Origin of the sequence: Halomonas sp. A3H3, assembly GCF_000982975.1 — a bacterium.
Classification (GTDB): Bacteria; Pseudomonadota; Gammaproteobacteria; order Pseudomonadales; family Halomonadaceae; genus Vreelandella; species Vreelandella titanicae.
Map to the genome: position 1 here is coordinate 1,943,780 of NZ_HG423343.1, position 51,589 is coordinate 1,995,368.

The 51,589-nt window shown below is 53.8% G+C and carries 47 protein-coding genes and 1 pseudogene; 16 read left to right on the top strand and 32 right to left on the bottom strand.

Annotated features, from left to right (window positions below):
* Window positions 1-402 precede the first annotated feature (402 nt).
* From HALA3H3_RS08610 to HALA3H3_RS08635, 6 genes are all read right to left on the bottom strand, one after another.
* Window positions 403-1,086 (bottom strand): GntR family transcriptional regulator, encoded by a 684-nt coding sequence (locus HALA3H3_RS08610; RefSeq protein ID WP_022521148.1) that lies wholly within the window; start codon window positions 1,084-1,086, stop codon window positions 403-405.
* A gap of 315 nt (window positions 1,087-1,401) precedes the next feature.
* Complete coding sequence (locus HALA3H3_RS08615; RefSeq protein WP_022521149.1) at window positions 1,402-2,280, bottom strand: shikimate dehydrogenase family protein; 879 nt, start codon at window positions 2,278-2,280, stop codon at window positions 1,402-1,404.
* Window positions 2,277-4,148 (bottom strand): bifunctional sugar phosphate isomerase/epimerase/4-hydroxyphenylpyruvate dioxygenase family protein, encoded by a 1,872-nt coding sequence (locus HALA3H3_RS08620; RefSeq protein WP_022521150.1) that lies wholly within the window; start codon window positions 4,146-4,148, stop codon window positions 2,277-2,279. The genes HALA3H3_RS08615 and HALA3H3_RS08620 overlap by 4 nt, the downstream gene beginning before the upstream one ends.
* A gap of 28 nt (window positions 4,149-4,176) precedes the next feature.
* A complete protein-coding gene (locus HALA3H3_RS08625) occupies window positions 4,177-5,442 on the bottom strand; it encodes a TRAP transporter large permease (protein WP_022521151.1) in 1,266 nt (421 codons plus the stop codon).
* Window positions 5,439-5,936, bottom strand: coding sequence for a TRAP transporter small permease (locus HALA3H3_RS08630; RefSeq protein WP_022521152.1), 498 nt, complete (start codon window positions 5,934-5,936; stop codon window positions 5,439-5,441). The genes HALA3H3_RS08625 and HALA3H3_RS08630 overlap by 4 nt, the downstream gene beginning before the upstream one ends.
* 88 nt (window positions 5,937-6,024) lie before the next feature.
* Window positions 6,025-7,116 carry a DctP family TRAP transporter solute-binding subunit gene (locus tag HALA3H3_RS08635; RefSeq protein WP_022521153.1) on the bottom strand — a complete coding sequence of 364 codons (1,092 nt, stop codon included), beginning with the start codon at window positions 7,114-7,116 and terminating at the stop codon, window positions 6,025-6,027.
* 168 nt (window positions 7,117-7,284) lie between these two features.
* Between HALA3H3_RS08635 and HALA3H3_RS08640 the strand changes: the two genes are divergently transcribed.
* From HALA3H3_RS08640 to HALA3H3_RS08700, 13 genes are all read left to right on the top strand, one after another.
* Window positions 7,285-7,968 carry a TetR/AcrR family transcriptional regulator gene (locus tag HALA3H3_RS08640; RefSeq protein WP_022521154.1) on the top strand — a complete coding sequence of 228 codons (684 nt, stop codon included), beginning with the start codon at window positions 7,285-7,287 and terminating at the stop codon, window positions 7,966-7,968.
* A 119-nt stretch (window positions 7,969-8,087) separates the two neighbouring features.
* Window positions 8,088-9,416 (top strand): class-II fumarase/aspartase family protein, encoded by a 1,329-nt coding sequence (locus tag HALA3H3_RS08645; RefSeq protein ID WP_022521155.1) that lies wholly within the window; start codon window positions 8,088-8,090, stop codon window positions 9,414-9,416.
* 199 nt (window positions 9,417-9,615) lie between these two features.
* Window positions 9,616-10,449 (top strand): CoA transferase subunit A, encoded by an 834-nt coding sequence (locus tag HALA3H3_RS08650; protein ID WP_022521157.1) that lies wholly within the window; start codon window positions 9,616-9,618, stop codon window positions 10,447-10,449.
* The gene (locus tag HALA3H3_RS08655) at window positions 10,449-11,222 is read left to right on the top strand and encodes a CoA-transferase subunit beta (protein WP_022521158.1); all 774 of its coding nucleotides are present in this window, start codon (window positions 10,449-10,451) and stop codon (window positions 11,220-11,222) included. Before HALA3H3_RS08650 ends, HALA3H3_RS08655 begins: the two co-directional genes overlap by 1 nt.
* A gap of 26 nt (window positions 11,223-11,248) precedes the next feature.
* Window positions 11,249-12,451 carry a 3-oxoadipyl-CoA thiolase gene (pcaF, locus tag HALA3H3_RS08660; RefSeq protein ID WP_053857155.1) on the top strand — a complete coding sequence of 401 codons (1,203 nt, stop codon included), beginning with the start codon at window positions 11,249-11,251 and terminating at the stop codon, window positions 12,449-12,451.
* A gap of 11 nt (window positions 12,452-12,462) precedes the next feature.
* A complete protein-coding gene (gene pcaDC / locus HALA3H3_RS08665; RefSeq protein WP_022521160.1) occupies window positions 12,463-13,632 on the top strand; it encodes a bifunctional 3-oxoadipate enol-lactonase/4-carboxymuconolactone decarboxylase PcaDC in 1,170 nt (389 codons plus the stop codon).
* 317 nt (window positions 13,633-13,949) lie between these two features.
* Window positions 13,950-14,897: a pca operon transcription factor PcaQ gene (pcaQ, locus tag HALA3H3_RS08670; RefSeq protein ID WP_022521161.1), complete on the top strand. Its 948-nt coding sequence runs from the start codon at window positions 13,950-13,952 to the stop codon at window positions 14,895-14,897.
* A 125-nt stretch (window positions 14,898-15,022) separates the two neighbouring features.
* A complete protein-coding gene (gene pcaH / locus HALA3H3_RS08675; RefSeq protein ID WP_022521162.1) occupies window positions 15,023-15,745 on the top strand; it encodes a protocatechuate 3,4-dioxygenase subunit beta in 723 nt (240 codons plus the stop codon).
* 15 nt (window positions 15,746-15,760) lie between these two features.
* Window positions 15,761-16,405 carry a protocatechuate 3,4-dioxygenase subunit alpha gene (gene pcaG / locus HALA3H3_RS08680; protein ID WP_022521163.1) on the top strand — a complete coding sequence of 215 codons (645 nt, stop codon included), beginning with the start codon at window positions 15,761-15,763 and terminating at the stop codon, window positions 16,403-16,405.
* A gap of 324 nt (window positions 16,406-16,729) precedes the next feature.
* A complete protein-coding gene (locus tag HALA3H3_RS08685) occupies window positions 16,730-17,755 on the top strand; it encodes a TRAP transporter substrate-binding protein (RefSeq protein ID WP_022521164.1) in 1,026 nt (341 codons plus the stop codon).
* Between the two features lie 12 nt (window positions 17,756-17,767).
* Complete coding sequence (locus tag HALA3H3_RS08690; RefSeq protein ID WP_022521165.1) at window positions 17,768-18,295, top strand: TRAP transporter small permease; 528 nt, start codon at window positions 17,768-17,770, stop codon at window positions 18,293-18,295.
* The gene (locus tag HALA3H3_RS08695) at window positions 18,285-19,574 is read left to right on the top strand and encodes a TRAP transporter large permease (protein WP_022521166.1); all 1,290 of its coding nucleotides are present in this window, start codon (window positions 18,285-18,287) and stop codon (window positions 19,572-19,574) included. The genes HALA3H3_RS08690 and HALA3H3_RS08695 overlap by 11 nt, the downstream gene beginning before the upstream one ends.
* Before the next feature lie 65 nt (window positions 19,575-19,639).
* Window positions 19,640-21,091: an aldehyde dehydrogenase gene (locus HALA3H3_RS08700; RefSeq protein WP_022521167.1), complete on the top strand. Its 1,452-nt coding sequence runs from the start codon at window positions 19,640-19,642 to the stop codon at window positions 21,089-21,091.
* Here HALA3H3_RS08700 and HALA3H3_RS08705 read toward each other — a convergent pair.
* Window positions 21,084-22,001 carry a helix-turn-helix domain-containing protein gene (locus HALA3H3_RS08705; RefSeq protein WP_022521168.1) on the bottom strand — a complete coding sequence of 306 codons (918 nt, stop codon included), beginning with the start codon at window positions 21,999-22,001 and terminating at the stop codon, window positions 21,084-21,086. The two genes, HALA3H3_RS08700 and HALA3H3_RS08705, sit on opposite strands and share 8 nt — an antisense overlap.
* 142 nt (window positions 22,002-22,143) lie before the next feature.
* Between HALA3H3_RS08705 and pobA the strand changes: the two genes are divergently transcribed.
* Window positions 22,144-23,328 carry a 4-hydroxybenzoate 3-monooxygenase gene (gene pobA / locus HALA3H3_RS08710; protein WP_022521169.1) on the top strand — a complete coding sequence of 395 codons (1,185 nt, stop codon included), beginning with the start codon at window positions 22,144-22,146 and terminating at the stop codon, window positions 23,326-23,328.
* A gap of 105 nt (window positions 23,329-23,433) precedes the next feature.
* Here pobA and HALA3H3_RS08715 read toward each other — a convergent pair whose 3' ends face one another.
* The 7 genes from HALA3H3_RS08715 to HALA3H3_RS08745 form a co-directional block, all read right to left on the bottom strand.
* Window positions 23,434-23,907 (bottom strand): MarR family winged helix-turn-helix transcriptional regulator, encoded by a 474-nt coding sequence (locus HALA3H3_RS08715; RefSeq protein ID WP_035538076.1) that lies wholly within the window; start codon window positions 23,905-23,907, stop codon window positions 23,434-23,436.
* Window positions 23,908-24,046: 139 nt separating this feature from the next.
* Complete coding sequence (locus HALA3H3_RS08720) at window positions 24,047-25,306, bottom strand: TRAP transporter large permease (RefSeq protein ID WP_022521171.1); 1,260 nt, start codon at window positions 25,304-25,306, stop codon at window positions 24,047-24,049.
* A gap of 4 nt (window positions 25,307-25,310) precedes the next feature.
* Window positions 25,311-25,829, bottom strand: a complete 519-nt coding sequence (locus tag HALA3H3_RS08725) for a TRAP transporter small permease (protein ID WP_022521172.1) — start codon at window positions 25,827-25,829, stop codon at window positions 25,311-25,313.
* A 48-nt stretch (window positions 25,830-25,877) separates the two neighbouring features.
* Entirely contained in the window at window positions 25,878-26,879 is a 1,002-nt protein-coding gene (locus tag HALA3H3_RS08730) for a TRAP transporter substrate-binding protein (RefSeq protein ID WP_022521173.1), read from the bottom strand.
* Between the two features lie 170 nt (window positions 26,880-27,049).
* Window positions 27,050-28,225, bottom strand: coding sequence for a 3-hydroxybenzoate 6-monooxygenase (locus HALA3H3_RS08735; RefSeq protein WP_022521174.1), 1,176 nt, complete (start codon window positions 28,223-28,225; stop codon window positions 27,050-27,052).
* A complete protein-coding gene (locus tag HALA3H3_RS08740; protein WP_022521175.1) occupies window positions 28,222-29,079 on the bottom strand; it encodes a fumarylacetoacetate hydrolase family protein in 858 nt (285 codons plus the stop codon). Before HALA3H3_RS08740 ends, HALA3H3_RS08735 begins: the two co-directional genes overlap by 4 nt.
* A gap of 30 nt (window positions 29,080-29,109) precedes the next feature.
* A complete protein-coding gene (locus HALA3H3_RS08745; RefSeq protein ID WP_022521176.1) occupies window positions 29,110-30,129 on the bottom strand; it encodes a cupin domain-containing protein in 1,020 nt (339 codons plus the stop codon).
* A gap of 340 nt (window positions 30,130-30,469) precedes the next feature.
* On the opposite strand from HALA3H3_RS08745, the gene HALA3H3_RS08750 reads away from it, so the two are divergent.
* Complete coding sequence (locus tag HALA3H3_RS08750; protein WP_022521178.1) at window positions 30,470-31,249, top strand: IclR family transcriptional regulator; 780 nt, start codon at window positions 30,470-30,472, stop codon at window positions 31,247-31,249.
* Window positions 31,250-31,332: 83 nt separating this feature from the next.
* Here the strand turns inward: HALA3H3_RS08750 and HALA3H3_RS08755 are convergent, their stop codons facing one another.
* The 8 genes from HALA3H3_RS08755 to HALA3H3_RS08790 form a co-directional block, all read right to left on the bottom strand.
* The gene (locus HALA3H3_RS08755) at window positions 31,333-31,884 is read right to left on the bottom strand and encodes an aldehyde dehydrogenase family protein (RefSeq protein ID WP_196518051.1); all 552 of its coding nucleotides are present in this window, start codon (window positions 31,882-31,884) and stop codon (window positions 31,333-31,335) included.
* A 217-nt stretch (window positions 31,885-32,101) separates the two neighbouring features.
* Window positions 32,102-33,028 carry a VOC family protein gene (locus HALA3H3_RS08760; RefSeq protein WP_022521180.1) on the bottom strand — a complete coding sequence of 309 codons (927 nt, stop codon included), beginning with the start codon at window positions 33,026-33,028 and terminating at the stop codon, window positions 32,102-32,104.
* A gap of 119 nt (window positions 33,029-33,147) precedes the next feature.
* Window positions 33,148-34,428 (bottom strand): TRAP transporter large permease, encoded by a 1,281-nt coding sequence (locus HALA3H3_RS08765; RefSeq protein ID WP_022521181.1) that lies wholly within the window; start codon window positions 34,426-34,428, stop codon window positions 33,148-33,150.
* Window positions 34,425-34,940, bottom strand: a complete 516-nt coding sequence (locus HALA3H3_RS08770) for a TRAP transporter small permease (protein WP_022521182.1) — start codon at window positions 34,938-34,940, stop codon at window positions 34,425-34,427. The genes HALA3H3_RS08765 and HALA3H3_RS08770 overlap by 4 nt, the downstream gene beginning before the upstream one ends.
* A gap of 57 nt (window positions 34,941-34,997) precedes the next feature.
* Window positions 34,998-35,984 (bottom strand): TRAP transporter substrate-binding protein, encoded by a 987-nt coding sequence (locus HALA3H3_RS08775; RefSeq protein WP_022521183.1) that lies wholly within the window; start codon window positions 35,982-35,984, stop codon window positions 34,998-35,000.
* Between the two features lie 115 nt (window positions 35,985-36,099).
* Window positions 36,100-37,791: a bifunctional 3-(3-hydroxy-phenyl)propionate/3-hydroxycinnamic acid hydroxylase gene (locus HALA3H3_RS08780; RefSeq protein WP_230804236.1), complete on the bottom strand. Its 1,692-nt coding sequence runs from the start codon at window positions 37,789-37,791 to the stop codon at window positions 36,100-36,102.
* A 232-nt stretch (window positions 37,792-38,023) separates the two neighbouring features.
* Window positions 38,024-38,854, bottom strand: a complete 831-nt coding sequence (locus HALA3H3_RS08785; protein WP_022521186.1) for an IclR family transcriptional regulator — start codon at window positions 38,852-38,854, stop codon at window positions 38,024-38,026.
* A 7-nt stretch (window positions 38,855-38,861) separates the two neighbouring features.
* Window positions 38,862-39,713, bottom strand: a complete 852-nt coding sequence (locus HALA3H3_RS08790) for a fumarylacetoacetate hydrolase family protein (RefSeq protein WP_022521187.1) — start codon at window positions 39,711-39,713, stop codon at window positions 38,862-38,864.
* A 507-nt stretch (window positions 39,714-40,220) separates the two neighbouring features.
* Here HALA3H3_RS08790 and HALA3H3_RS08795 point away from each other — a divergent pair.
* Entirely contained in the window at window positions 40,221-40,574 is a 354-nt protein-coding gene (locus HALA3H3_RS08795) for an IS110 family transposase (protein ID WP_022521188.1), read from the top strand.
* 163 nt (window positions 40,575-40,737) lie between these two features.
* Here the strand turns inward: HALA3H3_RS08795 and HALA3H3_RS26630 are convergent.
* The 10 genes and pseudogenes from HALA3H3_RS26630 to HALA3H3_RS08850 form a co-directional block, all read right to left on the bottom strand.
* Window positions 40,738-41,543, bottom strand: a pseudogene (locus HALA3H3_RS26630) (transposase); the annotation flags it as partial.
* Window positions 41,544-41,641: 98 nt separating this feature from the next.
* Entirely contained in the window at window positions 41,642-43,099 is a 1,458-nt protein-coding gene (locus HALA3H3_RS08810) for a benzaldehyde dehydrogenase (protein ID WP_022521191.1), read from the bottom strand.
* A 279-nt stretch (window positions 43,100-43,378) separates the two neighbouring features.
* A complete protein-coding gene (locus HALA3H3_RS08815) occupies window positions 43,379-44,437 on the bottom strand; it encodes a hypothetical protein (RefSeq protein WP_009286254.1) in 1,059 nt (352 codons plus the stop codon).
* 31 nt (window positions 44,438-44,468) lie between these two features.
* The gene (locus tag HALA3H3_RS08820; RefSeq protein ID WP_009286253.1) at window positions 44,469-45,473 is read right to left on the bottom strand and encodes a SphA family protein; all 1,005 of its coding nucleotides are present in this window, start codon (window positions 45,471-45,473) and stop codon (window positions 44,469-44,471) included.
* A 440-nt stretch (window positions 45,474-45,913) separates the two neighbouring features.
* Window positions 45,914-46,891 (bottom strand): helix-turn-helix domain-containing protein, encoded by a 978-nt coding sequence (locus HALA3H3_RS08825; protein WP_022521192.1) that lies wholly within the window; start codon window positions 46,889-46,891, stop codon window positions 45,914-45,916.
* A gap of 254 nt (window positions 46,892-47,145) precedes the next feature.
* Window positions 47,146-47,769, bottom strand: coding sequence for an isochorismatase family protein (locus tag HALA3H3_RS08830; protein ID WP_022521193.1), 624 nt, complete (start codon window positions 47,767-47,769; stop codon window positions 47,146-47,148).
* 54 nt (window positions 47,770-47,823) lie between these two features.
* A complete protein-coding gene (locus HALA3H3_RS08835; RefSeq protein WP_022521194.1) occupies window positions 47,824-49,182 on the bottom strand; it encodes a TRAP transporter large permease in 1,359 nt (452 codons plus the stop codon).
* Complete coding sequence (locus HALA3H3_RS08840; RefSeq protein ID WP_022521195.1) at window positions 49,175-49,801, bottom strand: TRAP transporter small permease subunit; 627 nt, start codon at window positions 49,799-49,801, stop codon at window positions 49,175-49,177. The genes HALA3H3_RS08835 and HALA3H3_RS08840 overlap by 8 nt, the downstream gene beginning before the upstream one ends.
* A gap of 2 nt (window positions 49,802-49,803) precedes the next feature.
* Complete coding sequence (locus tag HALA3H3_RS08845; protein ID WP_022521196.1) at window positions 49,804-50,886, bottom strand: TRAP transporter substrate-binding protein; 1,083 nt, start codon at window positions 50,884-50,886, stop codon at window positions 49,804-49,806.
* Window positions 50,887-51,145: 259 nt separating this feature from the next.
* A partial coding sequence (locus tag HALA3H3_RS08850; RefSeq protein WP_144410447.1) for an IS5 family transposase occupies window positions 51,146-51,589 on the bottom strand: 444 nt, incomplete at its 5' end.

Below are 51,589 nucleotides of genomic sequence, written 5' to 3' on the forward strand. Positions count from 1 at the left end.
CCTCTGCCTCTGCCTCTGCCTCTGCCTCTGTCTCAGACGCAACGTCATGCTCCCTGGTAAACCATGGCGTTTCGCTGAGTGACTCTGGAAGATATTGGATTGTGTAACAGGATGGCGGGTAAGTGAGGTGCTGTTAGCAGTTCCTTGGGGCTAAGCTAGTCTCTTTGCTATTGCTAGTATGAATCCGAGGTGGTTGAGCTTAGATAGAGAACGCCGCATTCAGCGAGCAAACAGGACCAATGACATGTCAGGCCTGAATTCTGCGAAACAAAGTTCAAGCCCTCGTTATCGATTGGTTTGAATAGCTGAGGGAAGGATTGAAAGCCACGTATGCCGTATATAGGCAATATCACTCTTATGCGAAACAGGGCACCGAGTCTATGGCTGTCAATTCGGCAGGTATTAGAGTGAGGCAAGCGCCTTCACATAGTTTTCTGTCATTGCTGAGATATGCTGCTCCAAGACAATCAGAAGCTTTTCCTCGTCCCTTTCCTCGAAGGCGTTCCCGATGGCTAAATGCTCGTCATAAGCCTTCGTGCGGTAAATCTGCAGCGGCACGGAAAGGTGCGCACGAAGTGCACTAATACGCCCCGAGATCAGCTCGTAAGCTTGTCCATAATAAGGGTTACCGCAGAATTCGAAGAAAGTGGCATGAAAGGCGTCGTCAGCCTCGGTGTAGGCTAGTAACTCATCGTTGTTACGCGCGTGGCCCATGCTTTCAATTATACGGTTCAGTGCAGACGACGTTTCGGCGGGCGCACTGTTAATAGCCAGCTTCGCTGCACCCAGTTCCATTTGCCGGCGGAAGTCGACCAGCATCTCAATGTCGCTAGCATCTGGACGGAAGACAATGCTGCCTCGACGAGGTAGCACTGTAAGCAGCCCCTGGTGCTGAAGAATCGAGAAAGCCTCGCGGACAGGGGTTCTGCTAACACCCATTTCGGTCGCTACACGCTCTTCCGAAAGTATTTCTCCTAGACCAATCTTGGTGGAGATGATTGCCGCCTTCAGTTCATCCGCTACTTCCATCGCTAGAGTTCGCGGACGTTTAATGCGTCCTAAGTTCATGGTTTGCTTGCTGGGCATATTGGTCTAGTTACCCTCTTTCCGGCTTTTATAGCCCACTATAAATCGCCACTATAAAAAAAAATCTACCATTAGCATACAGTATTCAATTTCTTACGTGCCTATCTTTCCAAATACAACTCTGAAAATAAGTCGTATTGAAGTAGATCATGTCGATTTATATAGCACTCTCTGGTTGAAGCTATCATGTAACCTGAAAAGGGGAATTAGGTTGAGTTTCCTCATAGACCTGTCGTTCTGACAAGGGTTGACGTTGGTGCTTTAAGAACGAAAACGCAGCTCCCTTGCATCTGTTCGTGCTTCATGGCCCGAGCTTTATGTTACGAATTGAGCAGAAGAGGAGACCAACTGTTCAATATAATGCGTACGCAGCGGTATCACATGCGGATCGATCTGTTCGGAGGCGATGCAATCGGCGGTGAAAAAGCGAAACGCATCCACGCCCTGGAACACAAACAGGTCAACACCCGACAGTGTTTTGGCGTCCGCCTGGTGGGCGGCGTTTAACAGCTCGGTGTGGGCGGGGATGTAAACCGCATCAAAGACCCAGTGCTGGCTACTCAGCCCAGCGGTATCGATGGGGCAGCCGGGGTGATTGATGTGACCAATGGGGGAGCAGTTGACCACGCCCTGCCAATGAGGCAGTTCTCGCTGAGCCTGCTCTGGCGTGATGCACGTCGCCTTAATGCCCATCGCGTTAAGATCACGGCTGAGGCTCTCTGCCCGGGCAGTGTCATGTTCAAGAATATTGATGTGGCTAACGGCAAGTTCTCCCAGCGCGCACGCTACCGCACGCCCAACGCCACCGGCGCCAATCAGCAGTACCTCACCCGCGGGTTGGTCGCCGAAAGAGTGGCGGTAGGCGCTGATAAAACCGGTGTAATCGGTGTTTTCAGCGCGTAGACCGCGCTCATCGAACAGCAGCGTGTTGGCGGTGCCTACCCGGCGCACCCCTTCACCGCGGATATCGGCCAGCTGCGCGGCTCTCTCCTTAAAAGGGAAGGTGACATTGGTCCCCCGGTAGCCCTCACTGCGCAGTGCTTGGATAGCGCTGGGAAAGTCAAAACCCGTCACCCCCAGGCTGTCGACTAAATCGTAGCGCACCGGCACTCCCAATGATTCCCCCAAGCGCTCATGGAGATCGGGAGATTGTGATTTTGCTATACCCTCGCCTACTAGCCCCAGTTTGATCATGCTTGGCTCTCCCCCTTGTCTTGATGACGACTGCTAATAGCCGCTTCCAAACGCTGTTGCGCGGTGACGCGTACAAAGGCGTTCGGCGCCCCCAGCCCTTGGTACCCTTCACGCTGCACCAGCTCAAAGAAGAACGCCTGGCGGCCGGGTTGGGTATACAGCTGATGGAAGTCACCGTCGCTGTCCTGATCAAAGAGGATGTGGTGCGCTTGCATCCATTGCAGGGTTTGCGCCGGTAGGTCGAAGCGCGCGGCCAGGTCGCGGTAGTAATTCCCGGGGATTGGCAGTACCGGCGTGCCCGCCTGCTGCAGCGCAGCGCTGGTGTCGCGCATGGCGTTGGTGCGCAGGGCGACATGATGAATCCCCGAGCCGCCGTATTGGCGCACAAAGCGGTTGCTGGCGGTATCCGGCGAGGCGCTGGCGTTAAGCGCCAGGCGAAAGCGGCCGTTGTAGTTCTGCAGCACTTGGCTTTGGATCAGCCCGCGGGGATCGGTGACATCGAAGGAGGGTGTTGGCGCCAGCTGGAAAATAGCGCGGTACTGCAGCATCAGCGAGAGGTAGTCGTGGTAGGAGAGCGCCACGCTGATATGGTCGATATCCACCAGCGCCCCCTGAGGAACCGGCTGCACATCGACAGGGAACTCGCGATCCCAGGTGCGGCTTAGCTGCGAGTCATCAATAATGTAGGAGAGGCTGCCATCCACATTGCGCAGGGCGCTCATGCGGTGGCTGGCGCCCACTTCTTCAGGTTCGACAATATCGTAGCCAAGTTTGTCTGCACGTTTAAACGCCTCATAGGCATTTGCCACGCGCAGGCCAATCGCCGTTACTGCGGTGGCATCGCGTCCTGGCGTGCGGCCGGTAAAGCTCGATTCGGCATTAAGCACCAGATTAACGTCACCTGCCGCCCAGCGCTCGGCGTTAAGCGTATGGTGGCGCCCCACGCAGGCCATACCCAACGCACTGAGCAGCTCGCGCAGCGGTGCTAAATCCGCAGGCTCAACGGCAATTTCCAGAAAGGCGACCGACTCGACCGGCTGCGGTGCGGGAATGCCACTGTCGCCCTGCATGCTGCGTAGCAAGTGGTAGGAACGCAGCCCGTCCCGGGCCGTCTGGTCGCTGTGGCCCATGCGGAAGACATCGTTAAAGATCTCGTGGGAGAGCGGGCCGTCGTAACGGGTCTCATCCAACATGGCCATGAATTTATCCATCTGCAGCTCGCCCTGGCCAGGGAAACAGCGGTAGTGGCGGCTCCACGACAGATGATCCATGGAGAGACGCGGTGCATCGGCGGTCTGCACCAGAAAGATGCGATCCCCCGGAATGCGGCCAATGGTGCCCAGCTCGGTCTGGCGGGAGAAGATATGGAAGGTGTCCAACACCAGGCCGACATTGGGGTGGGCTGCACGGCGAACCACCTCCCAGCTATCGCGGTAGTCGTGAATATGCCGACCCCAGGCCAGCGCCTCATAGGCCACGCGGAGATTACGCCGCGCGGCACGCTCGCCCAGCTCATAGTAGTCATCGGCGGCGCGGCTTAAGCCTGGTAGTGCGTCGGGATGAACGGTACTGCACGCCATGAGCAGATCCGTACCCAGCTCCTCCATCAGGTCGAATTTGTGCTCGGCGCGGTCAAAGGCCCGCTCCCGTGCGCGCCCCTGCAGCCCTTCGAAATCGCGAAACGGCTGGAGCGTGACCAGCTTAAGGCCGCGGGCGCGAATCAACTCACCCGCTTCCCGCGGCGTGCCGGGAAACGCCGTTAGGTCATTTTCAAACAGCTCAAGCCCCTCAAAGCCGGCTTGAGCAATGGCGTCTACCTTCTCTTCCAGGGAGCCGCTTAGGCAAACCGTGGCAATGGATGAGTACATGGCATCACGCTCCTTACATTGAATAGCATCAGTAACCCGCCAGTCGCGGCAGGAAGGTGACCAGTGCGGGGACGAAAGTAATCAGCAGCAGAATCAAAAACTGCACGCCCAGCATCGGCAGAATGCGGCGGATAATTGGCCCCATTCCCACGCCGGAGACGGAGTCTGCGACAAAAAGGCAGAGTCCCATGGGCGGCGTGATCAGCCCCATCATCAGATTGAAGATCACCACGATGCCGAAGTGCAGCGGGTCGATACCCAACGCCATGGCAATGGGATGGAGGATCGGCACGAGCACCAAGATCGCCGCTATACCCTCTAAAAACAGACCCACCACCAACAGGAGCAGAATCACGGCGATCAGGAAGGTCCACTGGGTATCGATACTCATCAGTGCCCACTCGGTGAGCATGTTGGGCACGCGCTCAAACGTTAACACCCAGTTGGCCGCCGCTACGGCGCCCATGATCACCATAATCACCGCGCTGTCGCGCATGGCCCGGGCGAAGATAGCGGGCAGGTTCACCAGTTTGATATTGCGGTAGAGCACCACGCCCAGAATCAGCGCGTAGACCACGGCAAAGGCTGCCGCCTCGGTGGGCGTGACGATACCGGCAAGAATGGCCCCGACCACAAACACTGGCATGAGCGCAGGCAGCAGACCGTGGAGAAGGGCGTGGCGGCGCGACTGCTGTTTTGACTGGGTGGCGCCAAGGTCACCAGCAAAAAAGTAGACGTAGATGGAGAGCCCCAATGCCAGCAAAAAGCCCGGCACGATACCAGCCAAAAACAGTCCCGGTACCGACACACCCGACACCGTCAGTGCATAGATAATCACCGGAATACTGGGTGGAATAATCGGGCCAATGACCGAAGAGGCAGCTGTGAGCGCAGCGGCAAAATCCCGGGGGTAGCCCTCTTTTTCCATTGACGGTATGAACACCCGCCCTAACGCGGAGGTGTCGGCAATCGCCGAGCCGGAAAGGCCAGCAAAAATCACCGAGGCCCAGATATTCACGTGTGCCAGTCCGGCTTTAAGACGGCCGACGATAGCGGTGGCGAGGTTAATAATCCGGTGGGTGATACCCGCCTCGTTCATCAGCTCGCCAGCCAAAATAAACAGCGGTATGGCCAGCAGCGGGAAAGACTCCATCCCGCCGAAAAACTGCTGAGAGACGATACGGATGTGGTAGGGCAAATCGCCGGTGCTCATCAGCACCGTTAGCGAACCGAGGATGGCAAAGGCAAACGGCACACCAAGCAGAATAAGGGCTAGAAGCAGTATAAAGATCATGCGGATGTCTCCTCGTCCTGTTGATTGCTCAGACGCAGGCCCGCCATCACCAGTGCAGAGAGGCTGAGCAACCCGCCGCCAATTAGCATGGAGGCTTGAAACAGCCACATCGGCATCCCCGTGCTTGATGAGGTGCGGCCTCCGCGGGAGGCGAGGAATTCAACGGCTGACCACATCAAGCCAATGCCCACCACAAGCACTACTAGGTCAACGGCCACGGCCTGCCAGCGCACCCAGCGCGGCGGCAGTAGACGACGAATAAGGTCAAAGCCGATATGTTTGTCCTGCAAGTACGCCCAGGACATGCCAAACATTAGGCCGTAAATCATCAAATAGATGGCGGTATCTTCTCCCCAGGTAATGGAGCCGCCATAGGTGTAGCGCGCAAAGGCATTGCCCGCGACCAGCAGGAAAATAAGCACCATGGCAAGCCCTGCCAAGCTGCCATTGAACAGGATCAGGCCGCGGTGTAGCCGGGCGAGAAGATGAGACATAAGAGCACCTTCGATCGATAGTCAGGCACGCAGGGTCGCGAGTGGGCCACCTAAGGCCCACTCGCAACGCGCTTTGTTTAGGCAGGGGTTAGAAGCGCGCGGACGCCTCTTCCACAGCGGAAGAAAGGCGCTCAATCCACTCTGCGTCATCGCCAAGCTCTTCGGTCAGGTACGCCTGAACCGGCGGCTGGGCGGCTTCGCGGAAGGCCTCCATCTGCTCAGCGGTGGGCTGGGTGATCTCCATGCCCTCTGCTTCCAGTTTGGTGATCCCCTCAGCCGAGTTGAACTGCTGAATGGCACGGCCGGTGGTACCCGCAACCACGGCGGCACGCTTAACGGCAGCTTGCTCTTCCTCGCTTAGCGACTGAAAGATCTCATCGTTAATCAGCAGGTGATCGACGCCGTAAACGTGGCGATCCAGGGTCAAATAATCCTGAAACTCATAGAAATTATTGCCGTAGATCACGGAGATCGGGTTCTCCTGGCCATCGACTACGCCGGTAGCCAGCGCTGTGGGTACTTCACCCCAGGCAATACCCTGGGGCTCGCCACCCAAAGCGCTAACCATTTCCAGGTAGAGCGGAATGGTTTGAACGCGGAACTTCAGGCCTTCCATATCCTCAGGCGAGTTGATCGGGCGCACGGAGTTGGTGAAGTGGCGGAAGCCCGTTTCGCCGTAAGCCAGCGTGCGTAGGCCGGTTTCCTGCAAGCAGTGCTCGGCCAACGCTGTACCAAACTCGCCATCCATCACTTGCCACGCCACTGGCGCAGACGGGAAGGTGTACGGGATATCCGTGACAGCGACCGCCGGGCAGAAGTTGGCATAGGCGCCGGAGACCATCGCAATGCTGATAGTGCCATCCTGAGCGCCTTCAATCAGCTCGGTTTCGCCACCTAGTGCTCCGGCGGGGTAGAGCTCTACGGTGAGATCTGTTTCGGCTTCTATCAGATTTTTAAACACCTGACCCGCCGCGCCTTTTTTGGAGGTGGTCCAGTCATCGGGGTCGACGTGGGCAAAGCGTAGCGTTTGGGCAGAAGCATTCGCTGCGGCAACCAGCGTTGCCGTCGCGAGGGCCGCCGTCAGCGCGCGTTTCAAAGGCAGTTGCTTCAATGTAAACCTTGGGGCCATAAACTTGGGGTTGGTAAACATAGGGCTTGTAAACATAGGGGTCAGAGACATTGTTGTTGTCCTCTTGTCGGGCCGTTGTTATAAGGTCTGGAAAAGCCTAAAGCAGTGGCGTGTTTAGCCGTTCCATCCTGTCACAATAAACAATGTACGAAATGGTACGTTCAGTCAAGCTATGGCATACTAGACCAAAGACGACCACGACAATAAAAGGCATGCTCTATGACAGCTCCTTCTACCAAGGCCAGTCCCCCTGCCGCGGGGCGACGGCGTAAAAATGACCCCGAATCCGTACGCGCCGATATTCTTGCGGTGGCTACCCGCGAATTCTCAGAAAAAGGCCTCTCTGGGGCCCGGATCGATGAGATCGCCGAGAAAACACGCGCCTCTAAGCGCATGATTTACTACTACTTTAATGATAAAGAGACGCTCTACCTACACACCTTGGAAGCCGCCTACCAGAAAGTGCGCCTGCAGGAGGCCGAGCTGGATCTTGACCACCTGGCCCCGCTCGAGGCGCTTAGCCGACTGGTGCGTTTTACCTTCTGCCACCACGCCAAAAACCCTGACTTTATTCGCCTGGTAATGATCGAAAATATTCATCATGGCCGCTTTTTAGCGCAGTCAGAGTTGATTCAATCACTCAATGCCGGGGTGATTGATGTACTCACCAACGTTTATATCCGCGGTGTAGAAGAGGGTTGTTTTCGTGAAGGCTTGGATCCTCGGGAACTGCACTGGCTGATTAGCGCGCTGTCGTTTTTCAATGTCTCAAACCAGCACACCTTTTCGCGGATTTTTGATTGGCAACAAGCCGCGCCTGAGAACCAGCGCAAACTAGAAGATCACGTTACCGAGATGGTACTGCGCTACGTGGGCACTGACGCCACGCTGTCGCAATCGTAAGTACCGGCCTATTTAGCGTATGGTTCGAATGACGAACATATGTACAATTCTGTTCTAAGTCGTGCCTTTATGAACTGTTTTGCTGGTTCTGAACAACGTTAATAGGAGGCGTAACGCCCATGCCTGCTGGATTTTTAAAGCATCCTTTTATGAGCCAGCGCGCCGTCGCTGAGTGTGACGATGACGCCATGGTGAATGCCATGCTGGCCTTTGAATTAGCCCTGGCCGAGGTACAGGAAACCAGCGGCGCGGTACCTGCTGGGGTTAGCCAGCAAATGCACGAACAGTTGGAAAATGCGGCTTTCAATAGCGAAGAGATCGCAGCGGGCATCGCCAGCGGTGGCAATGTGGCGATTCCGTTTGTAAAGCAGAGCCGCTCGCTGCTTTCCGATGACATCAAGCGTTACTGGCATCAAGGGGCGACCAGCCAGGATGTCGTCGACTCCGCGCTGATGCTCCTACTTAAACCACGCTTGGCAGCGCTGGATGAACTGTTGGTGCGCTGCCGTTCAGCGGCGCTCACGTTGATGAACGCTCACGCTGATACGCCCATGGTGGGTCGAACGTTAATGCAGCAGGCACTCCCCGTTACTTTTGGGGTGAAGGTGGCTCTCTGGGCAATTGGCCTGGAGCAGGCGCGCCGCCGTTTAAGCGCTGTTGAGCTACCCGTTCAGTTTGGTGGCGCGGTGGGCGTGCACTCGGGTTGGGATAACCTTGGGCTTGAGTGGATGGACGCATTGGCCGAGCGGTTAGGCTTGGCGGTGCCGGTGCTGCCTTGGCATACCGACCGCTACCCCATTCATGCCATCGGTACGGGGTTAGACGCGGTCGCCGGTGCCGCTGAAAAAATCGCCCTGGATGTGGCGCTACTCACCCAGACCGAGGTCGGCGAAGTCGCGGAACCCTCGGCACCCGGGATGGGGGAGTCCTCCTCCATGCCCCATAAGCGTAATCCAGTACGCAGCGCGCTGATTCGCGGCGCGGCGCGGCAAGTGCATGGCCACACCAGCGTTTTGATCAACGCTGCCGCCCAACCCCTTGAGCGTGGATTGGGGGAGTGGCACGCGGAGTGGGCGCCACTGATGGAAAGCGCTCTGCTGGTAGAGGGTGCGCTAGAGCAAGTGGCCGTGCTGCTGGAGGGGCTCGAGGTGTACCCCGACAACATGTGGCGCAATCTGTCGGCCACTGGCGGCGGCATTATGGCGGAGCCCGTCGCACGTATACTGGCGCCTACGCTAGGCACGGATAGAGCCAAGGCTGTTAGCGCAGAAGCAGCAGAAACCTCACGCCGGGAAGCACGCACCTATTCTGATGTGCTCGCCCATCATCCTGATGTGAAAGGGGCCGTAGACCCCGAGGCGCTGCGTAATGCCTGCGACCCCGCTTTATACCTTGGTAGCAGCGCGGCCCAGGTCATGCGCGCCAGAAAATGGCTAGAAATCCAATAAGCGTATTTAAAAACAAAGCGTTAAGTTCGATTGTGAAAGGGGTGATGGATTCGGTAGGCCGTGAGGTGGACGCCGTTGGGTTTGACCCAATGAATGTTCAGCAGTAGATTGTTCGTATAGAGGATCTATGTTCGCTCAACGAACAATATGCTGTAGTTCACTAACAAATACGCCAACGACCCGCTAAGAGGCACCCATCATGGCCGAGTTTCTCAGCTTGCATGACGCGGTAGCGCGCTACGTCCAAGACGGCGCCACCGTGGCCATGGAAGGTTTTACCCACCTGATTCCGTTTGCTGCCGGTCACGAAGTGATCCGTCAGAAAAAACGTGACCTGACGCTGATCCGCATGACCCCCGATATCATCTATGATCAGATGATTGGCGCGGGTTGTGCTAAAAAAGTGATCTTCTCATGGGGTGGTAACCCTGGTGTGGGATCGCTACACCGCCTGCGTGATGCGGTTGAGAAAGGCTGGCCGTGCAAGATCGAGATTCTTGAGCATAGCCACGCTGCCATGGCCTGCGCCTTCGAAGCGGGCGCCGCGGGGTTACCACTGGCTGTTTTTCGTGGCTACATCGGCAGCGAACTGCCCAGCGTCAACGATCAAATCAAATTCATCGAGTGCCCGTTCACCGGTGAGCGCTTGGCCGCCGTGCCGTCGGTGCGTCCGGACGTCTCAATTATCCACGCCCAACGGGCGGATCGTCAGGGAAACGTGCTGGTAGAGGGTATCGTTGGCGTACAGAAAGAAGCCGTACTCGCCGCCAAGCACAGTATTGTCACGGTGGAAGAGATTGTTGATGGCCTGGGGGCTACCCCCAACGCCTGCGTGATTCCCAGCTGGGCCATCAGCGCCGTTGCGGTAGCGGAGAAAGGCGCGCTGCCTTCCTACACCCACGGCTACTACGGCCGCAGCAACCGCTTTTATAAAGAGTGGGATGCGATTGCTCGCGACCGCGACACCTTCACCCAGTGGCTCGATGACAACGTCTATAACGTTGCCCAACATCATGCAGGGGAGAAAGCCTAATGAGTCTGGAATATACCTCTTCTGAAATGATGTCGGTGACCGCTGCGCGGGCACTTGAAAATGGCATGACCTGCTTTGTGGGCATCGGCCTTCCCTCGGAAGCCGCCAACCTGGCGCGGCTGACTCACGCCCCTGATGTGGTGCTGATTTATGAGTCCGGCACGCTGCAAACCAAGCCCGATACGCTGCCGCTCTCCATCGGCGATGGCGAACTGTGTGAGTCAGCGCTGACCACCGTGGCAGTGCCCGAAATGTTCCGCTACTGGCTACAGGGCGGCAAAGTGAGCGTGGGCTTTTTAGGCACCGCGCAAATCGACCGCTTTGCTAACCTTAACACCACGCTGATCGGCGATTACAAAGCGCCTAAGGTACGCCTGCCGGGCGGCGGTGGCGCACCAGAAATCGCCACCAATGCCGGTGAAGTGTTTATCACCTTGAAGCACTCCAAGCGGGCCTTTGTGAAAGACGTCGATTTCGTCACCACGCTAGGCTTTGGCCGCGACGGCAAAGGGCGCGATAACGTACCTAATATCGGCAAAGGCCCCACCCGGGTGATTACCGACCTGTGCGTGATGAAGCCTGATCCGGAGACCAAGGAGCTGGTGGTGGTATCGCTGCACCCTGGCGTTACCCGCGAAGACGTTATTGACGCGACCGGCTGGGAAATCCGCTTTGCCGAACAGCTCGAAAGCACTCCAGAGCCCAGCGAAAACGAGCTGACGATTTTGCGTGAGCTCAAAGCGCGCACCGAACGGGCCCACGCGGACGCATAAAGGAGCTATTTATGAGCGATGTTGTTATGCAAGACGTCTTTCTATGTCATCCCCGCCGCACCGCCGTGGGACGTTTTGGTGGCACCCTGGCCAGCGTACGCCCGGATGATTTTGCCGCGACGATTTTTAAAGCCGTACTGGCAGAAGCGCCGGATCTCGACCCTGCCGCCATTGAAGAAGTCTTCATGGGCTGTGCTAATCAGGCCGGGGAAGATAACCGTAACGTGGCGCGCATGTCGTCGCTGCTGGCGGGCATTCCCACTTCGGTACCCGGCACGACCATGAACCGCCTGTGCGGCTCGGGTATGGACGCGGTGGGTACCGCGTTTCGCGCCATTAAAGCGGGTGAAATGGAGCTGGCGTTGGCCGGCGGCGTGGAGTCCATGTCTCGCGCGCCCTACGTGATGGGCAAGGCCGATAGCGCCTTCGCCCGTAGTCAAAAACTCGAAGACACCACCATTGGCTGGCGCTTGGTCAACCCGCTGATGAAGAAAGCGTTTGGGGTCGATTCCATGCCGGAGACCGCAGAGAACGTCGCCGAGCAGTTCAATATCTCTCGCGAAGATCAGGACGCCTTTGCCCTGCGCTCTCAGCAGAAGGCCGCTGCCGCCCAAAAGGCCGGGCGCTTTGCCCAGGAAATCACCGCCATCGAAATCCCGCGACGCAAGCAGGCACCGCTGATCTTTGACCAGGACGAGCATCTGCGGGAAACCACGCTGGAGAAGCTCGCAGGCCTACCGACGCCTTTTCGTGAAGGTGGCAGCGTCACGGCGGGTAACGCCTCCGGTGTCAACGACGGCGCGGCAGCCATGCTGGTGGCCAGCGAAGCGGCGGTCAAACAGCACGGTCTTAAGCCGATGGCGAAAATTATTGGTATGGCCACGGCAGGCGTCGAGCCGCGCATCATGGGCTACGGGCCGGTACCGGCAGTGCAGAAACTGCTGAAGCGCACCGGTATTGCCATGGACGATATCGATGTGTTTGAGTTCAACGAGGCATTTGCCGCCCAAGCGTTAGCGTGTATGCGCGACCTCGGCCTGGCCGACGACGACCCACGCGTCAACCCGAACGGCGGCGCGATTGCGCTGGGGCACCCGCTGGGTATGTCCGGTGCCCGCCTGTTGCTGACCGCCGCCCATGAGTTGCAAAACAGCGGCAAGCGCTACGCACTGTGTACCATGTGTGTAGGTGTGGGGCAGGGTATCGCCACGCTGATTGAACGCGTTTAACGGAGACCATCATGGCATTTCATAGCATCAATGGCCGCAGCGTCGCTTACCGATTGCTCGGCTCGGAAGTGAATCCACTTATCGTGCTGGCGCATCCGCTGGGCATGAGCCAAGCGGTATGGGACGACGTGATCCCCGCGCTGCTGCCCCGCTACCGAGTGCTGACCTGGGATCTACCCGGCCACGGCGCAAGCCAAGCGGTCAGCGGTGAGCAGATTACGCCCGCTGACCTGGCCACTGAAGCGTTGGCGCTGGCAGATATTGCTGGCGCTGAGCGCTTTCACTTCGCCGGTACCTCAATTGGTGGCGTGGTCGGCCAGCAGTTGATTGCGGCGCACCCTGACCGCCTGCTTACTGCGACGCTGACCAACACCGGCGCAGTGATCGGCAACCCGGACTTATGGAATACCCGCGCAGGCCGCGTGCGGCAGGAAGGCTTGGCGGCGATGTCTGAAGAGATCGTGCCGCGCTGGTTTGCACCAAAGGCCTTTGAGGCAAGCCCGGCGCTGCAAGCGGGATGGTGCGTACAAATGGGCCGTGGCGACGATGAGTCCTACGCTCAGCTGTGCGAAATGCTTGGCCGCGATACGTTTGCCGGTAAGTTGGCGTCGAAGCACGTAGAAATGCAGCTATTTGGCGGCAGCGAAGATATGGCCACCCCGCCCGCGACGCTGGAAGCGCTGTCTGAGGAACTCGGCGGCGTCCCACTGGAGATTTTTGACGGCGTGGGCCACGTGCCCTCGGTAGAAGCCCCGGCGCACTTCGCACAAAAGTTACTCACGGTGCTCGCCGCCGATTTGGGCGACGTGGCGAACCACGGCGTGGCTTACGCCACAGGCCTGGAGACCCGCAAGCAGGTACTGGGAGACGAGCATGTAGCGCGCTCTACCGCCAACGCCAACAGCCTGGACGCCCCCTTCCAGCAGATGATTACCCGCCTGGCCTGGGGCGAGCTTTGGACCAATGACGACCTAACCCGCCGCGAGCGCAGCATGATTACCACCGGTATTCTCGCCGCGCTTGGCCGTGAAGAGTTAACGCTGCACCTAAAAACGGCTAAGCGGATTGGGCTGACAGAAGCTGAACTGCGCCAGGTACTGATGCACGTGGCGATTTACGGTGGCGTTCCGGCCGCCAATCACGCCTTTGCCCTCGCTAAGGAGTTGGGCTGGGGTGAGTAGATTAGTGGCTCCATGAGCGGTTGTTTTTTTTAAGAACAATGCATTTGCAAAGTGAGTGAGCCATTGCTGATCGAAGTGCCAACACCCCGGCATAGCCAAAAGCAGTGTGATGGTGCTGTACCCCTCAACAAAGACAACAAGAGGGTTAAGTGATGAAACGCTCTATCGCAAAAGAGCTACTCCTTGCTTGCAGCTTGGTTATATCCAGCTGCGTGCAGGCTGACACACGGCTTACCGTACTCGCGTCAATTTAGCGTTTTCATTGTTTGCGCTAATCGGCGAAAGTAGGGCATCTTTTTTCGCTGATATAGAACGCCATGCTGAACGCTCGAATCAAACTACGTCACTTGATGGCGTTTCTCGAAGTGGCCAAGCGGCGCAGCTTTGCGCGTGCTGCCGAGGCGCTGGCGATTACTCAACCGGGCATTTCCAAGGCAATACGCGAGCTTGAGGAGATTCTTGAAGCGCCGCTTTTCGAACGCACGTCGCAAGGCGTGTCGCTTACCCAAGCGGGGTTGACGCTGCTCCGACATGCAGGCCCTGCCATACGGGCGCTGGATGAAGGCGTCAGCGCTATTGGCGATGCCCACCGGGGCGGGCGTTGGCTGCGCGTCGGGGCGCTTTCCACTGTTGAGAGCCGCCTGTTGCCAGTGGCGATACAGCGCTGGCATACCGCCGCGCCGCCGGGCCAGGGCGATACCAGTGTATCGGTGGTGACCGGGGCCAGCGCCTATTTACTGTCGCGCCTGCGCCTGGGCGAGCTGGATATGGTGGTTGGGCGGATGACCGAGGCGCGAGAGATTGGCGACCTCTACTTTGAACACCTCTATTATGAGCCTTTGGTTATCGTCGCGCGAAAAGAGCACCCGCTTGCCCACGTCACGCCGGTCACGGCGGATCAACTGGTTGCCTATCCCTGGGCGCTACCGCCGCCGCAGACCACGCTGCGACAGCAGGTGGACAGTTTCTGCGTGCGCCATGCCATTAAGCTGCCGCCGCGGCTGCTGGAAACTCTCTCGCTGCCCGTTAGCTATCGCTACACTCTGGAGAGTGATGCGCTCTGGATAGCCCCCCGGGAAGCGGTGGCCGAAGAATTGGAAAAAGGTCAGTTGGTGAAGGTCGCGCTGCCGTTTGAAGCCCATGGTGGTTCGGTGGGCATTTGTACGAATGCGAGCATGGAAACGTCGCTGCCCCGTGAAGCGTTTTGCGAAACCCTACGCCAGGTGGCAGCTGAGCGCATTCAACCAAGGTCGCAAAAGCCATAACCTATGAGTTATGGGCGAAGATGACTCTTCAATTGGCAAGGGCTGAGCCGCAGGTCACACTTTGCGAGTAAAAGTGTAAAGGGGCAATGCCCCTCTGCCCCTGTAGCCATAAAGAGCATTTTGCCATGCAAAATAATCATAACCGCTTTGTGACCCGTGACCGCAACTGGCACCCGCCTGCCTACGCGCCGGGCTACAAAACTTCGGTGGCACGCTCGCCGCAGCAAGCGCTAGTGAGCATGCAGCAGCCGACCGTATCTGAGTTGACTGGTCCCAATTTTAGTCATCTGCGCATGGGGCCGCATGACAACGACCTACTGATGAATTTCAGCCAAGGTCAGGGGTTGCCGCAAGGTGAACGGATCATCATGTTTGGCCGAGTTGTCGACCAGTTCAGTAAGCCAGTACCGCACACGCTGGTGGAAATGTGGCAGGCCAATGCCGGTGGTCGCTACCGCCACAAAAACGATAAGTGTCTGGCACCGCTGGATCCTAACTTTGGCGGTGTAGGTCGCTGTTTGACCGATGACCAAGGCTTTTACCGTTTCCGTACCATCAAGCCTGGTCCTTACCCATGGCCCAACGACATGAATAGCTGGCGACCCGCGCATATCCACGTATCAGTCACCGGCCCTTCAATCTCTACTCGGTTGATTACCCAGATGTATTTTGAGGGCGATCCGCTGATTCCTCTCTGCCCGATTGTGCATACGCTGAAGGACCCTGACGCCGTTGAAACTATGATCGGACGGTTGGATATGGCCCACAGCAAGCCAATGGATTGCCTAGCCTATCGCTTTGACATTGTGGTGCGCGGCGAGCTGCAAACCTACTTTGAAAACCAATAAGGGCGAGGATACATCATGAAACAGCCTTCTATTCAGCCCAACAGCCAGCCGACCAGCGCGCTGATGCTGCGTGAAACTGCCTCGCAAACCGCTGGCCCCTACGTGCATATTGGTCTTGCACTCGCAGCGGCAGGCAACCCCGTCCGTGAGGAAGAGATCTGGAACGAGATGGCCAAACCCAATGCTGAGGGTGAGCATATCGAAGTGGTCGGTACCGTCATCGACGGCAACGGTGATCTGGTGCGCGATACGTTTGTCGAGGCGTGGCAAGCTGATGCCAACGGCCACTATCAAGCCGATTACGACCTCAGCAAGCCGTTCAACAGCTTTGGGCGTACCGCCACCACATTTGATCATGGTAGCGAGTGGTCGTTAACCACCATCAAGCCCGGCGCGGTGGAGCACCCTAGCGGGCAGTTAATGGCACCGCATATTAACCTGACGCTGTTTGCCCGTGGAGTGAACATCCACCTGCAAACGCGGCTCTATTTTGATGATGAGGCTGAAGTGAATGCGCAGTGCCCGGTGCTATCACGTATCGAGTCTCCGGCGCGTCGGCAAACCCTGATTGCCAAGCGGGAAGAAGCTGATGGCAAAGTGCGTTATCGCTTGGATATCCGCCTGCAAGGCGAAGGCGAGACGGTGTTTTTTGATTTCTAGCCCCTCGTCTGCAAAGTTTGTAAATAAAACTGAAAAGCGTTGCTTATCCGTAAGCAGCGCTTTTTTTGTTTGGGTTCGACCTTGGTCGGGCATTGATCTTGTAAAAATCCAACTTTTACCCGTCATTGTACCTTTTGGAGACGGCGTGAAAGCAGCAACACTGGTGATGCGAGGCAGGAAGCTGAAAAGACCGGGCGACATAGCCTGAACATAGACGAATGTCGATTAGCCCTACGCCTCATAGTGAATTAATGTGAATGCTTAAAGCGAACTAGTATTCGCTATACGAACTTACAATAATCCAAGAAAGTCCTGGAGGTTCCTATGAAAATGTCCCTATCCCGTTGTGTGTTGGCGGCAGCGATTGCTGGCCTTGCCGTTAGCTCTGCCCAGGCAGAAACTACGCTGCGTATGGCGCACTTTTGGCCTGGCCCTTCAGGCGTTAACCAAGATGTGTTGCAGGCGTGGGCTGATACCATTGAAGAAGAATCCAATGGTGAACTAACCATTCAAATGTTTCCCGCCGGTACCCTAGCCAAACCGGATTCCATTTATGAAGCCGCTGCCAACGGTATAGCCGATATTGGCGCCACCGCCCAGGGCTATACTGCCGGTCGCTTCCCCCTCTCACAGATCGTTGAACTACCTGGGGTAGCGAGTACGGCAACGCAAGGTGCTTGCGTACTGCAAACGCTCTATGATGACGGCCATTTGGACAGCGAATACGCAGACACCCGCCCGCTGTTTATGTTTACCACGGGCCCCGGTGGCATCCACACCATCGACACCGATGTGCAAACGCCTGCCGACCTGGAAGGGCTGCGTATACGCCGCCCCACCGCTGTGGCGGGTGAGATGCTGGAAAATATGGGTGCAAGCCCGGTGGGTATGCCAGCGCCAGACATCTATACCTCCATGCAGCGCGGCGTGATTGATGGCTTGAGCTTTCCTTGGGAAGGTTTAAAAGGCTTCCGCATTAACGAGTTGGTGAGCTACCACACTGAAGTACCGTTTTACACGTTGATCTTTGTCGCCACCATGAATCAGCGTTCGTACGATAATTTGACGCCCGAACAGCAGGCGGTGATCGATAATAACTCAGGCATGAAATGGGCTGAAAACGCCGGTGCGGTGTTTGATCGCCTAGATGTGGAAGGTAAACAAGAGGCGGCCGACGCTGGCCATACCATTCGTGAAATCGCCAATCCGCTAGAGCATCCTGACTGGCAGGAACCGCTAGAAACGGGCATTGAGAACTACCTAACGCAGTTGGAAGAGCGCGGTCTGGATCAGGTTCGAGATGTATATCAAGCAGCACTGGCAGCCAGTGAGTCTTGTGGTACCCAATAGGGGTAAGGTTTTATGAAGTCTACTCTCTACAGGGCCAGCCACTGGCTGGCCCTCATTTGTCGCTTGGTGGCTGGCATCGCACTGATTGGGCTGCTGGCAGTGACCATTGCCGATGTAAGTACGCGTTATCTATCGCGTGTAACGGAAGGTGCGATTGCACTGCGCGTTTCTGGCAGCGTAGAGCTGGTCAGCTATTTGATGCTGTTTGCGCTATTAGCCGCCATGGCCGCTAATGTGGAGAAAAGCCAAGTGGTGGTAGAGGCGTTCTCTCACGGCTTGCCGCAAGCGATAAAAAATCGCTTGCAAGGGTTCTTTTTCCTCGGCTTTATGGCGCTGGGGCTCATTCTATTTGTGGGCTTGCTGGATTCGGCCGCAGCGGCCAGTCGGCACGGCGAAATAACCCAAGACCTGCGCCTGCCGATGGGCCCCATTTTCCAGTTGGCAGCGGTGCTCAGCTTGCTGCTCGGGCTGCGTAGTTTTATTCATGCGTTGCTGGGCATGATTTATGCCGCAGGTGAGGAGGCAGCTCATGGGGAGTGAAGCGATTGGTGCCATTGGGTTAGGGCTTTTATTGGTATTGATGATTCTGCGCGTGCCGGTTGCTCTCACGATGCTGATCGTGGGGGTGGTGGGCTTTGCCCAGATCATTAGCTGGGACGCAGCTGTCGCTCAGTTAAAAACCGTCCCGGTAGAGGTACTTTCCAACTACAGCTTCAGCGCCGTGCCCATGTTTATCTTAATGGGTGTGCTGGCTGCTCATTCGGGGATGGCCGGTAAACTATTTGATTCAACCCGGGTGATTTGCGGTGGCTGGAAGGGCGGCCTGGCGATTGCGGCCGTGGGCTCTTGCGGTATCTTCTCCGCTATCTCCGGCTCTTCGTTAGCCACGGCGAGCACCATGACCCGGGTGGCATTGCCGGAGATGGAGCGCTATGGCTATAACCGTGGCTTAGCGACCGGCGCGCTGGCTGCAGGCGGCACGCTGGGTATTATGATTCCGCCCAGTATCGCGCTGCTTATCTACGCCATTCTTACCGAACAGTCCGTTGGCGATATGTTCATGGCAGGGCTGATTCCCGGTCTGCTGGGGCTGGTGATGTATTCACTGACCATTACAGTAGTCATGTACCTGCGCCCTTCCCTTGCCGTGGCGGGTGAACCCACTGCTTGGAAAGAGAAACTGCTCTCGCTAACCGGCTTAGTGCCCTTCTTTGGCGTTTTTCTGGTGATGATTTTAGGTATCTATTTTGGTGCCTTTACACCGACGGAGGGCGCTAGCGTCGGTGCGTTCGCCACGCTGCTTTACGCCCTAGTGAAAGGCATGCGCGGTGCGCAGCTATGGCACAGCGTACAAGAGACTTTGGCGCTGTCTGCGGTGGTTTTCTTTATGCTGGTGGGAGCTGAGACGCTCGGTTACTTCATCTCGGTGTCGCGTATTTCATTTTCGATTACTGATCTGCTCTACGGCATGGATCTAACCCCTATCGTCGTGGTGCTGTGCATTCTGGCGCTCTACTTTGTGCTGGGTATGTTTATGGACTCCATCGCCATGCTAGTAATCACCGTACCGGTGGTTTATCCGATTATTCAGGCGATGGGTATCGACCCGGTATGGTTCGGTATTTTGACCGTACTGACCGTTGAACTGGGGCTGATGACCCCGCCGGTGGGGATGAACGTGTTCGTGATTAAAGCGATGGCACCGCACGTGGGGCTGGGGGAGATATTTAAAGGGGTGGCGCCTTTTGTCGTCTCCGACCTGATACGGCTGGCGTTATTAATTGCTTTCCCCATTTTAAGCACGCTGTTTCTACTCTAGCGGCAAGTACGCTTGCCTCTATTCAAGCCAGCGCGATCACAACCACAACTACAGGAGCTTATGACATGTTCACCACTCAGCTAATGTTAGCGGGCCAATCTACCCCTGCCGAGCATACAGCCACCTTTACCCGTGCGAATCCGTTAAGCGGTGAAGTGGTGACCACTGCTGCGGCGGCAAGTGTCGGTGACGCTAACGCGGCCGCCGACGCCGCAGGCCAGGCGTTTGAGGCATGGTCACAAACGGGCCCTGGGGAGCGGCGCGCCAAGCTGCTGAAAGCCGCCGAACTAATGGAGCAGCGCCAAGCGGATTTCATTGATCGGATGGTAGAAGAGACTGGCGCTACCCTTGGCTGGGCAGGTTTTAACGTTAAAGTGGCGGCTGATGTGCTGCGTGAGGCGGCGGCGTTAACCACCCAGATCCAGGGCGATATCATCCCCTCTAACGTGCCTGACAGCATAGCCATGGGCGTGCGCATCCCGTGTGGCGTCGTCGTGGGTGTTGCGCCCTGGAATGCGCCGATTATTCTGGGTACGCGAGCCATTGCTACGCCCTTAGCGTGTGGTAATAGCGTGATCTTGAAGGCTTCTGAGCAGTGCCCAGCGACACACCATTTAATTGGTGAAGTGCTGCAAGCAGCGGGGTTGGGCGAGGGCATCGTCAACGTGATTACCAACGCGCCTGAAGATGCCGCTGACGTGGTAAGCGCGTTAATTGCCCATCCTGCTGTGCGGCGGATTAACTTCACTGGCTCCACGGGCGTTGGAAAAATCATTGCCGAGCAAGCGGCCAAGTATTTAAAGCCCGTGCTGCTTGAGCTGGGTGGCAAGGCACCGTTTTTGGTATTGGATGATGCCGACATAGACGCTGCCGTGGACGCGGCAATCTTTGGCGCGTTCTTTAACCAAGGCCAGATCTGCATGTCCACCGAGCGGGTTATTGTTGATAACCAAGTGGCGGATACTTTTGTGGAGAAGTTTGCCGCGCGGGCTCAGGCGCTAAAAGCAGGCGACCCACGTGATGAAAGCAACAGCCTGGGCACTTTAATCAACGCGCAGTCAGGTGAAAAACTAAATAGCCTCATCGATGACGCAGTCACTCAAGGCGCGCACTTAGCCGCGGGTGGTAAAGCCGAGGGCGTGGTGATGCAGGCCACGGTCATCGATGGTGTGACCAGTGCTATGCGGCTATATAGCGAAGAGTCGTTTGGCCCGGTCGTCGCAGTGATCCGTGTTGATGGTGAAGAAGAGGCAGTGCGCATCGCTAACGATAGCGAGTACGGCCTCTCATCAGCGGTGTTCAGCCGCGATAGCGCACGCGCCATGAAAGTGGCAGGGCGCTTACAAACGGGTATCTGCCATATCAATGCGCCCACGGTACACGATGAACCGCAAATGCCCTTCGGCGGAGTGAAATCCAGCGGCTACGGACGCTTTGGCGGTAAGGCAGGCATCGAAGAGTTCACAGAGTTACGCTGGATGACGATGCAGCTAGGGCCAAGGCATTATCCTATTTAGTGATCTCGTTAACCGCCACCGTTTGACGCAGCCGAAATTCACGCGGCGAAAGCGCTGTATTACGCTTAAAAAAGCGCGTGAAGTAAGCCGGTTCAGAGAAGCCTAAGCTGTCAGAGACTTGGCCAATGGTCATATTGGTATAGGTGAGCTGGCGCTTGGCTTCTAGTAGTAGGCGTTCATGCAGCAATTGCAGGGCGCTGCGACCGGCGATTTGTCGACACAGCATATTCAAGTGCGCGCTACTCACCCCTACCTGCTCGGCTAACGCCTCAATACTAGGTTGTTCGCGATAGTGCGCTTCGACCAGCGCTTGATAGTGCTCTATATGCTGCCGCCCCTTGTCACTTTGGCGGGGGCCATAACGTTTTGCTGGATGCCCAGCGGTATTAAGACGCGATAGCTCTACCACCAAGGCTTGGATAAGCGCTTCGAGCAGGCTGTTGCGTCCGGGGGCGGGTTGGCGGTACTCCTGGTCGATCTGAGCCACCAGCGTGGCAATTCGTTCAGCCTGAGTTGCCTGGGGTAGAGAGTAGAAGTCGGCTTTTTTTAGCGTACTGCTCTCACCCATTAGTGCATGTAAGTGGTCGGCCAGCGGCTTGGCCAGAGTAATAATGTGTCCTTCCACATCCGGTGAAAAGAGAAAGCCGTGAATAGCCATTGCGGGCACCACGATAGCGCTGGCGCTTTGCAGCTGGTGGCTTGTTCCCTCCAGCTCTAACTCAACGCTACCGTGAGAAATAAACAGAATATGCACGAGGTCGGCATGGCGGTGCGGCCGGATACGCCAGTCGTGCAGACGACTGCGCTCGGGGATGGACTCACAGTGGAGCAAGTCGGGCGTGGGCCAGTGCTGCGTCTCGCCATAGAGCTTAAATACCGGAACGGAGGTTGCCGACGAGGCTGTCATCATCTATATCTCCTCTACGACTAAGGTTGGGTAATAACACGCTAAATGTCCAATAATTGATCTAGATCATGCCTTATTATGCGGCGTGTTTCATTGAAAAATACAAGTCATAAGTTTTAGATAATGACAATGATGAGGCATCCCTATGAAGACACAGGTCGCGATTATTGGCGCAGGGCCTTCAGGCCTATTGCTGGGACAGCTGCTGCATCGTCAAGGCATTGATAATGTGATTGTTGAGCGGCGCAGCGGTGAGTATGTATTGAGCCGTATCCGCGCCGGTGTGCTGGAACAGGGCATGGTAGACCTGCTGCGCGAAGCGGGTGTTGACCAGCGCATGGATAAAGAAGGCCTACCCCATGACGGTTTTGAGCTTGTGTTCGACAACCGCCGCGTGCGGGTCGCACTGGATGAACTGACCGGCGGCAGCAAAGTCATGGTATACGGCCAAACCGAAGTGACGCGGGATCTGATGGAGGCACGCGCCGCCGCTGGCGCGACAACGCTTTATGAAGCAGAAAACGTTCAGCCCCACGACCTGGAGAGTGACAGCCCCTATCTCACCTTTGAACACAGTGGTGAAACGGTTAGGCTCGACTGCGACTACATCGCCGGGTGTGATGGCTATCATGGCGTCTCCCGCCAGACGATTCCTCAAGACCGCATCAAAGAGTTTGAAAAAGTTTATCCGTTTGGCTGGCTGGGGATGCTCTCGGATACTCCTCCGGTCTCTGATGAGTTGATTTACGCAAGCCACGAGCGTGGTTTCAGTCTGTGTAGCATGCGCTCCGCCACCCGCAGCCGTTACTACCTTCAAGTACCGCTGGATGAAAAGGTAGAAGATTGGTCGGACGAGCGTTTTTGGGAAGAGCTCAAACGCCGCCTGCCAGACGAGGTGGCCGCCAAGCTTGTCACCGGGCCTTCCATCGAGAAGAGCATCGCACCGCTGCGCAGCTATGTGGTCGAACCAATGCAGTACGGGCGGCTGTTCCTGGTCGGCGATGCGGCGCATATTGTACCGCCCACCGGTGCTAAAGGGCTTAACCTGGCCGCCAGCGACGTCAATACGCTCTATCGGCTAATGGTGAAGGTCTACCAGGAAGGCCGCACGGATTTGATCGAGCGCTATTCGCAAACGTGCTTGAAGCGTATCTGGAAGGCGGAGCGCTTCTCCTGGTGGATGACCTCCATGCTGCACAATTTCTCTGATGAGGAAGATTTCAACAGCCGCATGCAGTTGGCCGAGCTGGACTACGTAACCAGCTCCAAAGCAGGCATGACCACCATCGCCGAAAATTATGTCGGTTTGCCCTATGAGTCGCTTGAGTAGCCGTTAATACTTAACGTTTTACTCTCATTCTGTTCTCATTGCCCAAGTGATCGCTTGGGCTTTTTTGCTTAAATACCATGAAACTTCGTGAAGTTGTTGACAGTGCTATCTTTCGTTTAAGCGCACGGGCACACGGCTTAAATGATTATTATCGTTAGCGATCTTTTGCAGTAGAGAAAGCAGCATCTGTTGCTCCTCGGCGTTAAGCGGCGCCAGGATATCACTTTGAACCTCTTCAACAGCAGGCTCTACGGCTTCTCGTAACGCCTCTCCTTCCTTGGTGAGCTTCACCACCATCGAACGACGATCTTCAGGGTTACGGTGCCGGGTAATGAGACCGCGCTCCTCTAATTTCCGAACCACGACCGCGATGGTATTGCGATCCAACGCCGTATAGCCACCTAGGGTGATTTGGTCACTGGCTCCCATCTCTTCAAGCGCAGAGAGGATTATATATTGCAGTTGGGTAAGGTTGAACGCCTCGCACTTGCGCAGAAAAATAGCCACGCTAATTTGGTGGCAGCGTCTTAAAAGATTGCCAGGTAATTCAAAAGCTTCAGATAGGGGTGAACGGGTCATGTCGGGTCTTATAAAGGATAAAATACGCTGTGACCATAGCAGAAGTTTCTGTAATAGGCACTGGATGGGAGCACTGGCCAGCATGATACTAGCCAGTGCCCCACATCGATAAAGAGTAAGCCGGAGGTAGCGGCTAGAGTTAACGGAAAACGTTAACGAGCCAGGGATTAAAGATGACCGCCAAAATGACGAGGCAAGCCGCTATTATGAAAGGCAAGATCCACTTCGTAATGCGGGGCAAGCTAACGTTGCTGATAGCGGAGGCAACATAGAGCCCTGCACCCACCGGGGGCGTTAACAGTCCCAGGCTTAGTGTCATACAGGTGACGATGCCAAAGTGGACAGGATCAATCCCATAACTTTGCTGCGCCACCGGGAGCAAAATTGGCACTAGAATGATCAACGCGGCGATCCCATCAAGCACCATGCCTACTACCATCAGCATCACAAACACCAGAAGCATAAATACCAGCGGGCTTTCGGTGGTGCCTTGCATTAGTCCGGCTACCTGTTGAGGTATCTGGTTGTACACCAGTACCCAACCAAAGGCTTTCGCAGCGACAATCAGAAATAGCACAATGGCGGTATTGCGCGCTGTTCGGCTCAAAACGCCAGGTAATTGCCCCCATTTAAGCTCTTGAAAGAAGAGGGCGCCTATCACCACCGCCATTAGCGTCGCAGCCGCCGCGGATTCAGTAGGCGTCACTATGCCAAATGCGATACCGCCCACAATGACGATGGGAATGCTAAGTGTGAGCAGTGCGCCACGAGTCGCACGCCATAGAGGTGTGCGTTCCTGATCAACGCTTCCTTTCTTACGCGCGCGACGCGCCATGATCGCGATTAAGCCGCTGATCAGTATAAACAGCAGTAGCCCAGGAAGAATACCACCCATGAACATGGCACCAATCGACACTTGAGCAATGACACCATAGATAATAAACACCATTGACGGTGGAATAATCGGCCCCAGCAGGCCAGCACCTGCCGTCAACGCCGCGGCGAACCCCTTGTTGTAACCATCACGCTCCAATTCGGGAGTCATTACTCGGCTCATAATAGCGATCTGTGCCGTCGCTGAACCCATAATAGAGGCAAGCATCAAGTTCGAGGTGAGGGATACATAGGCAATGCTGTGAGGAATCCACGCAAACCAGGCACGTGTGGCAGTGATAATGCGACGTGTAATACCACCCTCATTCATGATTTCGCCCAACAGGATAAATAAGGGAATCGCCAGCAGATCAAATACCTCTAGCGAGCCAAAAATAACCTGGGGTAGGTTTTCAAATAGACGGTAGTTGCCGGAAGTGATCACGAAGGTAAGTGTTGAAGCCAGGAGGACAAAGGCAATTGGCATTCCAAGCAGCATTAACACAATAAAAGCCGCAAGCGTCATTGGGTCATTCCTCGTCGTTGGCTAGGACAAAACCCGCTCGCGAGCGATCAAAAAGCCTAGCGATGAGGTGAAAAATCGATGTGACGCAGAAAAGCGGCACGATGAGATAGAAGTGCCACTTGGGCCAATCGAGCGTAATAGCGATATCGTAGTGGATCGAAGGTGACCGCAGCCAAGCGATGGCGTACCACAGGACAGTAACCATTATCGCCAGGCAGATCAGCTCGGTAAGCCAATAGCAAACGCGCTGAGCCGCTTTAGGCAGTATCGCAATCAGCATGGTCAAACGTACGTGCTGGTCGTTATGTATGGCGATAGAGATGGCGAGAAACGCCATCCAAATCAGAATATAGACGGCTAGCTCATTGGCAAAAAAAAGTGGGCTGTTGAGTACGTATCGTGCGAAAACATTAGCAATAAGCAACGCGCTAAAAGCTATTATCAGTACGTTGCAGAGCAGCTGTTCAGCCCTGGCTAGCTGTCGGCTCGCCTTGGTTAGCCAGGTGTCTTGGGGAAAATACATCTTGGGTACGCCTCTTTGGTTCGGGGCGCAGAAGCGCCCCGACGCGTTTTATTCAGCGTTAAGGAGTTCGGTGGACTGTTGCTGGAATGCTTGGATAAGCGGATGATCGCCAAAGCGCTCAGCGAACGCTTGGTTCGCCGTGCTGAAAGTGTCTTCAGCGCTTTCTAGCGTATACACATTAATGCGGTCTTCGAGCAAGGTGCGGTTGCTCGCTTCTGCTGCAATTTCCGTCTCAGTACCCCAGGCAAGTGCCTCAGCCATGGCGGTATCAATTAGCTGGCGTTCTGCATCGCTAAGTGAAGCGCGGGATGCTTGGCCCATTATGGCTACCTCAGGAAACGCCATATGGCTAGTCAGTGTTAGATGCTCCGCTACTTCATAAAAGCCCGAACCTACTAAGGCATCGAGGTCAATATCCACACCATCCAGCATACCGTTTTGGAGGCCTTGGTAAACATCCGGTAAACTTGTAGGGGTGGGCCGAGCCTCAACGGCTCGCCACCAGGTATTCATCGCTGCGAACGGAATAATGCGGATGTTTTTGCCGCTAACATCCTTAGCGCTGTTAACAGCGCTTTCGCGCATAAGAATATGGCGCATGCCCGCAAAGGTATAGCCGAATGCGTGCAGACCTTTGCTCTCCAGGTTCTCCAGCATCTGCTGAGCAGCGTCTGTCTCGGTGGCCTTGGCCGCCTCCTCTACGCTGGAAAAGAGGAAGGGAGTGAACCAACCGACGAAAGCTGGTTCACGCTGGCTGGTAGCTGCAGCGGTCATAAGCCCTATGTCTAGCAGTCCGGTCTCCATTTGGGTGAACATGGCCGATTCATCACCTAACTGGCCGGAGGGGAAAATGGTAATGGTTAACTCACCATCACTTCGCTCTGCCACTGTGTCGGCTAGGCGTTGGGCGGTTTGATTCAAAATATGCTGAGGTGGGGTAATTAATCCCAGGCGTAGCTCTTTGGCCTCGACTTGTGCGCTGGCAATTAACGCTAGGCCTAACGGAATTGCGCAAAGATAGCGAGTTGTAGTGCTTAGCATGTTTGTCATTGTATTCACCTTGTTTTTAGAGTTTTTTTCTTACTCACTGCAAATTAGTTGTGCTCTTATAAAATCATAAGTTAAAAGCGAAATTCTGAAATCTTATGGGCATGGTAATTTGCAAGAGTTGTAAACAGCGGTTACTTTTTTGTTAGAAATTACTTATATCTAGGGGTGCGTCAAATATCCTCGTCATATAGCCAAGACAGTCCTTCATAAGACTGCTCTGGCGTCCGCGAAGCGAGCATGGCATTGCGCAGTTCAGCCGTAACCCCCGTCGCGTGGTAGAACTCACCGTGAACGCGGGCCATGATCTGACAGCGTCCGGTGCGCAGGTAGCGCCGCTGCTGGTACGCCTGAAAGGCACTGGCAATATCGTTACTGCAGTGGGCAACCTCATCGGCTAGCACAACAGCATCCTCCATAGCCATGCAGGCGCCTTGGGCAAGGTATTGCAACATTGGGTGAGCAGCGTCTCCGACCAGGGTGGCACGGCCACGGCTCCACTCTTTCACAGGCTCTCTATCGCACAGCACCCACATACGCCAGCTATCAATCTTGGCTAACAGTTCTTGAACCGTATCGCAGGTTCCAGCGAAACGACGCTTGAGCTCCTCAGGATCGCCCTCTGTATTCCAGCCTTCCACATAGCGGTCGCTATGGAACACGGCAACCAGGTTGAAGAGCTTTCCTCCACGTAACGGATACTGTACGAGGTGATTTTTGGGGCCGCCCCACAGAATCATGGCATTACGGCGATAGGCTTCTGGCACTTCCTCGATAGGCAGTACCGCACGATAGGCAATATGGCCGGAAACCCTCGGAGCGCCATCGCCGATAATGCTCTCGCGAACCTTAGACCATAGGCCATCGGCCCCTATCAAAGCACTTCCTGAGATTATCTCTCCCTGATCTGTTGTGACACTCATCTCGCCATCGGCCTCTGAAAAGGAGGTGACCCTAGTAGAGGTTCTAAACGCTATCTTGCTCGATGCACGACACGCGTCGAGCAGTACGTTGTGCAAGTCGGCACGATGGATCAGTGCATAGGGGTACTGAAAGCGTTTGATGAATGAGTCACCCGCCGGGATCTCAACGACCGGCGTGGCATTGACGCTGTCCATCATGATCAACTCATCTGGCAACACCGCCAGTTCACGTGCCTGCGCCAATACCCCTAGGCGATCAAGGGCGCGGAAGCCATTCGGTCCTACTTGGATACCAGCCCCCACTTCACGAAACTCATCGGACTGCTCAATAACCAATGTTGGGATGCCGAGGCGAGACAAGGCCAGTGCCGATGCAAGGCCACCAATCCCGCCACCGATAATAAGAATAGGCTGCTGAGTGCTCATGATGCCTCCACGTTCACACTGATATTACCAATACGCTCAATCTCACAATTAATGGTGTCACCAGGCCGGATAGGCCCCACCCCCTCTGGTGTTCCGGTATACAACAGATCACCAGGCTCGAGGGTGTAGAATTTGGAGGCGAACTCTATAAGTTCGGCTACGTCCATGATCAGATCTTTGGTATTGGCGCTTTGTCGCACTTCACCATTCACATCAAGGGTCATGGCTAATGCATGAGGGTTTTCTATCTCATCGGCGGTCACCAGCCAGGGGCCCAGCACTGTGTAGGAATCTAGAGACTTACGCAGGCTGCGCTCCTCTGGCCCACGAATGGTAATATCCAGGCCGATGCTGTATCCGGCCACGTAGGAGAGCGCATCCTTGGCTAAAACGTTCTTGGCACGCTTACCAATGATGGCAACCAATTCAATTTCATGGTCAGTTCGGCGATCCGGAAGTCCGATGCATACAGGATCATCGGAGCCGACCACTGAGCTGGTAGCTTTAAGAAACAGTCCTGTCTCCTGTATCTTCCGCACATGTGCGCGGGAGAAGGTAGCTGTATCCTTAATTGCCTCATCTAGGTGGGCTTGGTAGTTGACAGGGGCCGCGATAACCTTGCCTGGATTGGCAACCGGAGGGCGCAATGTCACCTTACTGAGAGGATAACGCCGAGCGAATTGTAGGGCATCAGCTATGGCAGGCATTAATTCTGGTAGGCAAGCAATCAGTTGATCTCCGTGAGGGTAGGGATATTCCGCGGTACCGATAAGTGGTAGGACGCTTGAGACGTCCAATACTTCGTTACCCTCTACGACACCCAGGCGATGGTTATTGAACAAACAGATTTTCATACAATGTTTATCCTTTTTATTAGGGAGTGGTTACGCGTTTTTTCTCTCTTCCTTCCAAAAGCCCAAATGTTCCTGAAGAGGGCGATCGGAAAAACTGAACAAAACACATTCATCGGAGGCTTCGAAGCGACGCCAGGCCCAGCCAGGAACCACAAACACATCGTGCCGATTTGCCGTCCACTCCTGATCTTCGACCTGAACGCGGACACTACCTTCCACTACGCAATAGACCGCGCCATCTGTTTCCCTATGCTCCACACCTTGAAACCCTTGTGGCAGAAGTTGTATATAAGCGCCCATGGTAAGGATCGGTGATTTACCATTGGTGGGATTGGTAAAGGTCAGCTTGAGTCCAGCTGCAGGATCACAATTACCACTCTCAGCGAGCTTGGTTAACGCTGCCCGGGTGCGCTTATAGGGGTAGTGGAACAAAGGGCTCGTCGTGCCATTGCACTGATACCCAACTGGGCTTAACCCGGATGCGAAACGCGCTTCAGAATCGCCTGCCGGGCGACGAACTTCCTGGCGTTTGTGCGGGGCGTCAGCAGAGAAGCCCGCGTTAAGCATTTGCACGACAGGTACATCAAGGCCATCCAGCCACATCACCGAGTCGCTTCCCTCGGCACCATGGTCATGGAACACCCCTGATGGTGTGATCACGAAATCACCAGGGCTCATCATTACTTTTTCACCGTCCACATTAGTGAAGCCACCTTCGCCACTGAGAATCAGACGCAATGCTGAAGCCGTATGACGATGACTGGGTGCTACCTCGCCAGGCAAAATCATCTGAATGCCTGCGTATAGCGAGGTGGTCACCAAGGATTTACCGCGTAGCTTTGGGTTTTCCAGCACCAGTACGCGACGTTCGGCATCCTCAGCAGAAATGGCTTCACAGGCCATCTCCATATTCTTGCGAATCGTTTTATCACGCCAGATAACAGGCTCCAGTACTTGTTTAGGTTCACGCGGTGTCAAACCTCGCAGCACTTCCCAGAGTGGTGCCATGTTGTCTTTGGAGATTAATTCTTTAAATGCTATGGCGGTCATCGCCCCCTCCTTAAGATTCAACTGATGTCGTGTTTGTAAGGATCAGCAATTATTGTCTCTGCCTTAAATAAAACAATTTTTTTCGTATTGTGATAATTTTGCTTTTTATGCGGTTGGGGTCAAGGCAAAAATATGTATTTGCGACAAAAGTATTATCTTCTGGAGGCTTTGATACAGGCTATGGTGCTGGGCGCTCAAAAATTTTTTTAAGCAATCACAGCGTATTGAGGCAACTGATGGTCATGTGTGACAGTCAGTTATTGCTGTAAGCCCCTAGTGAGCTTTGCAAAAGATGCGCGCAGTGGTTTAAGGGCGCTATTAACAGACGGGAAATGTTGAGGTGGCTTTGAAAGAGAATTCTCAGGAACGGCTGCTGCGATTACTTTCCCTGTTCGCTGATGAAGAAAAAGGGGAGTGGTCGGTCGATGAGGCGTCTGTACACTTGGGGATTTCGGCCAGCCAGACCTACCGTTACTTTAGAACGCTTGCCTCGGCCGGTTATATTTCAGCCTATACGACAGGGAGGTATGTACTTGGCCCGGCGATAATTGAGCTGGACCGTAAACTAAGGATTGGCGATCCAATGATTCATGCGGCGAGAAGTATTATGCGAGAAATGCTCAGCACGGCACCTTCTGCCAGTATCGCCATCCTTTGCCGCTACTTCCGCGGCCAAGTAATGTGTGTGCATGAGGAATTCGAGACTTATCAGCACCATGAGATTAGCTATGAGCGTGGCCAGCCGCGACCTTTATATCAAGGCGCTGCATCAAAAGTGATTCTGGCCAACTTACCCTTACGCCAAGCTAGAGCCTACTTCAACCACGCTCCTGATAAATTCAACCAGTTTGGCCTTGGCGCCAACTGGACAGAGGTCAAGCGAAGCCTTCGAGAGCTTAGAAGCCAGCCTGCTATTATCACGGCAGGTGAGCTTGGAACAAGTGCCTCTGGGATTTCAGCCCCTATTTATGACGACAAGCGAGTTCTTGGAAGTGTTAGCCTCGTCTTACCGATAACCGTCGCAACAGAGGAAGTAACCTCTTTTTTGATGCCCGTTGTAGCAGCAGCAGGTCAAGAAATGACCAGTAAAATGCAGCACTTGGCTCAATTGCAGAAGTGATGAAGACGCCATCTATTTTGCCCCGTGCCTGCTTTCGCAGCACAGGGCTTTTTGTCAATCGCAAATGCTTAATTCATTGAGCGCTAGAAGGGATACTGGATACCTTGCTCCATCACACTGATCCATTGGGTGGTGGTGAACTCATCTAGGTTTGCGGGGCCACCGAAGCGACCGCTGGTACCTGAGCGGCCCATGCCACCGAAGGGTACCTGAAACTCATTGTTTACCGTCTGATCATTAATATGCACCATGCCTACTTTGATGCGATCAGCAATGCGCAGGGCTCGCTCTGTAGATGTGGAGTGAATAGCGGCGGCTAGCCCATAGGAGGAAACATTGACTAATGCGATAACATCCTCATCGGTATCAAAAAGTGTAATGGGGGCTACAGGGCCGAAAATCTCCTCGCCAAAGGCAGGCATTTCTGGCGTCAAGCCGCTAAGAACCGTGGCTTCAAAGAAGTTGCCATCGCGTTTACCGCCAGCGACTACCTTGGCACCCATTGCTACTGAGCGGTTCACGCTCTCCTCGAAGTGCTTAGCTTGTGTCTCATCAATCAATGGGCCGAGGTGTACCTGTTGTGTCCAAGGGTTACCTGTGACTAAGCGGGCGGCCCGGTCGGAGAGATTCTTCATGTATTTTCCGTCACTGAACGATGTATTAAGTGGCGATCTACTATACGGAAAAATTTGATTTTCCAGCACAATCATGTAAAACGATCTCCTTCTTCATGACTGAAAAACCTAAACTGGCCTATCTAGACTAAGGGTCGACAACCCCGTGGAGCCGAGGTCGCCGACAATCTGTTTCCACAGATGGAAGAGGGTCTATGGAACAAGGCCTTATGTCATTTCACGCTTCTTTAGCCATTTTGCGGAATTTGGATAGTTGGCCTCCCCACAGGTTGACGCTGCGCGGTGTCGGCTCCCAAAGACGAGGAACATACGTCACCAAATCGTCGTGGAATTTCTCCATTTCCGCCGACAGTTCGATATGAGTTCCTGCTGGGTCATCGAAGAACACGAACAGGTTGTTGCCAGGACCGTGGCGGCCAGGCCCCCAGGTAACCTCTACGTTAAGATCGGTTAGTCGGTCGCACCACTGCTTGAAATCCTCCCACTCGCTGAGATCGAATGAGTAATGGTCCAACTGACCCCGCATTCCAATGTCAACAACCGCTAAGGTGTGGTGGTCACGATCACTTCTCAGCCACGCAAAATTGCCATTACTAAGCTGGTCGGAAAGAGAAAAACCAACAATATTGGCGTAGAACGCCACCATCCGTTTGACGTCGTCACTACCAACCGTCGTATGTTGAAAGCGAATCGGCCGACGCCCTATGTCCGCTTGGTGTTCCCCTAGGTGATCCATTGCCGTATGAAAGTGCACTCGGTTGCCGTCGGGATCTTCAAACTCAATGCCCTGCGGATCGCCAACAGCTGCATCCATATAGGCAGCATCCAGTGCCCTTACGACCACATTGGCATCTTCTAGCCGGCTTTGCAGTGCGTTGATCGATTCGCTATCCTGTGTTTCAAATCCGAAGTGGGTTAGCGCGTACTTTCCCGATGTTAGTTCGATGACGTGGTGCCCACTTCCCCAGCCTAGACGTACCACGCCCTCCAAGGAATTTTCATGCACTGCCATACCTAATACTCGCTGGTAGAAAACTGTGGTTGCCTCAATATCAGGTACACGGAAACCGATATGAGAGACGCGCGTCCCACTCAGCTTTTGCTGTGAAGGGTTCGTATCAATGAGCAGTCGGTTGTTATTCATTATTTACTCCAGGATTAGTGAGTTGCCGAAATGTAGCCTTGTTAATTCAAGGGTGCTCTGGTTTAACCAAGATGGCTGATTGTTAAGCCGTCTCTGACATGTCTGGTGCATTATGCTAATTAGCTAAGCCCTAATTGCTGCGGAAGCCACAGCGACAAGGCGGGCACCAGGTTGATGATTGCCATGCACACGAACATGGCAATCAAAAATGGGATCATGGCTCTGAACAGCCCGAACATGGATACTTGAGTGGTCGAGGTAACGACAAACAGGCCCGGCCCCACCGGTGGTGTCACGAGGCCAATAAGAGTCGCCAAACTTATCACCACGCCGAAATGGATTGGATCAATGCCCAATGCCAGCACGGTTGGCAGGACGATGGGCACTAACACAATCAGAATGCTCATGCTCTCCAGGAACATCCCTAGTACCACGACCAGCAGGTTGATAAGCAGCAGGAACACCCAGGGCGATTGGGTCCATGCATTAATCATCGCAACGATGCGGTCCGGTACGCCCACAAAAGAGAGCGCCCAGCCGAACATAGTCGCCGCCGCAATAAGGCCTGTGATCAACGCGGTGTTAAGGGCGACCTGTTTGAATATTTCCGGTAGGTCGCTCCAAAGGATGGAGCGATAAATCCACTTACCGATGATTAGTGCCAGCAGAGCGCCCACGGCACCCGCCTCAGTGGGTGTCATCACCCCTGCCGAGATGCCGAAAATGATAAACACCGGAATCATTAGCGGAGAAAGTTGCTTAAGCAGCCCTATCAGGCTCACCTTGCGCCGTGCAGTCCGCTCCAGCTTGGGGAAGTCATGGATAAAGCCGAGCATCATCACCACGACGACAAAACCCAGAAAGATCAGCAGTCCGGGTAGCAGCCCCGCCAAAAACAGCGCGGAAATCGGCTGCAGCGCGATGACGCCGTAGATAATCATGATCATTGAGGGAGGAATGATCGGCCCCAACAAACCACCAGAAACGGTCACCGCCGCTGCGAAGTCGCGTTTATAACCTTGCTTCTCCATGGCGGGGATCATGACCTTACTCATCACCGCGATTTGGGCAATGGCAGAGCCCAGGATAGAGGCCGCCACTGCGTTAGTCAGCAGGTTGACGTAAGCTAGACCGCCTCGCATGCGCCCAAGCAGCAGGTTGGCCAGCTCGACAAGGCGATCGGTCAGCCCACCTCGGTTCATCAACTCGCCCACCAGCATAAACAGTGGAATGGCGAGCAGGCCATTCTTCTCTAGGGCACCGTAAAACTGCAGGGGCAGGCTGCTGGAGAGCAACAGCAGGTCGCTTTGATGCAGGAACACCAGGGTGCCCAGCATCAGCGTCAGCAGAATAGGCAATCCGAGAAACAGCGTAATAAAGAAAACGGAAAAGGTGATCATGTGCACACCCTCTCGGAGGCTTCGTGGCTAACCAGCCGATGGATGGAGAGTAGAAGGCTGACGAACTGGTGGTAACTCATGACCATCAGCGCCACGAGCATCACGCTGAAGTAGTACCAACGCGGCAGTTGCGTCGTTGGCGACAACTCGATTTGCGTATGCGGTGAGGCAATCCATTGCCACGTCAGTGCGGTGAAGATCGCCAAAACACATAGGCCGAGCAGGCAAAAAAAGACCTCAAGGCAATGGGCCGCTCGTTCGGGCAGAAGACTGGGAATGATGTCGATCCGCACCAGCGAGCGGGTATAAAGTAGATGGCTGACACCAATGAAGCTGATGGCCACTAGAATCTGCAACGCCACCTCCTCGGCCCAAAAAAGTGGGGTGCCGAATATATAACGCAACACCACTTGGGCGACCAGCAGTCCGGCCAGCAGTCCCGTCAGGATAATAAGCACCCATGTTTCCAGTCGGGCCAGCGCGCTATCGCACCACTTCAATATGTTAAGCATAATGCCCCCTATGCGGCATGGGCGTGACCTGGGCCACGCCATTACTGCATCCACACTTCATTGATTGGTCACGACCTGGTGATAGAACTCGGCGATTAACGGGTCGCTATCGATATATGTCTGACGCACTGCAGCAGCCGTCTCTGCGTAGCCAGCGGTATTGATCTCGACCACTTCTACGCCAGCGTCCTTGAGCGTGGCGAGATTTTCCTCCTCGACACGTGCTTGCTCCTCAATGCCCCACTGCTCGGCTTCTTGGAAGACCTCGCGGATCATCTGCTGATCGGCTTCGCTCTGATTATCCCACCAAGCTTTGGAGACCAGCACTACGCCGGGGAAGGCCATATGGTTGGTGAGTGCCAAGTGTGGAGCCTGCTGGTAAAGTTTCAGGGCAGTGACGAAGTCAAGGTCAACGTCGACGGCATTCAACAGATTGGTGGTCAGTGCCGGTGCGACTTCGGAGGTCGGTAGCGCGGTGGGCGCCGCTCCGTTGGCCAGCCACCAGTCATTGAAGACAGGATTGGGGAAGACACGGATCTTCTGATTGGTTAAGTCATCTATGGACTCGACCGAATCGGTCGACAGCACGTGCCGCATCCCGGCGATGATGTAACCGAGACCGATCATGCCCTGGGGCTCCAGCTTTTCGAGCATACTAAGGGCAGCTGGCAACTGTGTTGCCGCTCCGGCCTCGTCGTAGTTCTCGAATTCGCCAGGTAGAAACCAGCCATTAAAGGAGGACTCGCGGCTGGAGAGCGATGCGGCGGGAACCACGCCGAACTGCACCGCGCCATGCTGGAGGAGCTGGATCAGCTCGTTATCGTTACCCAGCCTGCCATAGGGGGATACCTCTATAGCGTAACGCCCGTCGGAGCGTTCACCGAGATTTCCCGCGAGGCGTTCAGAGACCTTGCTGAAGATATGACTGGGCGGTACTGGTGTGCTGAGCCGAAGCGTCTCGGCCTGCGCAGTGGCGGACACCATAAGGCTGCCAGCAGCGCAGGCAAGGCCAACTAACAGGGGATTGAAGCTCGATAATTTCATGTCGTACTCCGTATTGTTGTAGTAGTTATCTTCAAGAATCCACCTTCCAGACGATTACCCTTAACCGTGGGTACTCATCCTGCTATCGACGGGAAAATGTAGGTGTTGCTGGGTTTTACAGGGTAGCGGCGGTACTCAAAGGCTGATGAGAATTACCTAAAGCGCTGAACTCGGGAGGGCGCAGCATCTCACCCAGGTGAATGGCATCCGTGGGCAAATTGTTCTTGTTAAGAACCGCCATGGTGTAGCGATCCGGCCTTACCAGATAAAAGACGTGCTCGCCACCATGCGCCCTGAATATCCAGTCGTTGGCTTGGCTGTGAGCATCTCGCAATACCTCTATACCCTCGACGGGAACAGGGTTGTAGTTGCGCGGAGTAACGCACACTTTCTTTAGATCATCCGGTAGGTACTCGAGCCAAGGCTGGATAGCGTCGAACGCCCTCTTCGCATCAGGGTGGTAAGTGATAAGTGCGAAGTGGCCGTCGATGTAGCGATCCAACAGCGCCATCTCGCTATTGGGATTCTCAAGCATCGGCTGGGCAATCAATCGTCCTGTGCGTGTCTTGCGGGCAGAGGCAGCGTCGCTGATGAAGAAACCGCTGACGAAACGCGGCGTCGGCTTGTAACGCATCTGGGTAACGTAGTCACGAGCAGGGCGGTAGACGCTCAGCCAGCGCAGGCCAGTCTGCAACAATGTTGCGTGTATACGGCTCTTTGGCATCATGAACTTGCCGAGCATGGCGGCCATTTCAATCAGTTGCCAGGCGTGCGGTTTGCGCTCTTCTTCGTAACTTTCTAGCAGCGTTTCAGGCAACTTGCGCTTGAGCACCCAAGCTAGCTTCCAGGCTAGGTTCACCGAGTCGCGCAGGCCGCTGTTCATGCCCTGACCAGCGAATGGAGGGGTTAAGTGGGCAGCGTCACCGAGCAGGAAGATGCGCTGCTGACGCCAGCTCTCAGCTTCGCGGGCATGAAAGGCATATACCTGTTTGCGGACGATCTCTGCGTCGCGATCCGGGCCATGCTCAGCCATCAGCTGGCGAACGTACCCTTCTTCTACTGCTTTTTGTTCATCTTCGTCGGGCAGCAGCATAAATTCGAAACGGCGGCTGCCACCGGGACCAGGCAGGTTGATGCAGGGACGCGCTGGATCACAGTAGACGCGAGTCTGGCGGAAATTGTCCTGCGTCCCTTTGAGGTCGATGATCAACCACTTCTGCTCGTAGGTAAGACCTTTCAGTTTGATATTCAATTCGCTGCGCACAAAGCTGCGTCCACCATCGGCTGCCGCCATGTATTCGGCAACAACCTCGTAGTGCCCCTCATCAGTCTCGACCCTTAAACGCACACAATCGACGTCCTGTACAAAGTCGACAACACGATGGCCGAAGCGCGCCTCAACATGGGCAAAGCGCTTGAGCCCGTTACACAGGATTGCCTCCAACTCTGGCTGGTGAAAAGCATTACGCCGCGCATAGCCATACTCACGCCCTCTCGGTTCAATGTTGGCGAAGGGCACGCGCTTGAGGTCCAGATAGACCGAGCCATAGTCCTGAGCGCAGCATGCAAGTACTCTCTCCTCAAGCCCAATGGCCTGCATGGTTCGCATAGACTCGTCATCGATGGATACCGCCCTCGGCTCGGTCACCGTCGAGAGATTGCGTTCAAGCACCAGGGTGCGAACCCCATAGGTTCCCAGCAGATTGGCCAGGGTCAACCCGCTGGGGCCACCTCCGACAATAATGACAGAGAAGCGGTCGGCTAGTGAAAAAGCGGCGGTACTGGTATTGTCAGGTTGTTGTTTCATTACTGTTGTCCTTACGACACCGTCATTAAGACGCATCCTTCCCCTCTGCCCAGGGCAGACGACAAAAATCGCGTTAAGAAGGAAACGGGGTGTTATTTGTGCAGGAAGACCTACCTCCGGTCATTCTGATACTCTGGCGCATAGATTCAGTCGTCACTCTTATTGCTACTGTTCTTGCTATATATCCTTGCTACATGCCCTCGATGCATCTTCTCAAGACATCATCTGTAACTTACGAATTAATCAACTGCGTTAACTTCTCGGTTAGGCGATTCGCAAGGGCCATCACTATCTGGCGCTGCTCCTCCGCTTGGTCTTCACGGTAGGCCGTTTGTGGTCTTACGCAGCTTAGACTGGCGATGACCTTGCCGTTACCATCAAAGATGGGAGCGGCAAGCCCGAAGAGGTTTGGATCCACCTCACCGTGAGATTCGCTGTAGCCCTGCCGCCGGATCGTCTGGAGGACGTCCTTAAACTCCTCCCACGACGAGCCCAAGCTTCCTTTCACTACCTCATGCTGATGCTCTAAGAAAAGCCGCATATGCTGGCGAGCAGGCAGGTAGGCCAATATGATTTTCGATGTCGCCCCCATGAACAGCGGGCGTGGCGTACCCCGTGCATAGCTAACAGGCTCTTTCAGGTGACCATGGCTGTGGACGCAAATCACTTGATCATTGAATAGCCGACATACGATCCAGATCTGCTCACCGTCGAAGACATCGAGTTCAGGCTCGATCTCTCGCGTCGCCTTTACCAAGGGATCAGTCAGTCGCAGCTGTCTATCCCACTGGATGATTCTTGAGCCTAGGCCGTAGCGCCGGGGCTCAACCTGAAACAGCAACCCCGCTTCGGCCAGCTCCTTGGTATAGCGATAAGCAGTCGAACGCGTATAGCCCAGCGCATCGCACATTGCCTCTACCGACCAGATCGGTACCTCTTCCGAGAACAGATCCAGAATCACCAGCATTCTTTCCAGACTGCTATTGCTCTTGCTGCTTCTGCCTGCTCGGGAAGCCTGCTCCTCAATATGCCGATCAAGGGCCACGGGATGCTGTTGACTCATAACTTGATTACGCCTCGTCTGCGATAGTGTTGCGCAGGGTACCGATGCCCGAGATAGCAATTTCGATGCTATCACCTGGTTTCATCCAAACCGGGGGTTCGCGGAAGGCGCCCACGCCGCCAGTGGTGCCGGAGACAATAACGTCGCCCGGAGCCAGCTCGGTAAATGTACTGCAGTATTCAATCAGTTCCGCCACACCAAAGATCATATCGCTGGTATCGGTGTCCTGCATGACGTCGCCATTCAGGCGGGTGGTCAGGTGTAGCGCCTGCGGGTCGGGAATCTCATCGCTAGTCACAAGCCATGGGCCAAATCCCCCCGTGTTAGGGAAGTTCTTGCCGGGGATAAACTGGATAGTGTGCTTTTGGTAATCGCGTACGCTGCCATCGTTATAGCAAGAGTAGCCAGCAACGTATTCAAGGGCATTCTCAGCCTTGACGTGGCGCGCGGTCTTGCCGATCACCACAGCCAGTTCCCCCTCGAAATCCAGCTTGTGCGAGACAAACGGCCGAATGATCGGCGTTAGATGACCCGCCTGGGAGTCAGCGAAGCGGGTGAATATCATCGGGTGCATCGGCATATCACGCCCCGTCTCTTTCACATGCGTCGTATAGTTGATGCCCACACAGAGGATCTTGCCAGCATCCGGAATGACCGGCAGAAACTCAATTTCGTCTAGGCTTAATGAATTTAAGCTTGAGGTATCAAATCCCACCAAGTCGGAAAGAACACCTTTACGTATCATTTCCTTGAGTGAACCACCTAGACGATCGGCAAGGGGAGCGAGATCGAGGACCCGGCCGCCATCCACTAAACCGATGCTGATGGTGTTCTGATAACGGAATGTAACAAGTTTCATATTTTAACCTTTCTCTCGGGCTAGCGAGGCGGAAGAGGTGAGCAAGCGACGATAGCGACTAATGTTATTTACTCTATTGAAATGATTCTAGTGCCACAATAGAGTAATTTCAATATATCCCGCAATGTAGGATTTTATACACACATTGCTTTGTAATCGTATATCGTTGAGGAATGGATTTTTTTTTGTGTTAAGCACCATAATTAGCGCTTATGGCTACGACCAATGTCTATTGGTGAATTTGCTCAGGGCAAGGTCAATTTTTTTTGAAAGAGAGTATTGGGCTAACCCGTCATAGCGACCGTTCGATTTTAGCGTTCTATATAAGCATTCTGCTGGGGCTTTCCTGTCTGGATAAACATGAGCTGAATACCTCGACCTTCCGCCCATGCCGATAACTTACCGCTGATATGTTCTGGCCCGTAGTACTTGCTGAATAAGCAGGTTGGAGCCAGCCATCTGTACCAAAATCTTTGATGCCAATCAGTGGATTTAGGAGATGTACACATGGCTGACAACGTAAAGAATAGCTCTGTGAAGGTGATGATCGCCATCGACATTGCTAAAACGTCCCATGATGCGGTCATTTTATGGCCGTCAGGTCGTACCAAAACGTTTAAGTTTCCTAACACGTTAATGGGTTATCAGAACCTCATTAATGCAGCAGAAGCATCTGCTGAAGATATTTTGGTGGCCTTTGAGCCAACGGCTGACTTTCATCGTAATATTGCCTATTGTTTAAGGTCTCAAGGGGCCTTGTGCCATATGGTGTCGTCTTTAGCCTGCGCCAGAGCGCGTGAAATGTTGTTTAAAAGCTGGGATAAAACGACAAAAAAGACGCGCGGGTTATCATGTACTTGATGCAGCAGGGCATGATGCAACCATTTTACGATCCGTTAGTGAATGAAATGGTGAGCACCCTTTAGATATGGTTGCGACGCATGAGCCTGAGTAGTGAGCAAGTGTTCCCATGTTGAGCACGAAGTGAGATTTTGTGTGCATATTGAGCGGGTTCCTTAGGTAGTCCGTTATCTGTCCGAATGGCGCTAGGTAGACCACGTTGTAAAGCCAGATGATCAGGAATACGTGTTAAAAAAAGTCCGCCAATGGGACGCTCAGGCACGATTGCCACGGCTTCATGGGTACCGTCGTCGACGACGGTGAGGTTCTTGATCACGCGCCCGTATGCCGTCCGGTAAAACACAAAATCCATTGACCAGACTTGATTGGCGGCCCCAGGGCGGCCAAGGGGCATCCGCTCAGACGTGGGAACCTTCTTGCGCTTGCGGCGTTTTACCTGCAACCGAGCAGCTGCGTAGAGACGCTCGACTCGCTTATGATTGACCTGTTCACCGGCTTGACGCAGCTTCAGATAGATCATGCCAGCGCCATAGCGACGATGCCGATGGGCCAAGGCAACAATGCGTTCACGCAATGCTTCATTACGGTCAGGAGCCGATTGATAGCGCAATGCACTGGCACTCATACGGATGACACGGAGCGCTCGGCGCTCACTGAGGCCACGTGACACCATAAAGCGCACCACATCTCGGCGTGCAGGTACACTCACCACTTTTTTCTCAGCGCCTCGCGAGTGACCTCCATCTCCAGTAGCGACTCCGCGAGCAGTTTTTTCAATCGTCCATTTTCGGCTTCGAGTTCTTTGAGTCGCTTGGCATCGGGTACGCTCATACCACCAAACTTGCTGCGCCATAGATAGTAACTGGCTTCTGAGAAACCGTGCCGACGGCATAGCTCCTTAATGGGCAGTCCCGCTTCTGCTTCGCCCAGGAAACCAATGATCTGTTCTTCGCTGAAACGCTTCTTCATGTCCCATCTCCTTACCCATAGGATCGGACTCTAAAGTGTAGCGCTACTCAATCAAGGGGTGACGTCGTATCAATAGCAAATGCTTAATTCATTGAGCGCTAGAAGGGATACTGGATACCTTGTTCCATAACACTGACCCACTGGGTGGTGGTGAACTCATCCAGGTTTGCGGGGCCACCGAAGCGACCGCTGGTACCTGAGCGGCCCATGCCACCGAAGGGTACCTGGAATTCGTTATTCACAGTCTGATCGTTGATATGCACCATCCCCACGCGGATGCGCTCGGCGAAGCGTTGGGCACGTTCCGTGGAGGCAGAATGAATGGCAGCGGCGAGTCCGTAGGGCGAGGCGTTGACCAGGGCGATGGCTTCTTCGTCACTATCGAAGAGTGTTATCGGCGCCACTGGACCGAAAATCTCCTCGCCAAAGGCAGGCATTTCTGGCGTCACGCCGCTAAGAACCGTGGCTTCAAAGAAGTTGCCATCGCGTTTACCGCCAGCGACAACGTTAGCACCCATGGCCACAGAGCGGTTCACGATCTCTTCAACGCGGCGCGCTTGGGTCTCGTTGATCAACGGGCCGAGGTGTACCTGCTGTTTCCAAGGATCACCCGTGACTAAGCGCGTGGCCCGCTCGGCGAGTTTGTTCATGTACTTGTCCGCCACTGAACGGTGCACTAAGTGCCGTCCTGCCTGCATGCAGATTTGACCCTGGTGGAGAAAAGCCCCCCAGGCTGCGGAAGAGGCAGCGGCATCTAAATCAGCATCGTCCAAAATCACCATCGCGTTGTTACCGCCAAGCTCAAGGGCGCATTTCTTGAGCATGCGCCCACACGTCTCGCCGATTTTCTCGCCAACGGCGGTAGAGCCCGTAAAGGAGATCATGCCGACATCCGAGTGTTGAACCAACGCCTCACCCACCTCGGGCCCACCTGGTAGTACGTGGAACACGCCCTCCGGCAAGCCAGCTGCTTCTAGAACCTCGGCCATCAAAGCACCTCCACAGATAGCGCTCATTGGGGCTGGCTTCAGGATCACACAGTTGCCCATGGCTAAGGCAGGAAAGACCGAGCGCATGGCTAAGAGGATGGGGAAGTTCCAAGGAGCTATAACCCCCACTGTGCCAATGGGTACCCGCTTCCAGTAATTGCGACGACCTGGCATGCTAGAAGGGAAGATCTGTCCGTTGGGTTGCATGGGGAGTGCTGCGGCCATCTGGGCCTGTTCATAGGTAACCTGCAGTTCCCATTCAGCCTTGGCTGCTGTAGAGCCGCACTCACGAATATTCCAGCGATTGATTTCTTCGGCCCGCTCTTTGAGCAGGGCGGCGGCCCGGCGTAGGATCTCTGCTTTTTGATCGAAAGGTAACGTGGCCCAATGTTGCTGAGCTGAGTTAGCGATAAGTGCAGCGCGACCTACGTCTACGGGAGTAGCCGTCTGAACTTTAGCGAGGACTTCGCCGGTGGCGGGTCCAATTACGGCAGCCTGAGGCCCTTCAGCAGTTTGCCACTGTCCCAGGTAAATTTTGTCTTCCCAGATGGGTGAAGTCTCATTCATGTAAATATTCCTTATTGTATTTGCGAGTGTAATGACTAACTGAGATGGCTTTAATTCGGAAACAACTGATATGCTGATGTGGAAATATAACTGTTCTAGGAAGTAGGCCAATTGAGGAGAAAGGTAGACGAAATATTATTTGGTGTTTCTGTACTACGTGTTTCTGTACTACGTGTTTGTGGCTGCCGCAAAAAATCATTGTTTTACTGGGATAAGGGGCAAGTCAGCAACAATATCTTATTCTAAGTTCTACTTATGCTTCATTGCCCCCGAAGTCTCCTAGTCTAAAGCCCCTGCCTTCTTCTCTAATTCGTCAACAAAATTATCTTCACTGTTACTTTTTTTACTAGAAGCTGCTGCCTCCAGGGCTGCATGGTATGGACAGCCAATAAATTTGGGGTCGTCCTTATATTGTTGAGCAAAGTGTTCAGGAAAGCGTCCATCCAGATCCTTTATCTCGCTCCGAATACTTTTTTTCTCTTCGCTTGACATCCGCAATCTTTCTTCGATATAGCTTTCGGTTGGGTCGTCAGCGTTTTCTTCCATCTGCCAGAAAATATAGCCCATAAGCTTCGGGAGAATCTCCGCAGCCATTGGGTCGGGTGGGTCGATACCGAGCGTTTTTAGCGTAGTGGGTAGCGACATGGCCCTAATTAGCTGATGGCCAAACCAGTGAAGCGGGGGTGGAAAAAACCTGAAAACAAACTGCTCATAGATAGCATTAGCTACCAAGTTGGCTCGCTCGGGTGTCGGCCTAGGAGTGTTTTCATACTGCTCACAGAACTCTACTAGCTCTTCAAAACTATTTGGATAGCCTGTGATGGGTTGACCGTTTTCTGCATAAAAAAGTTTAGACATGTCACGCCAAAAAAGGTGAGCCGCTATTTTCTCTTTTTCAGATATACCAGGGGCCCCCATCTTCAGTTTTAGGCGATGCATTGTGGTTGCAGAAAACGCCAACGTATAGATGTAATCTTCATTATAGGAGAATGCGCCAGGGTACTTTTTGGCCCAATAAACATGAAGCTTATTTATACTCTCAATAGATTTGAGAGTTCTCTCATCGTTAGGGCCATAGAACCACCAAAGAGCATTGGCACTGCCCGTCTGCTCAACCCGCGAGGTGGATTGGTGAAGTACTTTCCCTCCATCTTCACGCCAGACAGCTTTTGACCCCCAGTCCGTTACGATAAAGTTGGGGAAGGTCAATGCATAAATAAAATTTTGCATGAAGTCATTCAAGCGATAACTGCTTGAAAGTCTCCATATTTCGATGTAATCTTTATAGGGATCGAGGCTCTCGATCTTATCTGCGATCCATTTTTTTGGCTTATTCATAGCTTTACACCTCGTGGTAGATTCATTTTAATTAAAGTGGATACGCTAAGCGCGCTTGGACTGAGAAGTCGTTTTTTGCGCGATTTTCGACTTCTGTCTCGTGATATACGTTGAACCAAAGCCATGGCCCTTTGGTGTTTTTCCACAATAGCCCTGGTCCAATGCCTAATACCTCCTCTCGCGAATCTTCAAGACGTTGTCCATTGACTTTGTCGTCCTCCAGTTGCTTAAAGTAGTATCCATTTAAGCCAACTGACACGTTCGGAATGACTTCATAAGAGGCGGCGAAGTTTGACCAGGCGGCTTGGCCTGCTTGGGTATCGCGAACTGGATCACCATTGAACAGCTGGTAGGTACTGCTGGCAGGATCGCTGTTTTTGAAGTTGTATAAATAATGCAGCCTCCAGCTCATTTCCCAACGCTCAGCAGGCATCCACGTTGCCGCCCAATAAGGGTTTATCGAGTAAAAATTTGAACCGGGATTAAAGTCTTTAGTCTCATCGTATTCACCTATAGGCAACGAAACATCAAGCGCCAAACGCTGAACGAACGTAGGCCGTCCCTGAGCGTCGACTATTGGATCAAACTGAACCATTGGGCCAAGAGATATATCTCCAAAACCTGTGCCGTTGTCTTTTAATTGAGGGCCTTTAGCCCCAAAATCAGCATCGAGTGAAACGATTGGTAGAATGATGCTCCAGCCTAAATGCCCTCCTCTCCCAATTGTTTTTGGTGAGTAGTAAGTAAATTGATTTACTAAAGTGGTGGCACTGAACTCTGGGTTATCAAAAACCTTATTATCATTGCCATCGTTATCGCGGAAAGACGTTGCTCTACTGTGCTGTAAGTAAATATTGTGATTAAGTCCAGGCGGCCCAGCGAAGCCGTCATAGAAACTGGTATTACCAAGGTTTATGCCACCTGGCTGACTAACGGCAGGTGGGGGTGGACCATTTGCCGCCAAGGCAGAAGAACATACCAGGGCAAATAGAGACGACGATATTATTGCACGTGCGTACATGGGAGCTTTATTCATACATCAAGGCCTGTTGTTGTTATAGTGTTTTTGGGTGTTTAAGTTTTAATGCAGAGGCCTAATGCCTCTGTTGCACCTGACTTTAGGAGAGAAAAAAGATCGTGTCTTGTCTGAAAGCGACATATTTGAACAGCTGTGCCATTACGACATTTCATGAGTCGTAGCGTATGCGAGTTACTTAAAGTTCAAGCTCATGGCCCCCCCTTTGCAAGATACGGGGAGGCATTTTTGAAGGTGATTATTGAAAGCAAGAGGGGTGGGCCTGGAGCTCTGCCAACTGTCAAACAACATATTGTCCGAGAATACGATGGTTAGCCTGTGTTGAGCGAGGAGGGCTTCGAAAGTAGCTCGGCTCATAGCAATGGGTAGCCGATAGAGATGAGTGGGTTTGCTTAATAGCTTTTCGTTAATTTTGTTAAGTAAAATTAAGTTTTGAAATATCAGCCGGCCCTGGCTGAATCGCGAAAGACTCGCGGTGAAACGCCATAAGAAGCTTTAAATGATCTGCTAAAGTGTGCACTACAGGTAAAACCCCATTTATGTGCTACATCACTAATCGTGCGCCCTATGCTATTTGGGTCTCGAAGGTCTTCTGCACAGCGGGTTAAGCGGCGCTGCCAGATATACTCACTTAAACTACACTCACTTTCATCTTCAAATGCGCGATGAAGGGTTCGTGTAGAGCACTGCGCAATCTGGGCTATTCGCTCTACGGTTAATTCATGGCTAGAAAGGTTCCTATCAACGAAATCTTTTATCCAGTTTTTCTTAAATAAGCGCGGGTTATGCTCAAGCTCTTCTTCCTTGTTCTTGTTTTCAACCGTGTTCTGGAGCAAGGAAATAATACTTTTGCCTAGCGAACAGGATGTGGCATCGTTCAGGAGAGGGTACTGTGTATAGGCGTCGACAATAAAATTATGGAGCATTCGGCCTAGTCCATTCCGATTATTTATGCGTAAATCTTTTGGGATGGTGGCAGGCGTGCCAAGATCGCCACAAAGAAGCATTAAATACTCACAGTTTTTGGTACTTGTAACAGTGAAATGTCGGCCACAGTCTAGAAAGAGGAGGTCTCCGGGAGTGAAGGTAGAGCTTTTACCACTTTGTTCAACCTGGCTCACTCCGCCCATTTGTAAAACCAGCAACCCAGGGTGAGCATCCCGATATGCGGTTTTATTAATGCGTCGAGAAAATCGGTGAGGGCTGCAAACCATTCTGCAGAATTGCAACTCACCAAGCGCGCCGTATTCAAGTCGTCCCTTGAATGGTTCTTTGTATAGTGGTGAAACCGAAGTACTTTCCAATCGCCGGATGCGTTCCGGGGTTTTCCCCAGATGAATACTCATGACATCTTGCCATTCTTTAAGGCGTTTAGTATGGCTGAAATGCTCTGTGCTAACGCTGGAAAAATGTCTCATGGTGCGCACTCATTTTGTGTGAGGTGGCTATTAAAAAGTACATCCTTAGCTTTAGGCTGGCCCATTGCAGCAGTTGCTGGCGGCTATACGGTATTCAAGAATATTAAGCGCTCTAAGCGTTGATGACCCCCCGGGAGCGTCAGTGCAGGGGCAGCAGCAATAATAGTAATAGGGAGGACCTTGTTGAAACTGGTTTTTTGGCTTCTGCCTTCATCCCCTTTTTTTAATTCATGAACAGCAATATATTGTTTGCTTCAAAGTCTTTCTATGACTTCATCAGTCGATGCAATCTCAGCAACACAGAATGAAAGGCTTGTTAGTGTCGCCTTTTGGACATCTTCGGCACTCATAGCACCGGCACCCAGGTCTGGATGGTACATGGTACCGGTAGCGTCCGAAACAAAAATGGTTTTGTAGTCTCTGAACTGAGCACCTCGAGCAGTCGATTCACAGCACATGTTGGTAACAGTGCCAGTAATAACAAGCGTATCAATCCCTCTGTTTCTAAGCTGAGTTTCAAGATCCGTGTTGTAGAAAGCACTGTAGCGATGCTTTTTGATGACAAGCTCTCCTTCTTGAGGAGCGATGTCAGGGTATATTTCGGTACCTGGTGTGTTATCAACAAGAGCTTCTTGGCTGTCGATAGGCGGCCAGAAACCTGACATCAGCCCCATGTCGCCACGATCTTTTCCGTGCACATGAGTTGTGTAAATTACCGTGGCGCCCTTTTTCCTGCAGACATCTATCAGTTTCTTGATATTCGGTACAGCTTTAGTAGCCATGGGTACACACATCGGTGCACCTGGCTTAACAAAATCATTTTCCATGTCAATGACAAGAAGAGCAGTTTTTGTGGGGTTGTTTAGTTCAAATTTCATTACTCATTCCTTCTTAAATGTCTATGGGCTAAATAGGAAATAGTGTCGAAGGAGTCATGGCAACAAACCAGGTAACCAGAGCGCTATTGCAGGGAAGAATATGCACAGAGCCAACCCAGTGATCTGAAGAAGGACGAACGGGATGATCGAACGATAAATAGTGCCGATTCCGATCTTACCTTCCGTAATTCCCTTAAGGTAGAACAGCGCATAGCCAAAGGGCGGTGTGAGAAAACTCGTTTGTAGGTTTATGGCGACCAAAATGGCAAACCAAATCAGAATGGCTTGACTGCTTAGTCCCAACCCGAAATCCAGTATTTCTACCACCGGAGCCACTAAGGGGAGAACCACGAAGCTGATCTCAATCCATTCCAGAAAGAAACCAAGCACAAAGATCAAGCCCATGATCAGCAGTAGCAAACCATAGGGCCCAAGCCCCGTACCAGTGATCAAGGCCTCGATCATGTAATCACCACCCAACCGCTTGAAGACGACAGAAAAACTGGTAGCACCGATCACGACGAACAGAATCATCGCCGATGTGCGGGCGGTCTCCTGTACGGTTTTACTAAGTGTGTTCCAACTAATACTGCGCATCAGCAGCGCAAGGATCACACTGCCCAGTGCACCGATTGCCGCCGCCTCCGTCGGTGTAGCTATCCCTGCCATGATTGAACCCAGTACGGCGAAGATCAACACGCATGGGCCAAACAGGTCCCGCGCCAAGGCTAACATGAGAGGAGATGTGTCGGTGTCAGTGGCGTCGAGGTCCGGCAGCGGCGCCCAATGGGGCTTGATACGAGCGATGATCAATAGGTAAGCAACATAGAGGGCGCCGAGCAACAGCCCGGGAATTAGTGCGGCTTTGAACAAGTCTCCTACCGATACTTGAAGTATCGAGCCCATGAGAACCAGCATGATGGAAGGTGGGATGAGAATCCCAAGCGTACCGGAAGCCGCTATCACCCCACAGGCCATCTCCGGGTGATAACCTTGCCGCATCATCACGGGTAACGCTAGAAGGCCAAGCATAACCACTGACGCACCAATAATGCCCGTACTGGCAGCCATCACTACGCCCAGAATAGCTACAGAAATGGCGAGTCCACCGGGCGTCCGCCCGAATACACGCTGCAAGGTTAGTAGCAATCGCCTCGCCACGCCGGAACTCTCAAGCATTAGGCCCATAAACACGAAGAGCGGGATGGCGATCATCAACCAATTCTCGACCACACCACCGTAGATACGTGATCCTACTGTGGCCAAGAAAGGAACGGGAATGCCGCCGATGAAGGCGAAAATAATGCCTAGCCCGCCTAACAGGAACGCTACAGGATAACCGGTAAAAATACCGGCCAGCAGCGATACCACCATCAACATCGCCAAATAATATTCACTGATGAATTCAGCCATTGTTGACCTCGTGATCTGTCTCCGCTTTTCGCGGGTCAAGGATGATGGTTAGCTTCTCGAATACTTGACCAAGGGCTCCCAAGGCTAAGAAAACCAGAGAGATGGGAAGTATGGCCTTGATCAGATAGCGATCCGTGAGTCCCCCGTAGTTCGATTTCTCCCCTGTCAAGAAGGACATCGTCACGAAGTGCTTAGAAAGCCAAGCGACCAGTAGACAAAAGGGAATCAGCAACACCAAGTGACCGATCACATCAACCATGGCGCGATGACTAGGCGATAAGCGGTGATAAATCAGATCGACACGCACATGGGTATCGTGATGTAGGGCGTAGGTGCCTCCGAACAGTGTCAAGACACCGAAAAGGTGCCACTGAAGCTCAGTGATGCTGTTGATGGTCAGGGCATTTCCGAAAAGGAGCACCTTATCGTTCCAGCGAGCAATCTCGTTGATGCCAGTAGCGTTGAGCAGTACGGTCAACAGGACAGCCGCCATCACCAGCAATACCAGCCAGCTGGTGACGCGACCTACCAACAGCCCCAGCCCGACCAAGGGTCGAGACAGGGCGGAAGAGACCGCAGCGCCACGCTCACGCCAAGGGGCGAGAGGGGCCGTAGTCATAGTCAGTCCCCTTGGACATCTGTTTTGCTAGGAAGGGTTTGGAGGTCATGCCACTGCTGCATCTTTTCGGCATGCTCTATTAGTGATGTGTACGCTTCGTCGAACTCGGGACTCTCAGCCATTAGTTCGCTGCGCACTTCATCCCAACTATCGTGTAGGGCATTGAGAACCTCATCAGGGAATCGGCGGATCTTGACGCCACTCTCTTCCAGTTCACGTAGCGTCTCTACCTGGGCCGGGATCACCTCATCAGCCTCTTTCTGGATATTGGCCTGACAAGCGGTACTGATCTGCCCACGCTGAGCATCGCTGTATCCGTCCCAGACGCTCTGGTTGATGAGCAGTGCAAGCCAGCCTGCCCCTTGCTGCCAGCCGGGGAAATAGTAATACTCGGCAATCTCGTCCAAGCCCATCGCACTATCAACTTGGGGAATCGAGAACTCGGCGGCATCAACCCGACCACGCTCAAGCGAGAGGTAGACTTCGTTCCCGGGAATCAATTGTGTTGAAGCGCCGAATTTGTTTAGAACCTGTGCGCCCAGCCCAGAGATTCGCATCGACAGGCCGTTCAAGTCATCGGTGCTGTTGATTTCCTTGTTGAACCAGCCGCCTGGCTCTTGGGGTAGGTAGGAGCAAGCCAGGAACTTGACGTTATAAGGGTCCAGCGCCTTCTGCAACAGCTCGCTTCCTTCGCCAGCAGACGTCCAGGAGAACACTGCCTCTGCGGGTGGGCTAAAGGGTAGAGCGCCATAGAGATTGGCAATGGGCAAGTTGCCGGAAAGATAGGCGATGCTGGTCCAGCCGGCGGGGATGGCACCAGACGAGACAGAGTTGAAGATCTCAAACGGAGGTACGAGTTCGCCCGGATCATGGACGGCGAACTCAAACTCACCTGACGACATCATTTTGATTCTTTCGGAGATGTTCTTGGCGCTCTGGCCAAACAGGTTCTGAGTAGAGTAGGCGCTCGCGACATCTAGCCTTTCGCTGGCGTGTGCAGTACCTACTGCTGCCGCCGCTATAGCGGCTGCCAGCGGGATAATGCGTGCGGTGGTTGTTAAGTGTCCAAGGCTCTTTGTAGTCATCTCATTACCTTATTTTATGTTTGAGTATGTTTGTTAGCCTTGAAAGGGTCACAACCGCTGCAATCTAGAGCAAATACTTAATAGGTTTAAAGGCATGCCTTAAAGGTTTGTCTTATTTAGGGAAGGTCTGAATAACTGCCGATATTCATCAACGCTTACTTGAGCCTACAAAAAATCGAAAATTTAGACACTCTTCTCCCTTTCTTTGTGTATTTTTGCTCCTTTCCCGCTCATTGAGCGGGAAAGGAGCGCAATCGCCCTATTCCCATAGGTATTTCTCACTGATCAGCAGGTTGCTGAACGCCGCCAGCAAGTGCAGGCGCTGAGTGTTTTTGGCCAGTCCACGATAGCGAGCCTTGCCATAACCAAAAACTTGTTTGATGTACCGAAAGGGGTGCTCCACCTTGGCACGGATACTGGCTTTGATGTTTTCGACTTTCTGTCGCCTGGCATCTAGCTTCTTGCGGGTGCCAGGCCGTTTGGCAATATACCAAGAGATATCGTTGCGGTGCTTGTGCTCGTCGCGTTTTTGAATACCCAGGTAACCGGCATCACCGAAGACGCGTTGCTCTTCACCGTGAAGGAGCTTATCGGCAGGCACAATGTCATGGACATTGGCAGCCGTGGTCTCGATGCTGTGAATCAACCCAAGCTTATCGTCGACACCTATATGCATTTTCATGCCAAAGTGCCAAGAGCTACC

What these genes read in the sequence shown, in the direction of transcription:
- HALA3H3_RS08630 (WP_022521152.1), bottom strand. Translation starts at nt 5,936, where the DNA reads ATGTCTCATCTTCTCGCCCGGCTACACCGCGGCCTGATCCTGTTCAAT.
- HALA3H3_RS08640 (WP_022521154.1), top strand. Translation starts at nt 7,285, where the DNA reads ATGACAGCTCCTTCTACCAAGGCCAGTCCCCCTGCCGCGGGGCGACGG.
- HALA3H3_RS08700 (WP_022521167.1), top strand. Translation starts at nt 19,640, where the DNA reads ATGTTCACCACTCAGCTAATGTTAGCGGGCCAATCTACCCCTGCCGAG.
- HALA3H3_RS08645 (WP_022521155.1), top strand. Translation starts at nt 8,088, where the DNA reads ATGCCTGCTGGATTTTTAAAGCATCCTTTTATGAGCCAGCGCGCCGTC.
- HALA3H3_RS08740 (WP_022521175.1), bottom strand. Translation starts at nt 29,079, where the DNA reads ATGAAAATCTGTTTGTTCAATAACCATCGCCTGGGTGTCGTAGAGGGT.
- pcaQ (WP_022521161.1), top strand. Translation starts at nt 13,950, where the DNA reads ATGCTGAACGCTCGAATCAAACTACGTCACTTGATGGCGTTTCTCGAA.
- HALA3H3_RS08845 (WP_022521196.1), bottom strand. Translation starts at nt 50,886, where the DNA reads ATGACTACAAAGAGCCTTGGACACTTAACAACCACCGCACGCATTATC.
- HALA3H3_RS08745 (WP_022521176.1), bottom strand. Translation starts at nt 30,129, where the DNA reads ATGACCGCCATAGCATTTAAAGAATTAATCTCCAAAGACAACATGGCA.
- HALA3H3_RS08735 (WP_022521174.1), bottom strand. Translation starts at nt 28,225, where the DNA reads ATGAGCACTCAGCAGCCTATTCTTATTATCGGTGGCGGGATTGGTGGC.
- HALA3H3_RS08725 (WP_022521172.1), bottom strand. Translation starts at nt 25,829, where the DNA reads ATGTATTTTCCCCAAGACACCTGGCTAACCAAGGCGAGCCGACAGCTA.
- HALA3H3_RS08650 (WP_022521157.1), top strand. Translation starts at nt 9,616, where the DNA reads ATGGCCGAGTTTCTCAGCTTGCATGACGCGGTAGCGCGCTACGTCCAA.
- HALA3H3_RS08615 (WP_022521149.1), bottom strand. Translation starts at nt 2,280, where the DNA reads ATGATCAAACTGGGGCTAGTAGGCGAGGGTATAGCAAAATCACAATCT.
- HALA3H3_RS08815 (WP_009286254.1), bottom strand. Translation starts at nt 44,437, where the DNA reads ATGAATAAGCCAAAAAAATGGATCGCAGATAAGATCGAGAGCCTCGAT.
- pobA (WP_022521169.1), top strand. Translation starts at nt 22,144, where the DNA reads ATGAAGACACAGGTCGCGATTATTGGCGCAGGGCCTTCAGGCCTATTG.
- HALA3H3_RS08790 (WP_022521187.1), bottom strand. Translation starts at nt 39,713, where the DNA reads ATGAAACTTGTTACATTCCGTTATCAGAACACCATCAGCATCGGTTTA.
- pcaG (WP_022521163.1), top strand. Translation starts at nt 15,761, where the DNA reads ATGAAACAGCCTTCTATTCAGCCCAACAGCCAGCCGACCAGCGCGCTG.
- HALA3H3_RS08715 (WP_035538076.1), bottom strand. Translation starts at nt 23,907, where the DNA reads ATGACCCGTTCACCCCTATCTGAAGCTTTTGAATTACCTGGCAATCTT.
- HALA3H3_RS08785 (WP_022521186.1), bottom strand. Translation starts at nt 38,854, where the DNA reads ATGAGTCAACAGCATCCCGTGGCCCTTGATCGGCATATTGAGGAGCAG.
- HALA3H3_RS08690 (WP_022521165.1), top strand. Translation starts at nt 17,768, where the DNA reads ATGAAGTCTACTCTCTACAGGGCCAGCCACTGGCTGGCCCTCATTTGT.
- HALA3H3_RS08705 (WP_022521168.1), bottom strand. Translation starts at nt 22,001, where the DNA reads ATGATGACAGCCTCGTCGGCAACCTCCGTTCCGGTATTTAAGCTCTAT.
- HALA3H3_RS08810 (WP_022521191.1), bottom strand. Translation starts at nt 43,099, where the DNA reads ATGAATGAGACTTCACCCATCTGGGAAGACAAAATTTACCTGGGACAG.
- HALA3H3_RS08775 (WP_022521183.1), bottom strand. Translation starts at nt 35,984, where the DNA reads ATGAAATTATCGAGCTTCAATCCCCTGTTAGTTGGCCTTGCCTGCGCT.
- HALA3H3_RS08770 (WP_022521182.1), bottom strand. Translation starts at nt 34,940, where the DNA reads ATGCTTAACATATTGAAGTGGTGCGATAGCGCGCTGGCCCGACTGGAA.
- HALA3H3_RS08840 (WP_022521195.1), bottom strand. Translation starts at nt 49,801, where the DNA reads ATGACTACGGCCCCTCTCGCCCCTTGGCGTGAGCGTGGCGCTGCGGTC.
- HALA3H3_RS08685 (WP_022521164.1), top strand. Translation starts at nt 16,730, where the DNA reads ATGAAAATGTCCCTATCCCGTTGTGTGTTGGCGGCAGCGATTGCTGGC.
- HALA3H3_RS08820 (WP_009286253.1), bottom strand. Translation starts at nt 45,473, where the DNA reads ATGAATAAAGCTCCCATGTACGCACGTGCAATAATATCGTCGTCTCTA.
- HALA3H3_RS08835 (WP_022521194.1), bottom strand. Translation starts at nt 49,182, where the DNA reads ATGGCTGAATTCATCAGTGAATATTATTTGGCGATGTTGATGGTGGTA.
- HALA3H3_RS08625 (WP_022521151.1), bottom strand. Translation starts at nt 5,442, where the DNA reads ATGATCTTTATACTGCTTCTAGCCCTTATTCTGCTTGGTGTGCCGTTT.
- HALA3H3_RS08655 (WP_022521158.1), top strand. Translation starts at nt 10,449, where the DNA reads ATGAGTCTGGAATATACCTCTTCTGAAATGATGTCGGTGACCGCTGCG.
- HALA3H3_RS08635 (WP_022521153.1), bottom strand. Translation starts at nt 7,116, where the DNA reads ATGTCTCTGACCCCTATGTTTACAAGCCCTATGTTTACCAACCCCAAG.
- HALA3H3_RS08780 (WP_230804236.1), bottom strand. Translation starts at nt 37,791, where the DNA reads ATGAAACAACAACCTGACAATACCAGTACCGCCGCTTTTTCACTAGCC.
- HALA3H3_RS08620 (WP_022521150.1), bottom strand. Translation starts at nt 4,148, where the DNA reads ATGTACTCATCCATTGCCACGGTTTGCCTAAGCGGCTCCCTGGAAGAG.
- pcaDC (WP_022521160.1), top strand. Translation starts at nt 12,463, where the DNA reads ATGGCATTTCATAGCATCAATGGCCGCAGCGTCGCTTACCGATTGCTC.
- HALA3H3_RS08765 (WP_022521181.1), bottom strand. Translation starts at nt 34,428, where the DNA reads ATGATCACCTTTTCCGTTTTCTTTATTACGCTGTTTCTCGGATTGCCT.
- HALA3H3_RS08825 (WP_022521192.1), bottom strand. Translation starts at nt 46,891, where the DNA reads ATGAGACATTTTTCCAGCGTTAGCACAGAGCATTTCAGCCATACTAAA.
- HALA3H3_RS08795 (WP_022521188.1), top strand. Translation starts at nt 40,221, where the DNA reads ATGGCTGACAACGTAAAGAATAGCTCTGTGAAGGTGATGATCGCCATC.
- HALA3H3_RS08720 (WP_022521171.1), bottom strand. Translation starts at nt 25,306, where the DNA reads ATGACGCTTGCGGCTTTTATTGTGTTAATGCTGCTTGGAATGCCAATT.
- HALA3H3_RS08830 (WP_022521193.1), bottom strand. Translation starts at nt 47,769, where the DNA reads ATGAAATTTGAACTAAACAACCCCACAAAAACTGCTCTTCTTGTCATT.
- HALA3H3_RS08760 (WP_022521180.1), bottom strand. Translation starts at nt 33,028, where the DNA reads ATGAATAACAACCGACTGCTCATTGATACGAACCCTTCACAGCAAAAG.
- HALA3H3_RS08755 (WP_196518051.1), bottom strand. Translation starts at nt 31,884, where the DNA reads ATGAAGAATCTCTCCGACCGGGCCGCCCGCTTAGTCACAGGTAACCCT.
- HALA3H3_RS08730 (WP_022521173.1), bottom strand. Translation starts at nt 26,879, where the DNA reads ATGACAAACATGCTAAGCACTACAACTCGCTATCTTTGCGCAATTCCG.
- HALA3H3_RS08610 (WP_022521148.1), bottom strand. Translation starts at nt 1,086, where the DNA reads ATGCCCAGCAAGCAAACCATGAACTTAGGACGCATTAAACGTCCGCGA.
- HALA3H3_RS08695 (WP_022521166.1), top strand. Translation starts at nt 18,285, where the DNA reads ATGGGGAGTGAAGCGATTGGTGCCATTGGGTTAGGGCTTTTATTGGTA.
- pcaH (WP_022521162.1), top strand. Translation starts at nt 15,023, where the DNA reads ATGCAAAATAATCATAACCGCTTTGTGACCCGTGACCGCAACTGGCAC.
- pcaF (WP_053857155.1), top strand. Translation starts at nt 11,249, where the DNA reads ATGCAAGACGTCTTTCTATGTCATCCCCGCCGCACCGCCGTGGGACGT.